The organism is Cupriavidus phytorum, assembly GCF_003254285.1.
GTDB lineage: Bacteria > Pseudomonadota > Gammaproteobacteria > Burkholderiales > Burkholderiaceae > Cupriavidus > Cupriavidus phytorum.
Map to the genome: position 1 here is coordinate 561,184 of NZ_QKZN01000003.1, position 53,728 is coordinate 614,911.

The 53,728-nt window shown below is 67.5% G+C and carries 60 protein-coding genes, 3 tRNA genes and 1 pseudogene (2 of these 64 running past the window's edge); 33 read left to right on the forward strand and 31 right to left on the reverse strand.

The genetic code is table 11. The features are described 5' to 3' along the window. Positions 1 to 573, forward strand: the 3' portion of a protein-coding gene (locus C7416_RS10985; protein WP_111518987.1) for a xanthine dehydrogenase family protein molybdopterin-binding subunit. Its footprint begins 1,734 nt before the window's first position; the window shows 573 of its 2,307 coding nt (coding positions 1,735-2,307); its start codon lies beyond the left edge, outside the window; the stop codon is at positions 571 to 573. Between the two features lie 167 nt (positions 574 to 740). Here the strand turns inward: C7416_RS10985 and C7416_RS10990 are convergent, their stop codons facing one another. Continuing rightward, positions 741 to 1,217, reverse strand: a complete 477-nt coding sequence (locus tag C7416_RS10990; protein ID WP_111518988.1) for a MarR family winged helix-turn-helix transcriptional regulator — start codon at positions 1,215 to 1,217, stop codon at positions 741 to 743. A 203-nt stretch (positions 1,218 to 1,420) separates the two neighbouring features. Between C7416_RS10990 and C7416_RS10995 the strand changes: the two genes are divergently transcribed. From C7416_RS10995 to C7416_RS11010, 4 genes are read left to right on the forward strand one after another with little or no spacing between them, the layout of a single operon-like run. Further along, entirely contained in the window at positions 1,421 to 2,308 is an 888-nt protein-coding gene (locus tag C7416_RS10995) for a DMT family transporter (protein WP_111519065.1), read from the forward strand. A gap of 55 nt (positions 2,309 to 2,363) precedes the next feature. After that, on the forward strand, positions 2,364 to 3,152 hold the full coding sequence (locus C7416_RS11000) for an SDR family oxidoreductase (protein WP_111518989.1): 789 nt from the start codon (positions 2,364 to 2,366) through the stop codon (positions 3,150 to 3,152). 47 nt (positions 3,153 to 3,199) lie between these two features. Further along, positions 3,200 to 3,598 (forward strand): methylglyoxal synthase, encoded by a 399-nt coding sequence (locus tag C7416_RS11005; protein WP_111518990.1) that lies wholly within the window; start codon positions 3,200 to 3,202, stop codon positions 3,596 to 3,598. Between the two features lie 50 nt (positions 3,599 to 3,648). Then, complete coding sequence (locus tag C7416_RS11010; protein ID WP_111518991.1) at positions 3,649 to 4,626, forward strand: quinone oxidoreductase family protein; 978 nt, start codon at positions 3,649 to 3,651, stop codon at positions 4,624 to 4,626. A gap of 68 nt (positions 4,627 to 4,694) precedes the next feature. Here C7416_RS11010 and C7416_RS11015 read toward each other — a convergent pair whose 3' ends face one another. From C7416_RS11015 to C7416_RS11040, 6 genes are all read right to left on the reverse strand, one after another. Next, a complete protein-coding gene (locus tag C7416_RS11015; protein WP_111518992.1) occupies positions 4,695 to 4,988 on the reverse strand; it encodes a YkvA family protein in 294 nt (97 codons plus the stop codon). Positions 4,989 to 5,088: 100 nt separating this feature from the next. Beyond that, the gene (locus tag C7416_RS11020) at positions 5,089 to 6,234 is read right to left on the reverse strand and encodes a BMP family ABC transporter substrate-binding protein (protein WP_111518993.1); all 1,146 of its coding nucleotides are present in this window, start codon (positions 6,232 to 6,234) and stop codon (positions 5,089 to 5,091) included. Positions 6,235 to 6,288: 54 nt separating this feature from the next. After that, positions 6,289 to 7,209, reverse strand: a complete 921-nt coding sequence (locus C7416_RS11025) for an ABC transporter permease (RefSeq protein ID WP_018006998.1) — start codon at positions 7,207 to 7,209, stop codon at positions 6,289 to 6,291. Between the two features lie 18 nt (positions 7,210 to 7,227). Beyond that, positions 7,228 to 8,337 (reverse strand): ABC transporter permease, encoded by a 1,110-nt coding sequence (locus C7416_RS11030; RefSeq protein WP_111518994.1) that lies wholly within the window; start codon positions 8,335 to 8,337, stop codon positions 7,228 to 7,230. Next, complete coding sequence (locus C7416_RS11035; RefSeq protein WP_111518995.1) at positions 8,330 to 9,892, reverse strand: ABC transporter ATP-binding protein; 1,563 nt, start codon at positions 9,890 to 9,892, stop codon at positions 8,330 to 8,332. Before C7416_RS11035 ends, C7416_RS11030 begins: the two co-directional genes overlap by 8 nt. Before the next feature lie 347 nt (positions 9,893 to 10,239). After that, positions 10,240 to 11,166 (reverse strand): pirin family protein, encoded by a 927-nt coding sequence (locus C7416_RS11040; protein ID WP_111518996.1) that lies wholly within the window; start codon positions 11,164 to 11,166, stop codon positions 10,240 to 10,242. A 669-nt stretch (positions 11,167 to 11,835) separates the two neighbouring features. On the opposite strand from C7416_RS11040, the gene C7416_RS11045 reads away from it, so the two are divergent. The 5 genes from C7416_RS11045 to C7416_RS11065 are packed head-to-tail and all read left to right on the forward strand — an operon-like array spanning position 11,836 to position 15,780. Further along, positions 11,836 to 12,552 (forward strand): ABC transporter permease, encoded by a 717-nt coding sequence (locus C7416_RS11045; RefSeq protein ID WP_111518997.1) that lies wholly within the window; start codon positions 11,836 to 11,838, stop codon positions 12,550 to 12,552. Between the two features lie 28 nt (positions 12,553 to 12,580). Further along, positions 12,581 to 13,516, forward strand: coding sequence for a glycine betaine ABC transporter substrate-binding protein (locus C7416_RS11050; protein ID WP_111519066.1), 936 nt, complete (start codon positions 12,581 to 12,583; stop codon positions 13,514 to 13,516). Positions 13,517 to 13,526: 10 nt separating this feature from the next. Continuing rightward, a complete protein-coding gene (locus C7416_RS11055; protein WP_111518998.1) occupies positions 13,527 to 14,177 on the forward strand; it encodes an ABC transporter permease in 651 nt (216 codons plus the stop codon). Continuing rightward, on the forward strand, positions 14,174 to 15,349 hold the full coding sequence (locus tag C7416_RS11060; RefSeq protein WP_111518999.1) for an osmoprotectant ABC transporter ATP-binding protein OsmV: 1,176 nt from the start codon (positions 14,174 to 14,176) through the stop codon (positions 15,347 to 15,349). Before C7416_RS11055 ends, C7416_RS11060 begins: the two co-directional genes overlap by 4 nt. Before the next feature lie 56 nt (positions 15,350 to 15,405). Continuing rightward, positions 15,406 to 15,780, forward strand: a complete 375-nt coding sequence (locus C7416_RS11065; protein WP_111519000.1) for a hypothetical protein — start codon at positions 15,406 to 15,408, stop codon at positions 15,778 to 15,780. 43 nt (positions 15,781 to 15,823) lie between these two features. Here the strand turns inward: C7416_RS11065 and C7416_RS11070 are convergent. Then, positions 15,824 to 15,913: transfer RNA gene (locus C7416_RS11070), tRNA-Ser, on the reverse strand. A gap of 293 nt (positions 15,914 to 16,206) precedes the next feature. On the opposite strand from C7416_RS11070, the gene C7416_RS11075 reads away from it, so the two are divergent. Then, entirely contained in the window at positions 16,207 to 16,716 is a 510-nt protein-coding gene (locus C7416_RS11075; RefSeq protein ID WP_111519067.1) for an outer membrane lipoprotein, read from the forward strand. Positions 16,717 to 16,797: 81 nt separating this feature from the next. Here C7416_RS11075 and hemW read toward each other — a convergent pair whose 3' ends face one another. The 5 genes from hemW to C7416_RS11100 form a co-directional block, all read right to left on the reverse strand. Next, the gene (gene hemW / locus C7416_RS11080; RefSeq protein ID WP_111519001.1) at positions 16,798 to 18,030 is read right to left on the reverse strand and encodes a radical SAM family heme chaperone HemW; all 1,233 of its coding nucleotides are present in this window, start codon (positions 18,028 to 18,030) and stop codon (positions 16,798 to 16,800) included. Then, positions 18,027 to 18,644 (reverse strand): RdgB/HAM1 family non-canonical purine NTP pyrophosphatase, encoded by a 618-nt coding sequence (rdgB, locus tag C7416_RS11085; protein ID WP_111519002.1) that lies wholly within the window; start codon positions 18,642 to 18,644, stop codon positions 18,027 to 18,029. Before rdgB ends, hemW begins: the two co-directional genes overlap by 4 nt. Before the next feature lie 15 nt (positions 18,645 to 18,659). Further along, the gene (rph, locus tag C7416_RS11090) at positions 18,660 to 19,379 is read right to left on the reverse strand and encodes a ribonuclease PH (RefSeq protein WP_111519003.1); all 720 of its coding nucleotides are present in this window, start codon (positions 19,377 to 19,379) and stop codon (positions 18,660 to 18,662) included. 102 nt (positions 19,380 to 19,481) lie between these two features. Continuing rightward, positions 19,482 to 20,396, reverse strand: a complete 915-nt coding sequence (locus C7416_RS11095) for a PP2C family protein-serine/threonine phosphatase (protein WP_111519004.1) — start codon at positions 20,394 to 20,396, stop codon at positions 19,482 to 19,484. Positions 20,397 to 20,469: 73 nt separating this feature from the next. After that, a complete protein-coding gene (locus C7416_RS11100) occupies positions 20,470 to 21,522 on the reverse strand; it encodes a serine/threonine protein kinase (RefSeq protein WP_111519005.1) in 1,053 nt (350 codons plus the stop codon). 229 nt (positions 21,523 to 21,751) lie between these two features. Here C7416_RS11100 and C7416_RS11105 point away from each other — a divergent pair, with 229 nt between their 5' ends. From C7416_RS11105 to C7416_RS11120, 4 genes are all read left to right on the forward strand, one after another. Continuing rightward, the gene (locus tag C7416_RS11105) at positions 21,752 to 22,687 is read left to right on the forward strand and encodes a YicC/YloC family endoribonuclease (protein WP_111519006.1); all 936 of its coding nucleotides are present in this window, start codon (positions 21,752 to 21,754) and stop codon (positions 22,685 to 22,687) included. Positions 22,688 to 22,705: 18 nt separating this feature from the next. After that, positions 22,706 to 23,380, forward strand: coding sequence for a guanylate kinase (gene gmk / locus C7416_RS11110; RefSeq protein ID WP_111519007.1), 675 nt, complete (start codon positions 22,706 to 22,708; stop codon positions 23,378 to 23,380). A 105-nt stretch (positions 23,381 to 23,485) separates the two neighbouring features. After that, positions 23,486 to 23,689, forward strand: a complete 204-nt coding sequence (rpoZ, locus tag C7416_RS11115; RefSeq protein WP_006578656.1) for a DNA-directed RNA polymerase subunit omega — start codon at positions 23,486 to 23,488, stop codon at positions 23,687 to 23,689. Positions 23,690 to 23,894: 205 nt separating this feature from the next. Beyond that, positions 23,895 to 26,309, forward strand: a complete 2,415-nt coding sequence (locus C7416_RS11120; RefSeq protein ID WP_111519008.1) for a RelA/SpoT family protein — start codon at positions 23,895 to 23,897, stop codon at positions 26,307 to 26,309. A 14-nt stretch (positions 26,310 to 26,323) separates the two neighbouring features. Here C7416_RS11120 and greB read toward each other — a convergent pair whose 3' ends face one another. After that, on the reverse strand, positions 26,324 to 26,887 hold the full coding sequence (gene greB, locus C7416_RS11125) for a transcription elongation factor GreB (protein WP_111519068.1): 564 nt from the start codon (positions 26,885 to 26,887) through the stop codon (positions 26,324 to 26,326). 156 nt (positions 26,888 to 27,043) lie between these two features. Between greB and C7416_RS11130 the strand changes: the two genes are divergently transcribed. The 3 genes from C7416_RS11130 to C7416_RS11140 all read left to right on the forward strand — a co-directional run bounded on the left by C7416_RS11130 (position 27,044) and on the right by C7416_RS11140 (position 27,781). Next, positions 27,044 to 27,120, forward strand: a tRNA-Arg gene (locus C7416_RS11130). A gap of 183 nt (positions 27,121 to 27,303) precedes the next feature. Continuing rightward, positions 27,304 to 27,564 carry a hypothetical protein gene (locus C7416_RS11135; protein ID WP_018006978.1) on the forward strand — a complete coding sequence of 87 codons (261 nt, stop codon included), beginning with the start codon at positions 27,304 to 27,306 and terminating at the stop codon, positions 27,562 to 27,564. 141 nt (positions 27,565 to 27,705) lie between these two features. Beyond that, positions 27,706 to 27,781 (forward strand) — tRNA-Met (locus C7416_RS11140). Positions 27,782 to 27,919: 138 nt separating this feature from the next. Here the strand turns inward: C7416_RS11140 and C7416_RS11145 are convergent. After that, complete coding sequence (locus C7416_RS11145; protein ID WP_111519009.1) at positions 27,920 to 28,201, reverse strand: hypothetical protein; 282 nt, start codon at positions 28,199 to 28,201, stop codon at positions 27,920 to 27,922. 148 nt (positions 28,202 to 28,349) lie between these two features. Here C7416_RS11145 and C7416_RS11150 point away from each other — a divergent pair, with 148 nt between their 5' ends. Beyond that, on the forward strand, positions 28,350 to 29,033 hold the full coding sequence (locus C7416_RS11150; RefSeq protein ID WP_111519069.1) for a Fe2+-dependent dioxygenase: 684 nt from the start codon (positions 28,350 to 28,352) through the stop codon (positions 29,031 to 29,033). Between the two features lie 56 nt (positions 29,034 to 29,089). Here C7416_RS11150 and C7416_RS11155 read toward each other — a convergent pair whose 3' ends face one another. Both C7416_RS11155 and pdxR read right to left on the reverse strand, forming a co-directional pair. Continuing rightward, positions 29,090 to 29,398, reverse strand: coding sequence for a hypothetical protein (locus C7416_RS11155; protein ID WP_018006974.1), 309 nt, complete (start codon positions 29,396 to 29,398; stop codon positions 29,090 to 29,092). 155 nt (positions 29,399 to 29,553) lie between these two features. Further along, positions 29,554 to 30,997, reverse strand: a pseudogene (gene pdxR, locus C7416_RS11160) (MocR-like pyridoxine biosynthesis transcription factor PdxR). A 159-nt stretch (positions 30,998 to 31,156) separates the two neighbouring features. Between pdxR and C7416_RS11165 the strand changes: the two are divergent. The 4 genes from C7416_RS11165 (at position 31,157) to C7416_RS11180 (ending at position 33,499) form a co-directional block, all read left to right on the forward strand. Beyond that, positions 31,157 to 31,600: a carboxymuconolactone decarboxylase family protein gene (locus tag C7416_RS11165; protein WP_111519010.1), complete on the forward strand. Its 444-nt coding sequence runs from the start codon at positions 31,157 to 31,159 to the stop codon at positions 31,598 to 31,600. Positions 31,601 to 31,713: 113 nt separating this feature from the next. After that, positions 31,714 to 32,025, forward strand: coding sequence for a hypothetical protein (locus tag C7416_RS11170; protein ID WP_111519011.1), 312 nt, complete (start codon positions 31,714 to 31,716; stop codon positions 32,023 to 32,025). Between the two features lie 145 nt (positions 32,026 to 32,170). Continuing rightward, complete coding sequence (gene lpxO / locus C7416_RS11175; RefSeq protein ID WP_092308330.1) at positions 32,171 to 33,073, forward strand: lipid A hydroxylase LpxO; 903 nt, start codon at positions 32,171 to 32,173, stop codon at positions 33,071 to 33,073. Positions 33,074 to 33,241: 168 nt separating this feature from the next. Further along, the gene (locus C7416_RS11180; RefSeq protein ID WP_111519012.1) at positions 33,242 to 33,499 is read left to right on the forward strand and encodes a putative hemolysin; all 258 of its coding nucleotides are present in this window, start codon (positions 33,242 to 33,244) and stop codon (positions 33,497 to 33,499) included. Between the two features lie 23 nt (positions 33,500 to 33,522). On the opposite strand, the gene C7416_RS11185 is transcribed toward C7416_RS11180, so the two are convergent. Further along, positions 33,523 to 35,037 carry a sensor domain-containing diguanylate cyclase gene (locus C7416_RS11185; protein ID WP_181461201.1) on the reverse strand — a complete coding sequence of 505 codons (1,515 nt, stop codon included), beginning with the start codon at positions 35,035 to 35,037 and terminating at the stop codon, positions 33,523 to 33,525. Positions 35,038 to 35,214: 177 nt separating this feature from the next. Continuing rightward, entirely contained in the window at positions 35,215 to 36,651 is a 1,437-nt protein-coding gene (locus tag C7416_RS11190; RefSeq protein WP_111519014.1) for an aminotransferase-like domain-containing protein, read from the reverse strand. 175 nt (positions 36,652 to 36,826) lie between these two features. On the opposite strand from C7416_RS11190, the gene C7416_RS11195 reads away from it, so the two are divergent. Then, positions 36,827 to 37,198: a hypothetical protein gene (locus tag C7416_RS11195; RefSeq protein ID WP_111519015.1), complete on the forward strand. Its 372-nt coding sequence runs from the start codon at positions 36,827 to 36,829 to the stop codon at positions 37,196 to 37,198. Between the two features lie 67 nt (positions 37,199 to 37,265). Then, the gene (locus tag C7416_RS11200; RefSeq protein ID WP_111519016.1) at positions 37,266 to 38,891 is read left to right on the forward strand and encodes an NAD(P)/FAD-dependent oxidoreductase; all 1,626 of its coding nucleotides are present in this window, start codon (positions 37,266 to 37,268) and stop codon (positions 38,889 to 38,891) included. Here C7416_RS11200 and C7416_RS11205 read toward each other — a convergent pair. Then, positions 38,888 to 40,180 (reverse strand): TIGR03862 family flavoprotein, encoded by a 1,293-nt coding sequence (locus tag C7416_RS11205; protein WP_111519017.1) that lies wholly within the window; start codon positions 40,178 to 40,180, stop codon positions 38,888 to 38,890. The genes C7416_RS11200 and C7416_RS11205 overlap by 4 nt on opposite strands. Positions 40,181 to 40,270: 90 nt before the next feature. Here C7416_RS11205 and C7416_RS11210 point away from each other — a divergent pair, with 90 nt between their 5' ends. Then, a complete protein-coding gene (locus tag C7416_RS11210) occupies positions 40,271 to 40,870 on the forward strand; it encodes a DUF1415 domain-containing protein (protein ID WP_111519070.1) in 600 nt (199 codons plus the stop codon). On the opposite strand, the gene C7416_RS11215 is transcribed toward C7416_RS11210, so the two are convergent. Next, positions 40,871 to 41,713 (reverse strand): class I SAM-dependent methyltransferase, encoded by an 843-nt coding sequence (locus C7416_RS11215; protein ID WP_111519018.1) that lies wholly within the window; start codon positions 41,711 to 41,713, stop codon positions 40,871 to 40,873. A 184-nt stretch (positions 41,714 to 41,897) separates the two neighbouring features. On the opposite strand from C7416_RS11215, the gene C7416_RS11220 reads away from it, so the two are divergent. After that, entirely contained in the window at positions 41,898 to 43,511 is a 1,614-nt protein-coding gene (locus tag C7416_RS11220; RefSeq protein ID WP_111519019.1) for a DUF342 domain-containing protein, read from the forward strand. Positions 43,512 to 43,777: 266 nt separating this feature from the next. Here C7416_RS11220 and C7416_RS11225 read toward each other — a convergent pair whose 3' ends face one another. Beyond that, positions 43,778 to 44,890 (reverse strand): CapA family protein, encoded by a 1,113-nt coding sequence (locus C7416_RS11225; protein ID WP_240988149.1) that lies wholly within the window; start codon positions 44,888 to 44,890, stop codon positions 43,778 to 43,780. A gap of 224 nt (positions 44,891 to 45,114) precedes the next feature. On the opposite strand from C7416_RS11225, the gene C7416_RS11230 reads away from it, so the two are divergent. From C7416_RS11230 to C7416_RS11250, 6 genes are all read left to right on the forward strand, one after another. Beyond that, on the forward strand, positions 45,115 to 46,503 hold the full coding sequence (locus C7416_RS11230; RefSeq protein ID WP_111519020.1) for an FAD-binding oxidoreductase: 1,389 nt from the start codon (positions 45,115 to 45,117) through the stop codon (positions 46,501 to 46,503). 126 nt (positions 46,504 to 46,629) lie between these two features. Continuing rightward, on the forward strand, positions 46,630 to 47,547 hold the full coding sequence (ppk2, locus tag C7416_RS11235) for a polyphosphate kinase 2 (RefSeq protein WP_111519021.1): 918 nt from the start codon (positions 46,630 to 46,632) through the stop codon (positions 47,545 to 47,547). A gap of 68 nt (positions 47,548 to 47,615) precedes the next feature. Further along, the gene (locus C7416_RS11240; RefSeq protein WP_082818856.1) at positions 47,616 to 47,873 is read left to right on the forward strand and encodes a hypothetical protein; all 258 of its coding nucleotides are present in this window, start codon (positions 47,616 to 47,618) and stop codon (positions 47,871 to 47,873) included. Between the two features lie 428 nt (positions 47,874 to 48,301). Continuing rightward, positions 48,302 to 48,832 (forward strand): hypothetical protein, encoded by a 531-nt coding sequence (locus C7416_RS11245; RefSeq protein ID WP_146604260.1) that lies wholly within the window; start codon positions 48,302 to 48,304, stop codon positions 48,830 to 48,832. A gap of 63 nt (positions 48,833 to 48,895) precedes the next feature. Next, positions 48,896 to 49,168: a hypothetical protein gene (locus C7416_RS28885; protein WP_146604261.1), complete on the forward strand. Its 273-nt coding sequence runs from the start codon at positions 48,896 to 48,898 to the stop codon at positions 49,166 to 49,168. A gap of 25 nt (positions 49,169 to 49,193) precedes the next feature. Continuing rightward, positions 49,194 to 49,661, forward strand: coding sequence for a hypothetical protein (locus tag C7416_RS11250; RefSeq protein WP_111519023.1), 468 nt, complete (start codon positions 49,194 to 49,196; stop codon positions 49,659 to 49,661). 280 nt (positions 49,662 to 49,941) lie between these two features. On the opposite strand, the gene C7416_RS11255 is transcribed toward C7416_RS11250, so the two are convergent. The 9 genes from C7416_RS11255 to C7416_RS11280 form a co-directional block, all read right to left on the reverse strand. Beyond that, the gene (locus C7416_RS11255) at positions 49,942 to 50,586 is read right to left on the reverse strand and encodes a hypothetical protein (RefSeq protein WP_111519024.1); all 645 of its coding nucleotides are present in this window, start codon (positions 50,584 to 50,586) and stop codon (positions 49,942 to 49,944) included. A 350-nt stretch (positions 50,587 to 50,936) separates the two neighbouring features. Next, a complete protein-coding gene (locus tag C7416_RS29405; protein WP_111519025.1) occupies positions 50,937 to 51,194 on the reverse strand; it encodes an HNH endonuclease in 258 nt (85 codons plus the stop codon). Between the two features lie 2 nt (positions 51,195 to 51,196). Continuing rightward, positions 51,197 to 51,544, reverse strand: a complete 348-nt coding sequence (locus C7416_RS11265; RefSeq protein ID WP_111519026.1) for a hypothetical protein — start codon at positions 51,542 to 51,544, stop codon at positions 51,197 to 51,199. Positions 51,545 to 51,547: 3 nt separating this feature from the next. Further along, positions 51,548 to 51,823: a hypothetical protein gene (locus tag C7416_RS28890; RefSeq protein WP_146604262.1), complete on the reverse strand. Its 276-nt coding sequence runs from the start codon at positions 51,821 to 51,823 to the stop codon at positions 51,548 to 51,550. 13 nt (positions 51,824 to 51,836) lie between these two features. Next, positions 51,837 to 52,007 (reverse strand): hypothetical protein, encoded by a 171-nt coding sequence (locus C7416_RS11270; RefSeq protein WP_181461203.1) that lies wholly within the window; start codon positions 52,005 to 52,007, stop codon positions 51,837 to 51,839. A gap of 36 nt (positions 52,008 to 52,043) precedes the next feature. Further along, the gene (locus C7416_RS11275) at positions 52,044 to 53,054 is read right to left on the reverse strand and encodes a phage major capsid protein (RefSeq protein ID WP_111519028.1); all 1,011 of its coding nucleotides are present in this window, start codon (positions 53,052 to 53,054) and stop codon (positions 52,044 to 52,046) included. Positions 53,055 to 53,084: 30 nt separating this feature from the next. Continuing rightward, a complete protein-coding gene (locus tag C7416_RS28895; protein WP_146604263.1) occupies positions 53,085 to 53,387 on the reverse strand; it encodes a hypothetical protein in 303 nt (100 codons plus the stop codon). Beyond that, positions 53,384 to 53,608 (reverse strand): hypothetical protein, encoded by a 225-nt coding sequence (locus C7416_RS28900; RefSeq protein ID WP_146604264.1) that lies wholly within the window; start codon positions 53,606 to 53,608, stop codon positions 53,384 to 53,386. Before C7416_RS28900 ends, C7416_RS28895 begins: the two co-directional genes overlap by 4 nt. A gap of 56 nt (positions 53,609 to 53,664) precedes the next feature. Next, positions 53,665 to 53,728: the 3' end of a hypothetical protein gene (locus C7416_RS11280; protein ID WP_111519029.1), read on the reverse strand. 278 nt of this gene lie beyond the right edge of the window; the window shows 64 of its 342 coding nt (coding positions 279-342); its start codon lies beyond the right edge, outside the window; its stop codon occupies positions 53,665 to 53,667.

Sequence of the window (53,728 nt, forward strand, 5' to 3'; positions counted from 1 at the left end):
GGCTGGCAGCGTGGCGCGGCCGGAGCGCGCGGCGTGCCGGATGCAGACGGACGGCTGCGCGGCCGGGGCGTGGCCTACGCGCGCTATATCCACAGCCGTTTTCCCGGATTCGGCGCGGCCTGGGCCGCGTGGGTGGTGGACCTGTCCGTGGACGCGGGCACCGGCCGCATCGCCATCGACAAGGTGGTGGTGGGGCAGGACACCGGCATGGTCGTCAATCCCGACGGCGTGCGCCACCAGGTCCACGGCAACGTGGTGCAGACCCTCAGCCGCGTGCTGAAGGAGCAGGTCCGCTTCGATGCCGACGGCGTCGCCAGCCGCGAATGGGGCAGCTATCCGCTGCTGACCTTCCCGGAAATCCCGCCGATCGAGGTGGTGCTGATGCCGCGCCAGTCAGAGCCGCCGCTGGGCGCGGGCGAATCGGCGTCGCTGCCGGGCGCGCCGGCGCTTGCCAATGCATTGTTCGATGCGCTTGGGGTGCGCCTGCGCCGGCCGCCGTTCGTGCCGGAGACGGTGCTGGCGGCGATGGCATCGAGGACATCGAGGACATCGGCGGCGCCGACCAAGGGCTGACTGTGTGCTCCCTCTCCCGCTTGCGGGAGAGGGTTGGGGAGAGGGCGGGAGTATCCACGAAGTGGAGCCTGCCGCTATTGCCAGCGCCGGCCCTCTCCCCCGGCCCCTCTCCCGCAAGCGGGAGAGGGGAGAAAACCCGCGCGCGTCAGTGAGCCTGCAGCGCCGCGCTAGCCGCCATTCCCCTCGTCGATCTCGCTCATCTTGCGCAGCAGGTAAGTCACCGCCACGCGCTCGGCCGGATTCAGGCTGCCGAAGGTCTGCTCCGAGATTTCCTTTGCGAACGGCACGGTCTCATCGATCAGGGCCAGCCCGGAGGGCGTGACCGTTACCACGACCTTGCGCCGGTCGTTGGGATCATGCGAGACCGCGATCAGCTTGCGTGACTTGAGCCGGTCGATGATGCCGCGCACCGTGGCCTGGTCGATCGCGGTGGCGCGCACCACCTCGTTCATCGAGCACGGCTGCCGGTCGCGCACCGCGCACAGCACCACGAACTGCGCCGCGGTCAGCTGCGAATCGGGGATGGTCTGCTGGAAGATTGCCACGTGGCGCTGGTAGGCGCGCCGCAGCAGATGGCCCACCTGCTCGGTGAAGTCATAGTCGGCGGCGGGCTTGCCGGAAGGTGTGTCGGCGGGCTGGGGCACGAAAAGGGTGCGGTGGCTGGAGGTGACCCAGAGTATACCGAGGAAGGCCGCAAAACAGGTGGCGCGCGGGCGGGGCGGCGTCCGATGCCCTCGCGCCTTTTCGAATACAATCGTCGGGTCGTTTTGCGGGACCGCCGTGCCGGTCCGCTTTCCCCGTATTCTTCGTGCCCGCCTCCCACACGTCTCCCGCCGTGCCCGCCGCGCTGCCGTCGCCGCAGCGCTCGGGCCTTGTCATCGCCGCCGTGGGCGCGGTGCTGTTCTCAGCCAAGGCGATCGTCGCCAAGCTGATGTACCGCTACAACGTCGATGCCGTGATGGTGATCACGCTGCGCATGCTGTTCGCGGTGCCGCTGTTCATGGCGATCGGCTGGTGGCAGTCGCGCCGGCTGGCGCCGCTGTCGTGGGCGGACCGGGGCCGGGTGGTGTTTCTCGGCTTTATCGGCTACTACCTGTCCAGCTTCCTGGACTTCATCGGCCTGCAGTACATCACCGCCGGGCTGGAGCGGCTGATCCTGTTCCTGACGCCGTCGTTCGTGCTGCTGGCCACTGCGCTGCTGTTGCGCCGGCCGATCGGCAGGCACCAATGGCTGTCGCTGCTGCTGGCCTATGCCGGCATCGTGCTGGTGTTCGCGCATGACCTCGATGTCAGCGGCAGCCAGGTGTGGCTGGGCGGCGCGCTGGTGCTGGGCAGCGCCATCACCTATGGTATCTACCTGATCCTGAGCGGCGAGCTGGTGCGGCGCATCGGCTCGCTGCGGCTGGTGGCGTATGCCATGTGCGTGTCGACCGCGTGCTGCGTGATCCAGTACCTGGTGCTGGGCCGGCCGCTGGCGGAGCTGGCGCAGCCGGCGCCGGTGCTGTGGCTGTCGCTGGTCAACGCGGTGTTCTGCACCGTGCTGCCGGTGTCGCTGACCATGGTGGCGGTGTCGCGCATCGGCGCGCCGATGGCGTCGCAGGCCGGCATGATCGGGCCGGTGTCGACGCTGTTGCTGGCCTTCTGGCTGCTCGGCGAGCCCGTCAGCGGCGTGCAGCTGGCCGGCAGCGCGCTGGTGATGGGCGGCATGTACTTGCTGTCGGCAAGGAAAACCTGATTCGCGGGCCCGCCCGGGGCGGGTCCGTCACAGACAACAGACTAGGGAGAAACACATGGATCTGGGACTGCGCGGCAAGCATGCGCTGGTATGCGGCGCCAGCAAGGGCCTGGGCTTTGCCTGCGCCGATGCGCTGGCGGCCGAAGGCGTCGACGTGGTGATCGTGGCGCGCGGCGCCGAGGCGCTGGAAAAGGCCGCGGCCGACCTGCGCGCGCGCCATGGCCGCCGCGTGATCGCGGTGGCGACCGACATCACCACGCCCGAGGGCCGCAAGGCGGCACTCGACGCCGCCGCCAAGCTCGGCGATCTCGACATCCTGGTCAACAACGCCGGCGGCCCGCCGCCGGGCAATTTCCGCGACTGGGAGCGCAGCGACTGGCTGGCCGCGCTGGACGCCAACATGCTGACCCCGATCGAGCTGATCAAGGCCACCGTCGACGGCATGATCGCGCGCAAGTGGGGTCGCATCATCAATATCACCAGCGGCGCGGTCAAGGCGCCGATCGATGTGCTGGGCCTGTCCAACGGCGCGCGCTCCGGCCTGACCGGCTTCGTTGCCGGCGTCGCGCGCGAAGTGGCGCAGCACGGGGTCACCATCAACAACCTGCTGCCGGGCCCGTTCAATACCGACCGCCTGTTCAAGACCATGGAAGGCGGCGCGAAGAAGGCCGGCCTGAGCGTCGAGGAAGTAGCGCAGCGCCGCGCCGCGGCCAACCCGTCGCGCCGCTTCGGCGAGCCGGCCGAGTTCGGCGCCACCTGTGCCTTCCTGTGCAGCTGCCATGCCGGCTACATCACCGGCCAGAACATCCTGCTCGACGGCGGCGCCTTCCCTGGCACGTTCTGAGCTCCAGTGTCCCGACCTTACCCGTACCCCGCAAAAGGAAGCCCTGAATGACCCGGCCCCGTATCGCGCTGATCGCCCATGACCACAAGAAGGACGACATCGTCGCCTTCGCCGCGCGCCATCGCGCCTTCCTGTCGCAGTGCGAACTGCTTGCCACCGGCACCACCGGCGGGCGCCTGATCGACGAAGTCGGGCTCGACGTCACGCGCATGCTGTCGGGACCGTGGGGCGGCGACCTGCAGATCGGCGCGCAGCTGGCCGAAGGGCGCGTCAGCGCGGTGGTGTTCCTGCGCGATCCGATGACGCCGCAGCCGCACGAACCCGATATCAACGCGCTGGTGCGTGCCTGCGACGTGCACAACGTGCCGTGCGCGACCAACGTGGCCAGCGCCGAGCTGCTGCTGGCCGGGCTAGCGCGCGAGAACGGCGCGGCGCAGGCCGGCTGAATTTCCCCGCATTCCCGATCGATGCCTCACCAAAACAAGGAGCGACGCAGATGAGCAAAGCCATCCGGATCGAGCAGACCGGCGGTCCCGAAGTCATGCAGTGGGTCGATGTACAGGTGGGCGACCCCGGCCCCGGCGAAGTGCGCGTGCGCCACGAGGCGGTGGGCCTGAACTACATCGATGTCTATTTCCGCACCGGGCTGTACAAGCAGCCGCTGCCGGGCGGGCTGGGCATGGAAGGCGCCGGCGTGGTCGAGGCGGTGGGCGAGGGCGTGCACCACGTCGCCGTGGGCGACCGCGTGGCCTATGCCGGCCGTCCCACCGGTGCCTATGCACAAGTGCGGGTAATGCCGGCCGACATCGTGGTGCGGCTGCCCGATGCGATCCCGTTCGACACCGCCGCGGCGATGATGCTGCAGGGGCTGACGGCGCAATACCTGATCCGCGACAGCTACAAGGTGCAGCCGGGCGACACCGTGCTGCTGCACGCGGCCGCGGGCGGCGTCGGCCTGATCGCGTGCCAGTGGCTGAAGGCGCTCGGCGTGACCGTGATCGGCACCGTCGGCAGCGACGAAAAGGCCGAACTGGCGCGCGCCAACGGCTGCGCCCACACCATCGTCTATACGCGCGAGTCGTTCGTCGAGCGGGTCAGGGAGATCACCAACGGCAAGGGCGTGCCGGCGGTCTATGACTCGATCGGCGCCGATACCTTCCGCGGCTCGCTCGACTGCCTGGCGCCGCGCGGCACCATGGTCAGCTTCGGCAACGCCTCGGGTCCGGTGCCGCCGTTCGACCTGTCGGTGCTGGGCAACAAGGGCTCGCTGCGGCTGACGCGGCCGACGCTGATGACCTACGTGGTGCACCGCGAATTGCTCGAGCCGATGGTGGCCGACCTGTTCGATGCCGTCACCACCGGCAAGGTCAAGGTCGATATCCGCCAGCGCTACGCGCTTTCCGAAGTGGCGCAGGCGCACCGCGACCTGGAAGCGCGCAAGACCACCGGCTCGACCATCCTGCTGCCGCACTGAAAGCGTTTTGCGCGTCCATGAAAAATCCCCGGGACACTCGGTGTCCCGGGGATTTTTTGTTGGTTGCTTCAGTGCGGCCGGACCGTGGTGGCGGTCGCGCGTGCCTGCGCCTGGCGCAGGATATGCGGCGGCAGGCGCTTGAGGATCAGGTGGACCGCGAGCGGGATCAGCACCACGTCGTCGATGATGCCCAGGCCCGCGACGACGTCAGGCACGAGGTCCATCGGCGAGATCGCGTACAGCAACAGCCCGATCGCCGCCGGTTTCAGCCATGCCGGGGCATCCGGGTGGCGCAGCGCATACCAGAACAGGCGGCCGTCGCGGCGAACCAGCGTCCACAGGGCCGAAAAACGCTTCAACATGAGAGGCCTCCTTCACATGGCGGGCGCCTGAGACCGGCGCATACGCAGAGAGGTTGGGCCGGTCTCGCGGGCTTCAAGTTCCGGAGGTGCGGCGAGATGCTCAACCCGGAATCTTGCCTTCCACGCCCTCGACATAGAACTTCACGCCGTGCAGGAATTTGTCGTCGGCGACCTGGTCCTTGGCCAGCTGTTCCTTGCCGGTGTTGTCCTTGATCGGTCCCTTCCAGATCGGCGCGGTGCCGTCGATGATGCCCTTCTTGCGCTCGTCGACCAGCGCCTTGACCTCGGCCGGCACGTCGGCGTTGTAGCTCTTCAGGTCGATCATGCCTTCCTTCAGGCCCCACCACGTGGTGCTGTTCTTCCACTGGTTGTTGAGCACGTCTTCGACCACCTTGTTGTAGTAGACGCCCCACGAGATCACCGACGCGGCCAAATGCGCCTTGTCGCCGAACTTGGTCATGTCGCTGTCCCAGCCGAAGGCATGCACACCCTTTTCCTGCGCGGTCTGCACCACGGCGGCGGAGTCGGTGTTCTGCATCAGCATGTCGACGCCCTGGCCGATCAGCGTGGTCGCGGCCTCGCGCTCCTTGCCCGGATCGAACCACTTGTTGACCCACACCACCTTGACCGTGGCGTTCGGGTTGACGCTGCGCGCGCCCAGCGTGAACGAGTCGATGTTGCGGATCACCTCGGGGATGGGCACCGACGCCACCACGCCCATCTTGCCGGTCTTGCTCATCTTGCCGGCGACCACGCCCGCCAGATAGGCACCTTCATAGGTCCGCACGTCGTACTGGGCCAGGTTGTCGGCGGTCTTGAAGCCGGTGGCGTGCTCGAACTTCACGTCCGGGAATTCCTTCGCCACCTTGAGCATCGACTCCATGTAGCCGAAGGTGGTGCCGAAGATCAGCTTATTGCCCTGGCTGGCCAGGTCGCGGAACACGCGCTCGGCATCAGCGGCGGATTCGGGCACGTTCTCGACGAAGGTGGTCTTGACCTTGCTGCCGAACTTCTCTTCGACCGCCTTGCGGCCGTTGTCATGCGCAAAGGTCCAGCCGGCGTCGCCGACCGGGCCGATATAGACGAACGCGACCTTGAGCGGCTCGCCCGCCTGCCCGGCAGCAGGCGCGGATGCGGCACCGGCGGGTTCGGCGGACTTGTCGGCCTCTTTCTTGCCGCAGCCGGCCAGGGCCAGCACGGCGGTGGCGGCCAGCGCCGCCAGGGTCTTCCTGCGCGTGACGATCATGATTTTTCCTTTTGTGAATGGTTGATGGCTCGGGGATTTCCGTCAGAAAAACGATCAGGCGTTGCCGGGGCGGAACGGCTTGCCCAGCGACGCCGGCATGTTCAGGCGTATCCACGCCGGATTGCGCGAGATCAGCGCCAGCACCACGATGGTGGCGGCGTAGGGCAGCATCGACAGGAACTGCGACGGCACCGACACGCCCACGCCTTGCAGATAGAACTGCAGGATGGTCACGGCGCCGAACAGCCACGCGCCCACCAGCACGCGGCCCGGACGCCAGGTGGCAAAGGTGGTCAGCGCCAGCGCGATCCAGCCGCGGCCCGCCACCAGGTTCTCGACCCACATCGGGGTGTAGACCAGCGACAGGTAGGCGCCCGCCAGCCCGCAACAGGCGCCGCCGAACAGCAGCGCGCCGAAGCGGATGGTGCGCACCGGGTAGCCCAGCGCATGCGCGGATTCCGGCGATTCGCCGATCGCGCGCAGCGTCAGCCCGGCGCGCGTGCGGAACAGGAACCACATGATGGCGAAGCACAGCAGCAGACTGAAATACACCATCCAGTGATGCTGGAAGAACGCCGGACCCACGAAGGGCAGGTCGGCCAGGCCCGGCACGGCCTTGGCCTGCGCCGGCATGGCGAAACCGACGAAGCGCTGGCCCATGAAGGCCGACAGGCCGGTGCCGAAGATCGACAGCGCCAGTCCGGTGGCGACCTGGTTGGTGGCCAGCACCAGCGCCAGCCACGAGAACAGCGTGGCCATCAGCATGCCGGCCAGCGCGCCGGCGGCGAAGCCGAGCAGCGGCGACTGGGTCTGGTAGCCGACCATGAAGCCGGCCACCGCGGCGACCAGCATCATGCCTTCGGCGCCCAGGTTGAGCACGCCCGAGCGTTCGTTGATCAGCAGGCCCAGCGCCGCCAGCAGCAGCGGCGTGCCGGCGTTGATGGCGGTGGCGATGAGGGGGGCGAGTTGTTCCATGTTCTTGGTGTGCTCCGCTCAGGCCGTGGTGGCGCGCCAGCGCAGGCGGTTGTCGATCAGCGTGTCGCACGCCAGCAAGAAGAACAGCAGCATGCCCTGGAACACCCAGCCGATGGCCGAGGGCAGGCCGAGGCGCGACTGCGCCATCTCGCCGCCGATATAGAACAGCGACATCATGATGCCGCCGAACACGGTGCCGACCGGATGCAGCCGCCCGATAAAGGCGACGATGATGGCAGTGAAGCCATAGCCCGGCGAGATCGACGGCAGCAGCTGCCCGATCGGCCCGACCACTTCGAACGCGCCCGCCAGCCCCGCGGTGGCGCCCGAGATCAGCAGCGCGCTCCACAGCGCGCTGCGCGCCGAGAAGCCCGCATAGCGCGCCGCCGCCGGCGCGGTGCCTCCCACCTGCAGCCGGTAGCCGGCGAAGCTGCGGAACACGAACACCGTCATCACCGCCACCAGCACCAGCATCACCACAAAGCCGGCATGCAGCCGCGAGCCCGACATCAGGTTGGGCAGCAGGTATTCGGACGAGAACACCTTCGATTGCGGGAAGTTCATGCCGTTGGGATCCTTCAGCGGTCCGTTGACCACCCACAGCAGCAGCTGCTGCGCGATATAGGTCAGCATCAGCGAGACCAGGATCTCGTTGGCGTTGAAGCGGTCCTTGAGCAGCGCGGTGAGCGAGGCCCACGCCATGCCGCCGGCGATGCCGGCGAGCGACGCCAGCACCAGCACCACGGTGCCGTTCATGGTTTGTCCCGGCACATCGAAAACCAGCACCGCCGCGCCGGCGCAGATGCCGCCGGCGATCAGCTGGCCGTCGGCGCCGATATTCCACACGTTGGCGCGGTAGCACACCGACAGGCCCAGCGCGCACAGCACCAGCGGCACGGTCTTGAGCAGCACCTCGCCGATCGCGCGCTGGTCGCGCAGCGGATCGGCCAGGAACACCTTGAGCGCGGCCACGGGATCCTTGCCGAGCGCCAGGAACAGCAGCGCCCCGAACAGCAGCGTCAGCGCCAGCGCCAGCACCGGCGAGGCGTAGGCCATTGCGCGCGAGGGCATGCCGCGCGGCGCCAGCGTCAGGGGGGAACGGGGCAGCAGGGTGCGCACATCAGCCATGGCTTGCCACCTCCCCCCCGGCATGGGCCTGGGCCGGCCCGCCTGGCCACAAGCCGCTCATCCACAGCCCGACCTGCTCGCGCGTGGCGGTCTCGGTCGCCACCGACGGCGACAGCCGCCCCTTGGCGATCACGTGCAGCCGGTCGCAGATCGCGAACAGCTCGTCGAGCTCTTCCGACACCACCAGGATGGCGCAGCCGGTGGCCTTCAGCGCCAGGATCTCGTTGTGGATCTGCGCCGCGGCGCCCACGTCCACACCCCAGGTGGGTTGCGCCACGATCAGCACCCTCGGGCCGCTTTCGATCTCGCGGCCGACGATGAATTTCTGCAGGTTGCCGCCCGACAGGCTGCGCGCCAGCGCCTGCGGCCCGCTGGCCTTGACGCGGAAGCGGTTGATCACCGCCGACGCCAGCCCGCCGGCCGCGCCCGGCGAGATCATGCCTTGCCGGACATAGGGCGGGGTCTGGTGCGACAACAGGATATTGGTGGCCAGGCTCATGCCCGGCACCGCGCCGCGGCCCAGGCGCTCTTCCGGCACGAAGGCCAGCCCGGCACGGCGGCGCCGGCGCGCATCGAGGCGGCCCGCTGGCTTGCCATCGAGCTGCACCGAGGTGGCGTCGGCGCGCGTGTCCTCGCCGGACAGCGCGGCCAGCAACTCCTGCTGGCCGTTGCCCGAGACCCCGGCGATGCCGACGATCTCGCCCGCGTGGACATCGAGCGCAACCTGGCTCAGCTCGGTCGCGAACGCATGCGCGCGCGGCAGCGACAGGCCCTGCACGCTCAGGCGCACCGGGCCGCGCTGCGCGGCCACGCGCGCCTCGCGCGGTGGCTCGCCGCCGATCATCAGGCGCGACAGCGACGCCGCGGTTTCCTGGCGCGGATCGCACACGCCGGTGACCTTGCCCATGCGCATCACGGTGGCGTGATGGCACAGCGCGCGGATCTCGTCGAGCTTGTGGCTGATGTAGAGGATGCTGGTGCCTTCGGCGGCCAGCTGGCGCAGCGTGACGAACAGCGTTTCCACGGCCTGGGGCGTCAGCACCGAGGTGGGCTCGTCCAGGATCAGCAGCTGCGGATTGGCCAGCAGCGCGCGCACGATCTCGACGCGCTGGCGCTCGCCCACCGACAGCGTGTGCACATGGCGGTTCGGCTCCAGCGGCAGGCCGTAGCGTTCGGCGGTGGCGCGGATGCGCTCGGCCAGCTGCTTCATATTGCCCTGCTGTGCGGCCGGCAGGCCCAGCGCAATGTTTTCCGCCACGGTGAGCGTGTCGAACAGCGAGAAATGCTGGAACACCATGGCGATGCCCAGATTGCGGGCGTCGTGCGGGCTGCCGATGCTGACCGGCGCCCCGTTGAAGTGCATCTCGCCGGCATCCGGACGGACCGCGCCGAAAATGATCTTCATCAGGGTGGACTTGCCGGCGCCGTTTTCACCCAGCACGGCATGGATCTCGCCGGGGGCAACGCTGAGGCTGACGTCGTCGTTGGCGACGACGCCCGGGTAGCGCTTGCTGATATGGGCCAGCGCCAGCCGGGGAGGGAGTTGTGGTGTCACTGAGGCGGCTCGGGTTGTTGTGGTGGCAGCAACGGGGATGTGTCAAAGCGCGGCAGTGCGTGGCGCAGCATCGCCGCGACGCATTGCAGCATTCATCATGGGTTCGTGATGCCGGATATTGGTGACGAATTATATAAGTGCGCGGGGTCCGGAAGGCCCGAATCGGGCCGGTGTCCAGTCTGTGCAACGGTTGGCGGGTGGTTGCAAGTCGCATGCCGGCGGCAGCATGAAAAAAAGCCGCCGCCTCTGGTGGAGGCGGCGGCTTTGGGTCTTGAGACGACGCAGTACCTGCGAGGGTTTTCTCCCCTCTTCCATTTATGGGAGAGGGGAGCACTCCGGCGAGTCTTTTACGCCTGGCTGCCAGCCACGCTCGTCGCAAACCTCCCATCGCGGAAATCCGCCAGGGTCTGGTAGATCTGCTCCTGCGTGTTCATCACGAACGGGCCGTACTGCGCGATCGGCTCGTTCAGCGGCCGGCCGGCGATCAGCAGGAAGCGCGCGTCGGCCTCGGCCCTGACGATGACGCCGTCAGCCTGGCCGGCGTTGTCCAGCACGCCCATGCGCTGCGCCTCGACCACGGCGCGGTCATCGCCGGCGCCGACCGAGACTTCGCCCCGGTACACGTAGATAAAGGCGTTGTGCCCGGCCGGCAGCGCCTGCGCGAAGTCCTGGCCGGCCGGCAGCTCGACGTCCAGGTAGACCGGCTCGGTCACCTGGCGCGTGATCGCGCCGGCCACGCCATGGCTGGCGCCGGCCAGCACGCGCACCGTGGCGCCATGCTCCAGCGCCACCGTCGGGATCTCGGCGGCGGGCAGGTCGCGATACCACGGTGCCGTCATCTTGTCGGCGGCCGGCAGGTTCAGCCACAGCTGGAAGCCTTCCATGCGGCCGTCTTCCTGCTCGGGCATTTCCGAGTGGACGACGCCGGCGCCGGCCACCATCCACTGCGCGCCGCCGTTCTGCAGCAGGCCCTCGTTGCCGGCGCTGTCCCGATGACGCATGCGCCCGGCCAGCATGTAGGTGATGGTCTCGAAGCCGCGGTGCGGGTGATCGGGGAAGCCGCCGATGTAGTCGTCCTTGCTGTCGGTGCCGAAGGCATCGAGCATCAGGAACGGGTCCAGCCGGCGCTGCAGGTTCTGCGTCAGCACGCGCGTCAGCTTGACGCCGGCGCCGTCCGAGGTGGCGATGCCGCGCACCACGCGGTCGACGGTGCGCGAGCGCTGCACGCTTTCCGCGGCGGCGGCGGGAATGGTGGCGAGGGTACGGGTATCCATGTCTTGCTCCTGTGGGGCGGCCGGCGCGGCGATGGCCGCCGGTCCGTCGTTTCAGCTACCTCGTCAATTTAGTGGTTTGGCGGGGAAAGAGTAGAGGGCGCACGGGCAACAGATTGTTCTGCTGGTGCGCCAAGTCCTGCGGCCCGGCGATCCGATTTCGGAACGATCGCGGCGCGGCGTGTGCCGCGTCCGGGGCCTCGCACAGCGGCGGCATGAAGGCCGAAGATCGGTGCCAGATCGCCTCCGGAAAGGCCAAAGATGACAAGATCGGTGAAGATCGCTATAATAGCGCTCTCTTTGTCATCCGTTGATGCGAGAAGCGGGGTGGGGAAAGTCCCGCCAGCCCTTGCCAGTCAACGGCCGATGGACCGGCGGCGCGTCGGAAAACTTCAATACTTGCGCTGCCACTGGCCAACCGTTCGCGCTGTGCTTGCACCGCCGGTTGCGCCGCTTCAGGGACCGCCGCCAACACGGCATCCCGTCAATCGAGATTCCCCGCCCACGGCGGACGAATCCACAGACCGTCCGCCGGCAATCGTGCCGGTCATGGCGGCAAGGCAATCTGAACCGGGACTGGTGGCGCCCTATCTCCGCACGCACCAGCCCATATTGTTTTCCGTCGCCGGAAAGTGGCTTGCTGCGCGCTTTTGGCCCGGAGAAGGGGAGAGTATGTCAAAGCAACCGGCACGGGCGCTGGCCTGGGCAGGACTGACGCTTGCCGCGCTGGCCGCACTGGTGGCGTGGATCGGCGTCGATGTGATTCGCCAGTACCAGGAGCGCCTGCTCTACGACATCGCCGACCACCTGCGGCTGGTGGTGCTGTCGATGGCGCTGGCGCTGGCCACCGGCATCCCGGCCGGCATCGCGCTGAGCCGACCGTGCATGCGGCGCTGGGCCGACCGGCTGATGCAGGTATTCAACGTCGGCAATACCGTGCCGTCGCTGGCGGTGCTGGCCCTGGCGCTGGCCGTGCTCGGCATCGGCGAGCGGCCCGCCATCCTGGCGCTGTGGCTGGCCTCGCTGCTGCCGATCGTGCGCAACACCTACGAGGGCCTGCGCAATGTCTCGCCCACGCTGCTGGAGGCGGCGCGCGGCATCGGCATGACCCCGGCCCAGCGCCTGCTGCGGGTGGAGCTGCCCAACGCGCTGCCGGTGATGCTGGCCGGCATCCGCATCGCGTTGGTGATCAACGTCGGCACCGTGCCGCTGTCGTTTCTGATCGGCGCCAACAGCCTGGGCGAGCTGATCTTCCCGGGCATCTACCTGAACAACCAGCCGCTACTGCTGCTGGGCGCAGCCGCCACCGCGCTGCTGGCGCTGGCGCTCGATGCACTGTTTGCCGCCGGCGGCCAGCTGTACCTGCGCCGCCGCGGCCTGGCGCGCTGAACCGGGAGACACCGACATGGAAAAGCAGATGCAATACATCCGCCGCCGCGCGCGCCGGGTCGTGCTGCTGGTGGCGGCGGTGACCGCCTTCGCCGCCGGCCTGGCGCTGGCCACCGCGCCCGAGGCCCGGGCCGCGGGCGCCGCCATCCGCGTGGGCGGCAAGAACTTCACCGAACAGCTGCTGCTGTCATCGATGACCACCAGGTACCTGCGTGCCAAGGGCTTCGACGCCGAGCTGACCGCCGGCCTGGGCAGCACGCTGATGCGCCAGGCCATGGAGAACGACCAGCTCGACGTGGTGTGGGACTACACCGGCACCGCGCTGATCGTGTTCAACAAGGTCGAGGAGAAGCTCGATGCGCAGGAAAGCTATGCGCGCGTCAAGCAGATGGACGGCGCGCGCGGGCTGGTGTGGCTGGATGCCTCGGGCATCAACAACACCTATGCGCTGGCCATGCCGAAGGAGCGCGCGGCCGCCAGCGGCGCGACCACGCTGTCGGCCTTTGCCGAGCAGATGCGCAAGGCCGGCGCCGAGGCCAGCCATCCGTTCGCCGTCGACATGGAATTCGCCGCGCGCCCGGACGGGCTGGAGCCGCTCAAGGCGCTGTACCAGCTGCCGTTCTCGCGCCGCGACGTGATCCAGCTCGACCCGGGCCTGGTCTACACCGCACTGAAGAACAACCAGGTGGAGCTGGGGCTGGTCTATGCGACCGACGGCCGCGTCAAGGGCTTCGACCTGGTGCTGCTCGAGGACGACCAGCACTTCTTCCCGCCGTACAACGCGGCGCCGGTGGTGCGCAAGGCCGTGCTCGACCAGCATCCGGAACTGGCGGGCCTGCTCAACGCGCTCGCGGCCAGGCTCGACAACCAGAGCATGACCGACATGAACTACAAGGTGGACATCGGTCAGCAGCCGGTGGACAAGGTGGCGGAGGACTTCCTGCGCGGCCACGGACTGATCTGAGGAGGGCCGCATGGACTTGTTCGCATACCTGCAACACAGCTGGCCCACGCTGCTGAAGCTGACCGGCGAGCACCTCGCGCTGGTGGGCTCGGCGGTGGGGCTGGCGATCCTGATCGGGGTGCCGCTGGGCATCCTGATCACGCGCTTCCGTGCGCTGGCCGCACCGCTGCTGGCGCTGGCGACGATCGTGCTGACGCTGCCGTCGATCGCGCTGTTCGGGCTGATGATCCCGATCTTTGCGCGCTTCGGCCATGCGCTCGGCTACGTGCCCGCGGTGACGGCGGTGTTCCTGTACTCGCTGCTGCCGATCATGCGCAACACCTATACCGCGCTGGCCAATGTCGACCCCGGCATCCAGGAAGCGGGGCGCGGCATCGGCATGACCACCTGGCAACGGATGCGGCTGGTGGACCTGCCGCTGGCGGTGCCGGTGATCCTCGGCGGCGTGCGCACCGCCGTGGTCATGAATATCGGGGTTGCCACCATTGCCGCCATCATCGGCGCGGGTGGCCTTGGGGTGCTGATCCTGCAGGCGATCAGCCAGAGCAACATGAGCAAGCTGGCGGTGGGCGCGGTCCTGGTCAGCCTGCTCGCCATCGTGGCGGACGCCTTCCTGCAGTGGTTGCAGCGGGCGCTGACGCCGAAGGGGATCCGTCTATGATCGAACTCGACCAACTCACCAAGTCCTTCCCGCAGAAGGACGGCACCGAGATGCGCGCCGTCGATGCCGTATCGCTGACGGTGCCGCGCGGCGAGATCTGCGTCTTCCTGGGCCCGTCGGGCTGCGGCAAGACCACCACGCTGAAGATGATCAACCGGCTGATCGAGCCGACCTCGGGCACGGTGCGCATCGACGGCGAGGATACGCGCGGGCTCGACGGCGTGGCGCTGCGCCGCAAGATCGGCTACGTGATCCAGCAGATCGGCCTGTTCCCCAACATGACCATCGAAGAGAACATCATGGTGGTGCCGCGCCTGCTGGGCTGGGACAAGAAGCAGTGCCGCGAACGCGCGCGCGAGCTGATGGCGATGGTGCAGCTCGATCCCAACCGGCTGCTGTCGCGCTATCCGCGCGAGCTGTCCGGCGGCCAGCAGCAGCGCATCGGCGTGATCCGCGCGCTGGCGGCCGACGCGCCGCTGCTGCTGATGGACGAGCCCTTCGGCGCGGTCGACCCGATCAACCGCGAGAGCATCCAGAACGAATTCCTGCAGATGCAGCGCCAGCTCGGCAAGACCGTGATCATGGTCTCGCACGATATCGACGAGGCCATCAAGCTGGCCGACAAGGTCGCGGTGTTCCGCCGCGGCAAGCTGGTGCAGTTCGACCACCCCGACGCGCTGCTGGCGCACCCGGCCGATGAGTTCGTGCAGGCCTTCGTCGGCCACGACAACACGCTCAAGCGCCTGCTGCTGGTGCGCGCCGGCGATGCCGCCACCATGCCGCCGAGCTGCCACCCGGGCATGCCGCTGGCGGAGGCGCTGGGCGTGATGGACGACGCCGACGTGCGCCACCTGCCGGTGGTGGACGACGCGCAGGTGGCGCTGGGCTACGTCACGCGCCGCGACGCACGGTCGGGCCAGGGCCAGTGCAGCGACGCGATGCGCCCGTTCGCCGCCACCGCGGCGTTCGACGAGCACCTGCGCATCGTGCTGTCGCGCATGTACCAGCACAACACCAGCTGGCTGCCGGTGATGGGCGCCGATGGCGCCTACCTGGGCGAGGTCACGCAGGAATCGATCGCCGGCTACCTGAGCTCGGGCCGCTCGCGCGGCCAGGCCGGCATGCCGGCGATCCCGGCGGCACCCGCCGCGCCGTTGCGCGCGGCCGCCTGATCGGGCAACCGGACTCGTGCACGCCACGAGCGCGGCCGGCGCGCTATGCTAGAAGCATGCTCCGCTGCTGCCGCTCGCCCCTGTGCCTGGTCATCGAAACCCGCTGGCTGATCCCGCGCGGGTTCGACGGCTTCACGCCCGGGCCGCTGATCCTGCTGCGTCCCGGTGTCACCCAGGCGCTGATCGAGCATGAGAAGGTCCACGTGCGCCAGTTCTGGCGCAGCTGGGGCCTGATGGGCGTGCTCTACCTGGCCAGCCGGCGCTGGCGGCTCCGCTATGAAGTCGAGGCCTACCGCGAGCAACTGCGCCACAGCCCTCCGGGCGCGGCCCGCGGGCTGGCACGCGTGCTGGCCACCAAGTACCGGCTGCGAATATCAGAGGCCGAGGCTTACCGGTTGCTGAAGCAAGACCTGCACGACGAGGCCGAATGAAAAACGGCCCGCACCAGTCGATGGTGCGGGCCGTTTTCTTGTCTGGCGGAAGCGGTGAGATTCGAACTCACGGATGGGTCACCCCATCGGCAGTTTTCAAGACTGCTGCCTTAAACCACTCGGCCACGCTTCCGGAAAAGTGCGGGCATTGTAGCGCGAAAGGACGAGGCCTCCGGCGCAGTGCCGCATGCAGACGCTACGGTCTGGCCGCGCATTATACAAGGCCCGGGCGCCCTGATGGCACTTGCGCCGCGGCAGCGGCGCGGCCGTTGTTCCTGCCACATCTTCTGCTGTGCTGTCGGGCGCTGTCTGACAAGGCGGAACCTTCATATCGCGCCAGCGCTCATATGGTCGTACCGGGCACTGCGGTGTGTGCCGCATCCCCGGCTTTCGCCTGGCAACAGAGGAGAACTCAAAATGCGCAAAATGCGAACCCCAAGCAAGACATGGCTGATCGTTCCGGTGGCCGCGGCGGCTGCGCTGGCCGGTTGTGCGGCGCCATACGGCAGCGGCTACGACCAGGGCTACAACACCGGCTACAACGCGCCGCCCCCGGGTTACCAGAACCCCCATACCTCGCAGGCACCGGCCGGCGCGGTCTACTACGGGCGCGTCGAGTCGATCGAGCCGATCACCACCACGCAAGGCAGCTCGGGCCTGCTCGGCACCGTGATCGGCGGCGCCGCGGGCGGCCTGCTGGGCCACCAGATCGGCGGCGGGCGCGGCCAGACCGCGGCGACCATCGGCGGTGCCGTGGTCGGCGCCGTGGCCGGCAACCAGATCGAGAAGCGCGCGGGCAGCAATACGCAGACGGTCTATCGCGTGAACGTGCGGCTGGATGACGGCCGCCTCGCCACGGTGACGCAGTCCAACCTGGGCAGCCTGCAAGTTGGCATGCGCGCGCGCGTCGCCAACGACATGGCCACGCCGTACTGACCGGCCAGCCTGACGTTTGCCAGAAGTCAAAGGCCACGCGCTAGCGTGGCCTTTTTTTATCGCTGCCGGTGTGCGGGCCGGTCAGTCCTTCAGGAACATCTCCTGCAGGTCGTTGAGGAAGCGCCGGCCCAGCTCGGTGGGGCGGATCGTGGTCAGGTCGGCTTCCAGCAAGCCTTTTTTCTCGGCCTCGGCCAGCTGCTTGCTGATGGTGTGCAGCGGCAACCCGGTGTAGTCGTGGAAGCTCGAGGCCGGCACGCCGTCGGTCAGGCGCAGTGCATTGAGCATGAACTCGAACGGCAGTTCGTCGGCGCCGACGTCGCGCGCTTCCTGCACCGCGTTGCCGGCCATGGCCTGCGCCATGTAGGTTGCCGGATGCTTGTGCCGCATCTGGCGCAGCACGCGCTGCGGGAACGACAGCTTGCCGTGCGCGCCGGCGCCGATGCCAAGATAGTCGCCGAAGCGCCAGTAGTTGAGGTTGTGGCGCGCCTCGCGATGCGGCTTCGCATACGCCGAGGTCTCGTAGTGCCGATAGCCCGCCGCGGCGGTGCGCGCTTCGATCCAGTCCTGCATCTCGTACGCCGTGTCGTCGTCGGGCAGTGCCGGCGGAAACTTCGCGAACAGCGTGTTCGGCTCCAGCGTCAGGTGGTACAGCGACAGGTGCGTGGTGCCGCAGGCCAGCGCGGCCTCGACGTCCGCCTGGCATTCCTGCAGGGTCTGGCCCGGCAGCGCGTACATCAGGTCCAGGTTGATGTTGTCGAAGCTGGCCTGGGCGATGTCGATGGCACGGCGCGCTTCGGCGCCGCCGTGGATGCGGCCCAGTGCCTGCAGGTGCCGGTCATTGAAGCTCTGGATGCCAATCGACAGCCGGTTGATGCCGCTGGCGCGGTAGCTGGCGAACTTGTCGGCTTCGAAGGTGCCTGGATTGGCCTCCATCGTGATCTCGGCATCGGCGTCGAGCGGCAGCAGGGCGCGGATATCCGACAGCAGCCGGTCCATGCCCGCCGCCGACAGCAGGCTGGGCGTGCCGCCGCCGATAAAGACGGTATGCACCGGGCGGCCCCATACCAGCGGCAGCGACTGCTCCAGGTCCGCGCGCAGCGCGTCGAGGTAGAGGTCTTCCGGAATTTCGTGGTTGTCGGCGCCGGGCGCGGCGTGCGAGTTGAAATCGCAATACGGGCACTTGCGCACGCACCACGGGATATGCACGTACAGCGACAGCGGCGGCGAGCCGGGCAGGCTGATCTGCCCGGGCTTGAGCCACAGCTGCTTGCTGTCCACGGGCACGGACGCGGAGGCCGGTACGATCGGAATCATCGGGTGGCAGGCTCCGCGGCCTCGGCCTGCAGCCGGGCCACCAGGGCGCGCAGCGCCTGGGCACGGTGGCTGACGCGGTTCTTCTCTTCCGGCGGCAGCTCGGCCGCGGTCTTGCCCAGCGCCGGCAGCAGGAAGTGGGGGTCGTAGCCGAAGCCGCCCGCGCCGCGCGGCGCGTCGACGACCTCGCCATGCCACACCCCTTCGGCGATGATCGGGCAGGGGTCCTCGGCGTGGCGCACGAACACCAGCACGCAGTAATAGTACGCGTGCCGGTTCAGCTTGCCGGCCAGCTGCGAGACCAGGTAGGCGTTGTTGGCCGAGTCCGACTTGGCCTGTCCGGCCATCTGCGCATAGCGCGCGGAATAGACGCCGGGCGCGCCCCCCAGCGCCTGCACGCAGATGCCGGAGTCGTCGGCCAGCGCGGGCAGGTCGGCAAGCCGGCTGGCGTGGCGGGCCTTGGCCAGCGCGTTCTCGACGAAGGTGGCAAAGGGCTCTTCGGCCTCGGGGATGCCAAGCTCGCCCTGCGTTACCACGTCAAAGCCGAGCGGCGCCAGCAGCGCGCCGAATTCGCGCAGCTTGCCGGGATTGTTGGAGGCCAGGACCAGGCGTTGCATCGCGGGCTCCGGGGCTCAGGCCAGGCCCAGCGCTTCGCGCTGGAGCTGCACCAGGCGGGCGATGCCGGCTTCGGCCAGGCGCGTCATGGCATCGAGGTCGGCGCGGCTGAAGGGCGCGCCTTCGGCGGTGCCCTGCACTTCGACAAAGCCGCCGCTGCCGGTCATGACCACGTTCATGTCGGTGTCGCAATTGCTGTCCTCGGCGTAGTCGAGGTCCAGCACCGGCACACCGTCGACCATGCCGACCGAGACCGCGGCGACATGGTCGCGGATCGGGCTGGCGGCGATCAGGCCGTCGCGCAGCATGGTCGCGACCGCGTCGTGGGCGGCGACAAAGGCGCCGGTGATGGCCGCGGTGCGGGTGCCGCCGTCGGCTTGCAGCACGTCGCAGTCGAGGTGCAGGGTGTATTCGCCCAGCGCCGCCAGGTCGAATACCGAGCGCATGGCGCGGCCGATCAGGCGCTGGATTTCCTGGGTGCGGCCGGTCTGCTTGCCGCGCGCGGCCTCGCGGTCGGAACGCGTATGCGTGGCGCGCGGCAGCATGCCGTACTCGGCCGTGACCCAGCCTTCGCCGCTCCCCTTCTTGTGCGGCGGTACCTTGGCCAGCACGCTGGCGGTGCACAGCACCTTGGTATCGCCAAAGGCGCACAGGACCGAGCCTTCGGCGTGGCGGGTGTAGTGGCGGGTAAGGCTGATGGAACGCAGCGCATCGGCTGCGCGGCCGCTGGGTCGCATGAGATGGTTTGTCCGCAAGGGGTAGAGAGGAGAGACCGCGATTCTACCGCTGCCGGCCGGTGTGCGCTGGCGCGCCGCCCCGGCCGGCCCCTGCGGGTGCCATCACCGCATCAGGTTGCTGGTCTTGTCGATGGCGGCGCGGATCTCGGCGATCGAGCGCTCGATCTCTTCCTCGGACAGCAGGTCGCTGTCGGTGCCGTTGCGCTCGAGGATCGAGGTGGTGAAGGCGTTGAGCGGCAGGGTGTCGGTCATCACCGCATCCTGGCCGGCGGTGGTGTTGTCCAGCTCCCACATCATGGCGATACCGGTGGTGTTGTCGGCACCTTCGCCGGCCTGCTGCAGCGCCTGGTCGATCAGCGCCGGCACCGCCTGCACCACCGACAAGCGCGACAGCTTGTCCACCAGCACCGGCTCGTCGAGCGGGCCCCACAGGCCGTCGGAGCAGAGCAGGGCGACGTCGCCCGGCTCCAGCCGCACCGGCCCGCCCAGGTCGATCAGCGGCAGGTTGGGCGAGCCCAGGCAGTTGTAGAGCTTGTTGCGCTCGGGGTGGTTGGCCACCTCCATCGGCAGCACGCGCTCCTGCTGCAGCAGGTTCTCGATCTTGGAGTGGTCGCGCGTGCGCGTCAGCAGCCGGCCCTTGCGCAGCAGGTAATAGCGCGAATCGCCGGCATGGGCCCAGTGGATCTGGCCGTGCTGCACCAGGCAGCAGACCACCGTGGTGCGGGGCACGTCGGCCATCTGGTTGGCCTCGGCATAGCGGTGGATCTCGCGGTGCGCCAGCATGATGGTGTCCTGCAGGAACTCGGCCGGGTTGCGCACCGCGGGCCGCGCCTGCAGCTGGAACTGGCGCGCCAGGGTCTGCAGCGCCTGCTGCGCGGCGACTTCGCCGTGGGCGTGGCCGCCCAGGCCGTCGGCCAGCACCATCAGCAGTGCGTCGCGCGTGAAGCAATAGCCCATGCGGTCCTGGTTGACGCGGCGGCCGCCCTTCCTGCTTTCCTGGTAGACAGAGAATCGCATGTTGGCTGGTTGGCTTTCGTGGGGTTCGATGGCCCGGCAGCGTGCGCGGGGGCGCCGCGGCCGGGTTTGTGATTCAGTCGACGCTCGCGCCGGGTGCCGGCTCGTCGCGCCGGCGCAGCAGCGTCAGGAAGCGCGAGGTCGCGGGCGCTTTTTCCGGCGGCATGGGGGCGGGTGCCGGGGCCTGGGTCGAGGGCGCCAGCGCCTGCTCGCCCAGCGCGTTGGTCTGCTCGCGCAGTTCCTTCTGCAGCCGGAACACGCTCTGCGGGCGGCCCGAAGGCTCCAGCCGCAGGCACCACTCGACCAGGTCGACCAGGCCGTTGGTATAGCTGCTGCGCAGCCGCATCAGCGCCTCGCCCATGCGGTCGTCCTTCTCGCGCTGGTTGGCTTCCTGCGGTGGCAGTCCGGCCATGCAGGCGTAGAGCGTCGCGCCCAGGCTGTAGATGTCGGTCCACGGGCCCAGGTCAGTGTGCTTGCCGTACAGTTCCGGCGCGGCGAAGCCGGGCGTGTACATCGGCTGGAAGCGCGCCGCCTCCATGGTCAGGGTCTGCCGCGCGGCGCCGAAATCCAGCAGGATGGGGGACTCGTCCTCGCGCAGGTAGATGTTGCCGGGCTTGATGTCCAGGTGCAGCAGCTTGTGGATATGCACTTCGCGCAGGCCGCTCATCAGGTCGTGGAACACCTTGCGGATGAAATGCTCGCGCAGCACCTTGGCGCGGCCCTGCTGCCGGGCCGCCAGCACATGCTCCTGCAGCGTCTTGCCCAGCTCGTAGTTCATCACCATGTAGACGGTGGCGTTCTCGCGGAAGAAGTTCACCACGCGCACCACGCTGGGATGGGAAATGCGGGCCAGCGAGCGGCCCTCTTCGAAGAAGTACTTCAGGCCCAGCCGGAACGCCGCGGCGTTTTCCTCGGGCACCACGGGGATCAGTTCGCCCGGGTTGCGCCGCGCCAGCGACGACGGCAGGTACTCCTTGATGGCGACCGGCGCGCCGGTTTCGTCGGTGGCCAGGTAGACGAAACTGAACCCCCCGCTGGCCAACTTCTTTACAATACGATAGTTGGACAGCAGCGTGCCGACGGGCAGCGGTGCACTCTTCGGTTGTGGCGTGCCCTTTGGCTCTGTCATGGGAATAGGACCGGAGTTGCCCCCGCGGATTTGCCTCCGGACGGATTTGCCTCCGGATTGTCCGGGCTAATCGGTCACTTGTAAAGAACACAAATACGGGCGTTATTGCCCGCCTTTCAACGTTTTGAGGGCGCCCCCAGCAGGCTGCGCCGCGCGCCGGCCGGGCGGGCGTCCGCCGGCAGGCCGCGGCCGCTTCGCGCCGGTGCGGCGCCAATCACGAGAACAACCAATGATCCACAGCATGACAGGCTACGGCCTGGCGACGCGCCAGGCGCCATTGACCAACGCGCAGGGCGAGCCCAGCGGGCGCACCGCGTCCGTCTCGGTGGAATTCCGCACTGTCAATTCGCGTTTCCTCGACCTGTTGTTCCGGGCCCCCGAGGAGTGCCGCGCGTTCGAGCCGGCGTTGCGCGAGATGCTGATGGCCGAGCTGTCGCGCGGCAAGCTGGAATGCCGCATCAACCTGCAGCGCACCGATGCCGGCGGCGCCACGCTGGCGCTCAACGACGGGCTGCTGGCGCAGATCCGCGCGCTCGAAACCACCGTGGCCGCCACCTTCAGCAGCGCCGGCACCCTGCGCATGGGCGAGATCCTGCGCTGGCCCGGCGTGCTGGTCGAGCCGGAGCTGTCGCAGGAGGCGCTGCGCGAGGCCGTGCTCGGCGCCGCGCGCGAGGCGCTCGACCAGCTGCTCGAAGCGCGCCGCCGCGAGGGCGACGCGCTCAAGGCCACGCTGACCGAGCGCATCGACGCCATGCTCGCGATCGTCGAGCGCCTGACTCCGACCATCCCGCAGCTGATCGCGCATCATCAGGAAAAGCTGACCGAGCGCCTGCAGGAAGCCTTCAACCTGGCCGCGCCCAACGGCATGCCGGCGATGAGCCGCGACGAGATCGCCGAGCGCATCCGCCAGGAAGCCACCGTCTATGGCATCCGCATCGATATCGCCGAAGAGCTGTCGCGGCTGCAGGCGCACCTGAACGAAACCCGCCATATCCTGAAGAAGGGTGGCCAGGTGGGCAAGCGCCTGGACTTCATGATGCAGGAGCTCAACCGCGAGGCCAACACGCTGGGCTCCAAGGCCGCCGCCAAAGAGCTGGCCGATGCCTCGATGGAGCTCAAGCTGCTGATCGAGCAGATGCGCGAGCAGGTCCAGAATCTAGAGTAAGACAGTCACTGAAACATCATGAGCCCAACTTCTCCAACGGCCTCCGCTCCGACCTCGCACACCGCCATCGACACCGTCTACCCCGGCAACCTCTTCATGGTGGTGGCACCCTCGGGCGCGGGCAAGTCGACGCTGGTCAACGCGCTGCTGGCGCAGGACCCGGCCATCCGCCTGTCGATCTCGCACACCACGCGCGCGCCGCGCCCGGGCGAGGAGGACGGCCGCGAGTACCACTTCGTCACCGTCGATGCCTTCCGCAGCGCGCGCGACCGCGGCGACTTCCTGGAATGGGCCGAGGTGCACGGCAACTACTACGCGACCTCGCGCGTGTGGATCGAGCAGCAGATGGCGCAAGGCAACGACGTGCTGCTCGAGATCGACTGGCAGGGCGCGCAGCAGGTGCACCAGCGTTTTTCCAACGCGGTGGAGATCTTCATCCTGCCGCCGTCGCTGACCGCGCTGGAAGAGCGCCTGAAGAAGCGCGGCCAGGACGAGCCCAACGTGATCGTGCGCCGCCTGCTGGCCGCGGGCAGCGAAATGGCCCACGCCTCGGAGTCGGACTACGTCATCATCAACGAGGTGTTCGACGATGCGCTGGAGCAGTTGCGCAACATCATCAGCGCCACGCGGCTGCGCTTTTCCTCGCAGAAGGCGCGGCACGCGGAGCTGTTCATCGAGCTTGGCATCCACTGAAACGATGCCCGCCGATGACAGCCGCGCGGGGCGCCGCCGGCGTTTCCCGCCGCGTGCTGTAAAATAGCAACCCAACGTAAGGTTTTGTCCCAAGGTGGATTTGATATGGCGCGTATTACCGTCGAAGATTGTCTGAAACACATTCCGAATCGTTTCGAGCTCGCGCTGGCGGCCACGTACCGTGCGCGCCAGCTGGTGCAGGGCCACACGCCCAAGGTCGAAGCGAAGGACAAGCCGACCGTGGTGGCACTGCGCGAGATCGCGTCGGGCCAGGTCGGCATCGAGATGCTGAAAAAGGTCCCGACCTGATCGACCAGGCGGCCCATGGCTCATCCCTGCATCGTGCCAGCACTGTTCCAGGCTCTCCAGCCGGATTCCCCGGGCCGCCGCCATGCCATCGCCGCATCCGCCCTCCAAGCCTCCATCCCAGCCGTCGCCGACCGCGGTCGTGCCGGCGCCTGGCGATGCGGCCCCGCCCGCGGCGCGTAAGCGCACCATTCCGGGCCAGTCTTCCGTGAACGCGCGCACCGGCGCTCCCAATCTTCCCGATCCGCTCGGCGACGATGTCGTCGGCGAGCGCGCCGTCGCGCCCGCGCTGGCACCGGGCAAGGCGCGCGGCGCGGCAGTGCAGGATGAACTGGTCGCGGCGCAGCAAGTGGCGCCGCCGGCAGCCGACAGCCTGTTTATCGATGCAGTGCTGGCGCAGTCATACCGGCACTTCTTCGGCCCGACCTCGCAGCCGGCGGTGCCGCCGCGCCAGCAGGTCATCTCCATCACCCGGCTGATGGAGAAGCTCGCGTACCTGAAGGCGCCGGACCTGGCGCGCGTACGCGAGGCCTTCCAGTTTTCCGACGAGGCCCACCTGGGCCAGTATCGCCAGAGCGGCGAGCCCTATATCACCCATCCGGTGGCGGTGGCCGAGCTGTGCGCGGACTGGAAGCTGGACGTGCAGTCCATCATGGCGGCGCTGCTGCACGACGTGATGGAAGACCAGGGCATCACCAAGAGCGAGCTGGCCGAGAAATTCGGTCCGAAGGTCGCCGAACTGGTCGATGGCCTGACCAAGCTGGACAAGCTCGAATTCCAGAGCCGCGAGCAGGCGCAGGCGGAAAGCTTCCGCAAGATGCTGCTGGCGATGGCGCGCGACGTGCGCGTGATCCTGGTGAAGCTGGCCGACCGTACGCACAACATGCGCACGCTCGACTTCGTGCCGCCGGAGAAGCGCCGCCGCATCGCGCTCGAGACCATGGAGATCTATGCGCCGATCGCGCACCGTCTCGGTCTCAACACGATCTACCGCGAGCTGCAGGAGCTGTCGTTCAAGGTCGGCTCGCCGTTCCGCTACGCCACGCTCGAGAAAGCCGTCAAGGCTGCGCGCGGCAACCGGCGCGAGGTGGTCAAGCGCATCCTCGAGGCCGCGCAGAAGGCGCTGGCCGATGCCGGCATCGTTGCCGAACTGTCCGGGCGCGAGAAGACGCTGTACAGCATCTACCGCAAGATGCACGACAAGCAGCTGTCGTTCTCGCAGGTGCTGGACGTGTACGGGTTCCGCGTGGTGGTGGAAACGCAGATGCACTGCTACATGGCGATGGGCGCGCTGCACGGTTTGTACAAGCCGATGCCGGGCAAGTTCAAGGACTACATCGCGATCCCCAAGATCAACGGCTACCAGTCGCTGCACACCACGCTGGTGGGGCCGTTCGGCACGCCGGTGGAGTTCCAGATCCGCACGCGCGACATGCACCAGATCGCCGAGGCCGGCGTGGCCGCGCACTGGATGTACAAGCACCAGGCCGACCACGCCAACGATATCCAGCAGCAGGCGCACCAGTGGCTGCAGTCGCTGCTCGATATCCAGAGCCAGACCGGCGATTCGCAGGAATTCCTCGAGCACGTCAAGATCGACCTGTTCCCCGACGCGGTCTACGTGTTCACGCCCAAGGGCCATATCCGCGCGCTGCCGCGCGGCGCCACCGCGCTGGACTTTGCCTACGCGGTGCACAGCGACCTGGGCAACCAGTGCGTCGCGGTCAAGATCAACAACGAGATGCTGCCGCTGCGCACCGAGCTGAAGAGCGGCGACATCGTCGAGGTGGTGACGGCCCCGTATTCCAAGCCCAACCCCGCGTGGCTGTCGTTCGTGCGCACCGGCAAGGCGCGCGCGGCGATCCGCCACTACCTGAAGACCACCAAGCTGGACGAGGCGATCCAGCTGGGCGAGCGCCTGCTGGAGCAGTCGGCGCGCCAGCTCGGCATCGAGCTGAAGGCGGTGCCGCAGTCGGTGTGGGACCGCATGATCCAGTGGACCGGCAACAAGCAGCGCGAAGACATCTTCGCCGACCTGGCGCTGGGCCGGCGCGTGCCGGCGGTGGTGGCCAAGCGCATGGAGATCCTGCTGCAGGAGTTGTCCGGCGATGTCGACAGCGCGCTGCTGGCGGCGGTGCAGACCTTTGCCGGCGAGGAAGCGCCCGCGGTGCCGATTACCGGCGACGAGGGCATGTCGATGATCTTCTCGGCATGCTGCCGCCCGATCCCCGGCGATTCCATTGTCGGCTACCTGGGCAAGGGCGAGGGGCTGCAGATCCACGTGCAGGACTGCAAGATCGCCAAGCGCCTGCACAGCAAGGATCCGGAGCACTGGATCGACGTGATGTGGGCCAAGAAGACCACGCGCGCCTTCGATGTGTCGATCAAGGTGATGGTGCGCAACGTCAAGGGCATCGTCGCACGCGTCGCGGCGGACCTGACCGCGGCCGACGCCAACGTCGCCCACGTAGCGATGGAGCAGCAGGACGCCGGCCAGCAGGAAGCCACCTACATGCAGTTCATCATCCAGGTGCAGAACCGCCTGCACCTGGCCAACGTGATGCGCGGGCTGCGCCGCAATCCCGACGTCATTCGCATCTTCCGCGACCGCAACGACAATTAGGCGGGCCCGCGCGCCTATTGTTTCTTCGCGGGGTAGCGAACTTCCAGGATATCGATCTGCTCGACGCCGGCCGGCGTGCGCAACGCCACGGTGTCGCCTTCGCGCGCCTTGAGCAGCGCCTTGGCGATGGGCGAGATCCAGCTGACGTGGTTGTGGTCGAGGTCGACCTCGTCCATGCCGACGATGGTGATGGTGGTCTCTTCGCCCGACGCATGCGCGTAGGTGACGGTGGCGCCAAAGAAGATCTGGTCGTTGTCGCCCTGCAGGGACGGGTCGACCACTTCGGCCTTGTCCAGGCGGCGCGTCAGGAAACGGATGCGGCGGTCGATCTCGCGCAGGCGCTTCTTGCCATAGAGATAGTCGCCGTTCTCGGAGCGGTCGCCATTCGACGCCGCCCACGACACGATCTGCACCACGTCGGGCCGCTCGACATCGATCAGCTGCATCAGTTCATTGCGCAGGCGCGCATAGCCGTCCGCGGTGATGTAGTTCTTGGTGCCGGGTGGCAGCGGCGCTGCGCCTTCGGGGAGATCGTCGTCCTCGTCGCCGGAGGACTCTTTGACAAATGCCTTGTTCATGGTCCGCATCACTTCTTCAGTCTGCCATTATAGGAAAAGCCCGCCGGCAGGCCGCGCCAGGGCGGGCCTGCGTCGACCCGCCGCGATAAAGATCACAAAAAAGTTGGAAGGGGGCTTCACAAAAACGAAAACTGGGTTATAATCTTTTTCTCGCGTGCGGCTGTAGCTCAGTTGGATAGAGTACTTGGCTACGAACCAAGGGGTCGTGGGTTCGAATCCTGCCAGCCGCGCCACCTATGCAGAAAGAAGAGGGCTTCCGGAAACGGAAGCCCTTTTTCTTTGCCACTCAGTTTGTGCCGCTAAGCTTGTGTGCGCCGTCTTGCCGCGCACTCGCGTTATGCCTTGCGGTCGCGCGTGGCGCCTCCTAGTCTCGAAGAACCATCACTGAAATCATCACTGAAGCGGGAGTCGCTCGCATGGACAACGCTGACTGGCGCGTCGAGGCATATCGCGGCATGGACGTCTACGTCCTGGTGTCGCCGCAGGGGCAGGGCAGCATCGGTCGTTGGGGTTACGAGGTGCGCGTGTCGCAGGAAGGAGCCGATCCGGCCGATGCCGGCGATACCGAACTGCTCGCCAGCGGACCGCAGCAGTTCGCCACGCGCCATGCGGCCGAGGTGGCTGCGTTCGGCGCCGGCTATGCGCTGGTCGATCGCCTGCTGGGACCTGCTGAATAAGCTGTGCTCGCCGTCGCCTGTGCGGCGATTTATATCACGTTGTGATGTATCAACTTGCCCGCGGCGCGAACGATTTGCTGTGCCGACGCAAATAGTGCTTGCCATGCGCCGTCGGATCACCCATAATCCATCTCCTTCAGACGCGGGGTGGAGCAGTTGGCAGCTCGTCGGGCTCATAACCCGAAGGTCGCAGGTTCAAGTCCTGCCCCCGCAACCAACACCCTGGCATAGTCAGCCGCGGCAACCGCCGCAATCTTCCTGCGTTGTTTCTCAGGCCGACCGGCCAAATCCCCTTAGTGTTTTGACAGCGGTGCCAATGTGGCCAGTGCACGCATGGACTCGCAACGCATCAATGTCATGCGGGCACGCGTTCCGCGGCAAGCCTGAAGGTGTCGCGCACCAGCGGCTGGTCTTCGCGTTCGGCCGCGTCGGCACGATCGCGCAAGCGCGCGGCGAGCACCGTCAGCGTTCCCTGTGCCTGCGGCCCGCCGGCGGCCTGGCACTTGGTCACGGCTTCGCGCATCACCGCATCGAGTTCGCCGCTGACGTCGGCGCCGTCAAAGGCGCTGACCGAAAGGGCCGAGATGCGTTCCACGTAGAGATTGACCAGCGCTTCGTCGTGTAGCGGTTCGGACATGTCTGCTCCTTGTCGATGACGGCATACCCAACCATTGTAGTGAAGGCGCCGCCTGCCCGGGATCAAACAATAATGATTCTTGTTCGGGGCCTGCGCGGGCTTCCCATACAATGGGCGCCTGCCGATTTATCCCGACGTACAAGCCATCATGATGCTGCAGATCCCCGACGTATTGACCAAGACCCAGGTCGCGCAAGTGCGCGAGATCATCGACGCGGCACCCTGGGCCGACGGCAACGAAACCTCGGGCCACCAGTCGGCGCTGGCCAAGCGCAACCTGCAGCTGCCCGAGGGTTCGCCGGCGGCGCGGCAAGTGGGCGACCTGATCCAGGACGCGCTGGGCAACCATGCATTGTTCTTTTCGGCGGCGCTGCCGCTGAAGGTCTATCCGCCGCTGTTCAACCGCTATGAGGGCGGGCGTACCTTTGCCAACCATGTCGACAACGCGATCCGCTACCTGCGCGGCACCAGCTTCCGCATCCGCAGCGACCTGTCGGCGACGCTGTTCCTGACCGAGCCGGACGACTACGACGGCGGCGAACTGGTGATCGAGGACACCTACGGCCAGCAGCGCGTGAAACTGCCGGCCGGGCACATGGTGCTGTACCCGGCCACCAGCATCCATCACGTGACACCGGTCACGCGCGGCGCGCGGGTGTCATCGTTCTTCTGGATCCAGAGCATGGTCCGCGACGACGGCCAGCGCGCGGTGCTGTTCGAGCTGGATGGGCGCATCCGCCAGGTGGCGCAGCAGCTCGGCCAGGCGGACGAATCGGTGATCGGCCTGACCGGCGTCTATCACAATCTGCTGCGGCGCTGGGCCGACGCCTGAGCGCTGCCGGCGCCCGTGCGGGGGCGCGGCGCTGGATCAGGGGATGCGGAGGGCGACTAGTCGTCGCGCCGTCGCTGGTTCTGCAGCAGCTCGATGGGAGAAGGCTGGATGCGCCGCCTGGCCGGACGCAGCGCCCGGTTCGGCCACAGCACATAGTTGGTGTGCGGGTCCAGCGGCTTGCCGAAGTACGAGACCCAGACCTGTACGCCCTGCTCGGTTTCGGCAACGATGGCCGCGACGGCGCGCGCCGCGGCGGACGGGGACTTGAGCAGCTCGGCCAGGGCTTCGACGCCCTGCACGACATGGTGCTTCACCCCTGCAAACCATGCGTACTGACGCATGGCGGACAACAAACGCTTGGTCATGAACGCGACTCGGGTTGTTTGGAAGTGCGAATGAGACTTTCGTACATCCGTTTTGTTCACAGCAAATTCGCCCGGCAAGTATGACTGAGGTGCCATGTCGAAGATGTGTCACCTGGTTGCCGCGCGTGGCTGGCGTCTCCCTGGTGCCGGCCGCATCACGCGGTGCGCGGCGGGGCGGGAGCCAAGGCAGAGAGTACCATCGCCAGCCGGTCCAGGGCAGGGTCGATATCCAGCAGATCGATCGCGCCGAAGCCCAACAGCAGCCCCGCGCAACTGGGTGGCGGACTGGCATAGCAGGGATCAAGCGTGGCGAGTTCCAGGTCCGCCAGCCGCGCCATCGACACCAGCGCCTCGGTGGCCACCGGCACCCGCAGCCGTGCCGCCAGATGGAAGCCGGCCACCGCAGGCAACGGCTCCAGCCACGGCGACAGGTCGCCCTGCAGCCGCGCCAGCAGGCGCGCGCGGCGCTGGGCATGGCGCGCATGCGAACGCCGGATATGGCGCAGCAGGTGGCCTTCGGACAGGAAGCGCGCCAGCGCCTGCTGCAGCAGCGTCGGCGTGTACCAGTCCATCAGGTGCTTGACCTTGCGCGCCGCCGGCATCAGCCACGGCGGCACCACCAAGTAACCGCCGCGCAGGTTGGCCGCCAGGGTCTTGGAGAACGTGCCGAGGTAGACCACGCGGCCGTGCCGGTCGAGCGTCTGCAGCGCGTCCAGCGCCTGGCCGCCGTAGCGGAACTCGCTGTCGTAGTCGTCCTCCAGGATCACCGCATGGCGGCGCGCGGCCCAGTCGAGCAGGGCCTGGCGCCGCGCCAGGCTCATCGGCACGCCCAGCGGCGACTGGTGCGAGGGCGTGACATAGACCAGGGTGGCGTCGTTGGGCAGCGCCGCCACCACCAGGCCTTCGTCGTCGACCGGCACCGGCACGACCCGCGCGCCAAGACCCTGGAACAAGTGCCATGGGGTAGCCGGGATCCTCCATCGCCACCACGGCGCCCGGCCCGAGCAGCAGCCGCGCCAGCAGGTCGATGCCCTGCTGCGCGCCGCTGGTGACGAGGATGTCGGTCGGCGCGCTCTGCACGCCGCGAGTAAAGGCGATATGGCGCGCGATCGCCTGGCGCAGCGGCATCTCGCCGGCGGCATCGGCCGGGCCGGGCGCGCGCGTGCGCTCGGCCGCCAGCGCCGCGCGCACGCAGCGCGCCCAGGCCTCGTGCGGAAACCGGGTGGTATCGGCCTGGCCCGGCTGGAAGGCATAGCGGGCGCCGCCCGCCGGGGCCAGGAACGGCGTCGGCACGGCCAGCCAGCGCTGCACTGCTGGCGGCAGCACCGGCGCCACGGCGATGCGCACCGCCGGCCCCGCCAGGCCCTGCGCGACATAGGTGCCGTCGCCGACACGCGCGTGCAGCCAGCCTTCCGCCACCAGCCGCTCGTAGGCGGTGGTCACGGTCTTGCGCGCCACACCCAACTGCGTGCCGAGCAGGCGCGACGGCGGCATGCGCGCGCCGGCTTCGAGCCGGCCGCCCTGGATCGCGTCGCGGATGTGGTGGACGATCTGCGCGGTCAGGTTGCCGGCGTGGTCCAGGGCCAGATGCAGTTCCATGGCGGATGGGTTGATCTCGATTGGCCTACTGATTTTGCCAAAAATTGGCAGTGTACGGAGCCAATGCGGGGGTCTATCTTTCATTCCGTCGGGCGCGAAACCAGCGCCCGCTGCATCGAACCTGAATCCAACCTGCTGAACCGCTTAAGGAGATCGATCATGGAAGAACGGATGAACTGGCAAGACGTGGCCCCCGACGCCTACAAGGCAATGATCGGCGTCGAGGTCTACCTGGCGCGCTGCTCGCTGGAAACCACGCTGAAGGAACTGGTCAAGATCCGCGCCTCGCAGATCAACGGCTGCGCCTTCTGCCTGGACATGCACATCACCGACGCGCGCAAGCACGGCGAAAGCGAGCGCCGCCTGAGCCTGCTGCCGGCCTGGCGGGAAGTCAGCTGGTTCACCCCGCGCGAGCGCGCCGCGCTGGCGTGGACCGAGGCGCTGACGCTGCTGCCGCAAAGCCAGGCGCCGGATGCGGACTACCAGGCGCTGCGCGAGCAGTTCTCGGAAAAGGAAATGGCCGACCTGACGCTGCTGATCTCGGCCATCAACGCCTGGAACCGCTTTGGCGTCGGCTTCCGCCGCCAGCCGCCGGCGCTCTGACGCCAGCACTCCTGGCTGCCTGACCAGCGCGCGCCGGCTTGTCGATTGACAAGCCGGCGCGCGCTGCTTTAGCTTTGTTTCGAGTGTGACGTCACCTCGCCAGGAGTCTGCCCATGACCGAAGACACCCTGCTGCAACTGATGACGGAAGTCGAGAAGGAGGACCCGATCGACTACGCCGACCTGCCGTTCGATGACGCCGCGCTGCGCCGGCTGGCCTGCCGCCTGATCGCCGAACGCTCCAGCGAGCTGGAAGCCTCCGGCCTGCCGGTGGAGGCACTGCTGGCCACGATGTGGGCCTCGACCGCCAAGCTGGTGCTGGAGAACCTGGTGCTCAACGCGCGCCTGCTGACGCTGCAGGGCCAGCCCGACGACGCGCGCGCCCTGATCGAGCGCATCGCCCGCCAGTCGCGCGGCGACGCCTGATTCGTCGCCGGCCGGCATGTGCGCCGGCCCCGCCATGTGCCGCAGCCGGCGCAAGCTGCGGTGCCCCCGCCGTTTCGCTAAAATACGGGTTTTCGCCCAGCCGGGCCGCGCCATGCGGCGGAGACGGCTGACCAGGAGGATTTCGGTGATCAAGTGGATAATCGTCGCGGGCTACCTCGGTGCCATCCTGTATGTGCACTTCCGCGGCAAGGTGCGCCTGCGCCTGTGGCGCCAACTGCTGGACCATTCGGCCCTGGTGGCCCCGATCAACTGCTTCATGTACGCGTTCTCGGGCGTGCCGCGCACCCCGTACATCCCGGTCGACAATTTCCCCGACCTGGAAAAGCTGCGCGCCGCCTGGCCGGAGATCCGCGATGAAGGCCTGGCATTGGCGGCGATGCGCAAGATCAAGGCCGCCGACAAGAACGACGACGCCGGCTTCAATTCCTTCTTCAAGTACGGCTGGAAGCGCTTCTACCTGAAGTGGTACGAGGCCCAGCATCCGTCGGCCGAACAGTTGTGCCCCAAGACCGTGGCGCTGCTGCGCGAGCTGCCCACGGTCAAGGCGGCGATGTTCGCCGAGCTGCCACCCGGTGGCAAGCTCAATCCGCACCGCGACCCGTTTGCCGGCTCGCTGCGCTATCACCTGGGGCTGGCCACGCCGAACGACGACCGCTGCTTTATCGAGGTCGACGGCGAGCGCCACAGCTGGCGCGACGGCGAGGGCGTGGTGTTCGACGAGACCTACCTGCACTGGGCCGAGAACCGCAGCGACGCCAACCGGCTGATCCTGTTCTGCGATATCGAGCGCCCGATGCGCTATGGCTGGGCCGCGAAATTCAACCACTGGATGGGCCGCAAGGTCATGACCGCGGCCAGCTCGCCCAACGACGAGCACGACCAGACCGGCATGATCAACCGCCTGTTCCGCTTCGTCTGGCTGGGCGGCCAGTATCGCCGCCGCTTCAAGGCCTGGAACCGCCAGCTCTACTACGTGGCCAAGTTCGGCCTGATCGTGCTGGGCGTGGGTTTGATCGTCTACCTGTAAGCAGCAAAAACCGATGGTTTGCTCCCCTCTCCCGCTTGCGGGAGAGGGGCCGGGGGAGAGGGCAGGCACTGGCATACCGGCTGCCCCTCTTCGTTGATACTCCGGCCCTCTCCCCAACCCTCTCCCGCAAGCGGGAGAGGGAGCACACAATGCCTCGCGGAGGTCCCGATGCGCACCCGTATTGCAGTGTTGCTGGCCCTCGCTACCGCTGCGGCCGCCGCCTGCACCACCACGCCCGCCGAGCGCCCCGCCAGCACCGGCGCCGCCATCGGCATGGCCAACCCCGCCTCGGTCAACTGCGCGCAGCGCGGCGGCAAGCTGCAGATCGTGTCGACGCCGGCGGGCCAGACCGGCATCTGCACTTTCCCGTCGGGCAAGCAGTGCGAGGAATGGGCGCTGATGCGCGGCGAGTGCACGCCGGGCTGAGGCAGTCCTGAAGCGCCCGGTCCTTAGTCGCGGCGGCGTTCGTTGGCGAGCGCGGCGTAGTGGTCGCGCTTGGCCTGGTACATGCGGCTGTCGGCCAGCTTGACGATATCGCCGAGGCGTTCGCCTGACTGGCAGGTGGCGTGGCCGATGGAGAAGCTGAGCCGCGTGCCGGGGTAGAACTGGTTGTTCAGCTCGACCACCTTGTCGATCTGCTCGACCACGGTGGCGGCGCCGCGCTCGTCGCGCCCGGGCAGCAGCACCATGAATTCGTCGCCGCCGGTGCGCGCCACGCAGGCCTGATCGCCCACCGCTTTCTTCAGCACCTCGCCGGTGCGCCGCAGCAGGCTGTCGCCGTCGGCGTGGCCGAACTGGTCGTTGACCACCTTGAGCCCGTTCAGGTCGACCGCCACCACGCTGACCGGCCACGGGCCCTTGCGGCCCAGCCGCGCCAGTTCGTCCTCATAGTAGGCGCGGTTGTAGAGCTTGGTCAGCACGTCATGCTTGCCAAGGAACTCGACATAGGCCTCGGCTTTCTTGCGCGCCGTGATATCGGTCAGCGACACCAGCACCTGGTCCCAGTCCGCCTCCCGCCCGGGAAATACCGACCACTGCATGAACACGTCGACGGCGCGGCCATCGAGCGCGTAGTTGATGACCTCGCGCTGCTGCCACAGCCGGCCATGCCACAGGTCGATCAGCTGCTCGGCAAAATGCACGCGCATGTCGTCGCGGAACACGTCGCCGAGCCGCGACAGCAGCGTCGCCTTGCTGTCGGCGCCGAACATCAGCAGAGTCTGCTGGTTGACGTCGAGCACGCGGATTTCCTGCATGCAGCGCGAGACAAAGTCGGGATGGACGTTGAGGAAGGTGCGGAAGTCGGTAATGCCGGCGGCGCGCACCTCGTCGATCAGCACCTTGACCGCGCTGAAGTCCTCGACCCACAGCGACACCGGCGAATGCTCGAACAGGCCCAGCGCATACTGCTCGCTGCGGCGCAGTTCGCGCTCGGTGCGCAGGCGCAGGGTAATGTCCTTGATCGACAGCAGCACGCGCTCCCAGGTCTGTTCGTGGCCGGGCATCACCGTGGCCTCCAGCTGGATGTCGAGCCGCGTGCCGTCCAGCGCGTAGTTGACGGTCTGGCTGGCAAAGCCGTTGGCGCCGTCCCATAGCTGGCCCAGTTCTTCGACATGCTGCTCGAACATGTCGTCGCGAAACACGGTGTCGAGGTTGGCCACCAGGTCGTCGAGGTCGGCCGCGCGGAACAGCTCCAGCGTGCGCCGGTTCACCGCGATCACGCGGATCAGCGCGGAACACTGCGCCACCCGCCGCGGATCGTCGCGCAGGTGCGCGCGCAGGTCGGTGATGCCCTGCTGCCGCCATTGCGCGAAGCACTCGCGCACAGCGCTGAAGTCTTCCAGCCACAGCGACACCGGCGCCAGCTGGAACAGGGCCTGGTAATCGTCGGGAAGGGTTTGGGCAGGGTCGCCGCTACCCTGGCCGGCGGCGGATGGCGCCACGGATGTACTGGTCAAGGTCATTCTCCTTGTTCTTGTCGTGGAGGTGCGCGGCGCCCGGGGACAACCGATGCGATCAGGGCTTCCGGGGACCAGCCGGGCGGGCGCGTGCACACCAGCGCACTAGGATAGGCGAGGCGCCGGCAAAAAGGGAGGGTTGTTGCAAATCGGCGTGGGAAGCGGCGCTACTCTCCGCATCGCTCAGCCCGCCAGCCGCTGCACGATCGCGGCGAGCGTGCCGAGCGCGCGCTCGATCTGTGCCGAGCGTGGCGCGCCGCAGTTGATGCGCAGGCAGTGGTCGAAGCGCCCGGCGTTGGAGAACATCACGCCCGGCATCACGCGGATGCCGGCCTGCAGGGCCTGGTCGAACACCGCCTCGGACGACACCTGCGCGGGCAGCTCCACCCACAGGTGCATGCCGCCGCGCGGCGCGCCCAGCCGCGTGCCGGCGGGAAAACCGGCGGCGATGGCCTGCGTGAACCATTCGCGCTGCGCGCGCAGCCGCGCGCGCAGCCGGCGCAGGTGGCGGTCATGCGCGCCCGATGCCAGGAACTCGGCCGCGGCCATCTGCGACAGCATCTCGTTGGGCCGCGACAGCCCGAACTTCAGCATCTCGACACGCGCCTGCCATTTGCCCGCGGCGATCCAGCCCAGCCGCATGCCGGGCGCCAGCACCTTGTGCAGCGACGCGCAGTGGATCACGTTGCCGCTGCCGTCCCAGGCCTTGGCCGCGGCCGGCGGCGCGTCGCTGTCGGCGGTGGCGGAAAAGCAGTCGTCCTCGATCAGCGCGATGCCGCGCGCCTCGCACCATTGCACCAGCCGCGCCTTGTGTGCGTCGGGCATGATGCAGCCGAGCGGATTCTGCAGGTTCGGCACCACCGCGACCGCGCGGATGTTGTCGTAGTGCTGCGCCGCCAGCTCCAGCGCCTCGAGCGAGATGCCGGTCTGCGGGCTGCACGGGATCTCCAGCGCGCGCATCCCCAGGCTTTCTAGGATCTGCAGCAGGCCGTAGTAGGTGGGAGACTCCACCGCGATCACATCGCCCGGGCCCGCCACCGCGCGCAGCGCCAGGTTTAGCGCCTCGGTGCAGCCGTTGGTGATGACGATCTGCTCCGGAGCCAGCTGCACGCGGTTGTGCAGCGCCTGCCGTGCGATCGCGGCGCGCAGCGGCTGGTAGCCGTCGGGCTCGACGCCCTCGCCGAACAGCTGCGGATGCCGGCGCAGCGCGCGCGCCGCCGCACTGCGCAGGGCCTCGGTCGGGTACAGCGCGGGCGCGCAGTAGGCGCCGCCCAGGTTGGTGTGCACGTGCTCGTGCTGGCCGCGCGCGAGCAGGCCGGAAATGCGCTGGTGGATGCCGACGTACTGGGCCGGGTCGGGCAGCGCGGCGGCGGGCTCGGACAACGCCGCCAGCGCTGCGCGCCGCGGCGCGGCCACGAAGTAGCCCGAGCGCGGCCGCGCTTCGAGCAAGCCGTCGCTTTCCAGTTGCCGGCAGGCCTGCAGCGCCGTCGACAGGCTCACGCCATGCAGCGCCATCAGCGCCCGCACCGACGGCATGCGGTCGCCGGCGGCGAGCGTGCCGGAGTCGATGGCGCGGCGGTAATGGCCGGCAAGCTGGCGATAGAGCGGGGTGGTTTCCATGGCGGCATGGTGGCGTGGCGGGCCGCATCGGTACAGATACAGAGGCGGGGGCGCTGTATCGTAACAGGCCGGAATCCCGGTTGCTGTTCCGGTCGCGGCGCTACGGCCGTGTGCCTGTCGCGCGCGCGAGGCGGCCGATAGGCTGGAGTCCTGTGCCAGCTACCGGAGTCCTGCCATGCCAAGCGATCTCGACTACACCCCGACCCTGTTGCCGCTGCCCGCCGGCCAGGCCCTGCGGGTGCACGTGGCGGCCGGCACCGTGCTGCACGCCGCCACCGGCGAGATGGTGCTGGCCGGGCCGATGCAATGGCTCGCCGGCCGCTGCCACATGCCGCAACAGCGCCTGCGCGCGGGCGACACCTGGATCGTGCCAGCGCGCGGCTGGCTGACGGTGTCGGCGATCCGGGGCGGCACCTTGTCGGTCACGGTGCCGCCGGGTTGGCTGGCACGGTTGCGGGCGCGGCTGGCGCTGCCCTGGCACCATGCGCGACCGGCCGCCCGGCCGGCTCCGCTGCGGATTCCCGACCCGGCGCGCCAAAGGCGATAAAATTGCGCTCCGGCCGGCCTGGCACATTGGTGTGCCCAACCCCCCGGCCGCAGTTCCCGGGTTCCCCATGCTACGTCTAAGTGAAGTCAAACTCCCGCTCGACCATACCGAAAGCGACCTCGACGCCGCCGTGCGCGCCGGTGCCGCGCAGATCGGTGTCAAGGGAGACGGCCTGATCGGCTATACCGTATTCCGCCGTGCCCACGATGCGCGCAAGCGCTCGGATATCAAGCTGACCTACATCATCGATATCGAGGTGCGCGACGAGGCCGCGGCCATTCGCCGCATGGCCGGCAAGCCGAACTGGAGCGTGACGCCCGACATGGAGTACCACTTCGTCGCGCGCGCGCCGCAGGGCGGCCCGCACCCGCGCCCGGTGGTGATCGGCATGGGCCCGTGCGGCCTGTTGGCCGGGCTGATCCTGGCGCAGTCCGGCTTCCGCCCCATCATCCTGGAGCGTGGCAAGGAAGTGCGCGAGCGCACCAAGGATACCTTCGGCCTGTGGCGCAAGAGCGTGCTCAATCCCGAGTCGAACGTGCAGTTCGGCGAAGGCGGCGCAGGGACTTTCTCTGACGGCAAGCTGTACAGCCAGATCAAGGACCCCAAGCACTATGGCCGCAAGGTGCTGAACGAGTTCGTGCGCGCCGGCGCGCCGGAAGACATCCTGTTCAAGGCACGCCCGCATATCGGCACCTTCCGTCTGGTGAGCATGGTCGAGAAGATGCGCGCCGAGATCATCGAGCTGGGCGGAGAGATCCGCTTCGAGACCCGCGTCGACGACATCGATATCGACGGCGGCCGCGTGCGCGGGCTGAAGCTGTCCAACGGCGAGTATCTCGAGGCCGACCACGTCATCATGGCGGTGGGCCACAGCGCGCGCGATACCTTCCAGATGCTGCACGAGCGCGGCGTGTTCATGGAGGCCAAGCCGTTCTCGCTGGGCTTCCGCATCGAACATCCGCAGGGGCTGATCAACCGCAGCCGCTTCGGCAAGTTCGCCGGCAACAAGCTGCTGGGCGCGGCCGACTACAAGGTGGTGCACCACTGCAGCAATGGCCGTTCGGTGTACAGCTTCTGCATGTGCCCGGGCGGCACCGTGGTGGCGGCGGCATCGGAGCCGGGCCGCGTGGTGACCAACGGCATGAGCCAGTACAAGCGCGCCGAGCGCAACGCCAATGCCGGCATCGTGGTCGGCATCACGCCGGAAGACTACCCGGGCGGCCCGCTCGCCGGCATCGAGTTCCAGCGCAAGTGGGAAGAACGCGCGTTCGAGCTGGGCGGCCGCAACTACAACGCGCCGGGCCAGCTGGTCGGCGACTTTATCGCCGGCCGCGCGTCGACCTCGCTGGGCTCGGTGGAGCCTTCCTACAAGCCGGGCGTGACCCCGACCGACCTGAGCACGTCGCTGCCCGACTACGTGATCGAGGCGATCCGCGAAGGCATTCCCGAGATCGACAAGAAGCTGCCCGGCTTCGCGCTGCACGACGCGGTGCTGACCGGGGTCGAGACACGTACCTCGTCGCCGCTGCGCATCCGCCGCAACAACGACGACTACCAGAGCATCAACGTCAAGGGCCTGTACCCGGCGGGCGAGGGCGCTGGCTATGCCGGCGGCATCTATTCCGCGGCGATCGATGGCATCGAAGTGGCCGAGGCGGTGGCGCTGAGCATCGTTGGCGGCAGGGCTGCCTAAGCCTGTTGCTGCAGATAAGCCGCGGCCCCCAGCGCCGCGGTGCGGCCGCTGGCGAAGCAGGCCGTCAGCAGGTAACCGCCGGTCGGCGCTTCCCAGTCCAGCATCTCGCCCGCGCAGAACACGCCGGGCAGGGCGCGCAGCATCAGGCTGGCATCCATCGCTTCGAAGCGTACGCCGCCGGCGCTGCTGATGACCTCGTCGATCGGGCGCGGGCGCAGCACGCGCAACGGCAGCGCCTTCAGTGACACGGCCAGCGTGCCGGGATCGAGCATGGCCTCGCGCGACAGGCATTCGCGCAGCAGGCCGGCCTTGACGCCGGTGATGCCGAGGCGGCTCTGCAGGTGGCTGGACAGCGAACGCGAGCCGCGCGGATGCTCGACCTGCGCGCTGACCTGTTCGGCGCTGTGCGACGGCAGCAGGTCGAGGTGGATGGTGGCCTCGCCATCGGCCTCGATGCGGTCGCGGATCGGTGCTGACAGTGCGTAGACCAGGCTGCCTTCGATGCCGTCGCGGCTGATCACGAATTCGCCCTGGCGGTAGTGCGCGTGTCCGTCACGGTCATTCAGTGCGATTGCCACCGGCTTGACCGGCGCGCCGGCAAAGCGCGCGGCAAAGTCCTCGCTCCATGCCACGTCGAACCCGCAGTTTGCCGGACGCAGCGGCGCGATCTCGACGCCGCGCTCGGCCAGGCGCGGTACCCATGCGCCATCCGAGCCCAGTCTTGCCCAGCTGGCGCCGCCCAGCGCCAGCACCACGGCGCGTGCGCGCACGACGGTGTCGCCGTGCGGTGTGGCAAAGCGCAGCGCATGCCGGGCGCCGTCATCGCCGTCTCCATCGTCCCAGCCCAGCCAGCGATGCCGCATATGGAACTGCACGCCGGACTCGCGCAGCCGGTGCAGCCACGCGCGCAGCATTGGCGCGGCCTTCATGTCGGTCGGGAAGACGCGGCCGGAGCTGCCGACGAAGGTCTCGATGCCCAGCCCATGGACCCAGTCGCGCAGCGCCTGCGCGCCGAAATCCGCCAGCATTGGCGCGAGTTGCCCGGTGCGCGCGCCGTAGCGGCCCAGGAAGGCCGGCTCCGGCTCGGCATGGGTCAGGTTCATGCCGCCCTTGCCGGCCATCAGGAACTTGCGGCCGACCGACGGCATGGCGTCATAGACAGCGACGCTGTTGCCCTGCGCCGCGAGCACTTCGGCCGCCATCAGCCCGGCCGGGCCGCCGCCGATGACGGCGACGTCGGGAGTGGCATGGGTGGCATGGTCACGGGCGGGCGTGGCGGTAGAGGGCATCGGCTGGGCTCGGCAGGGCAGGGGTGTTTCCGCCGCGGATTATAGAGCCTGCGGCAGCGCTAGAATGACGGTTTGCCGCACCTTGCCATCATGTCTTCCGCCACGCACTCCGCCAGCCAGCCCGACGATGCCGTCATTGCCGCCACCCGCCATTGGCTGGAACGCGCGGTGATCGGGCTCAACCTGTGCCCGTTCGCCAAGAGCGTGTATGTGAAGGAGCAGGTGCGCTATGTGGTCAGCCCCGTCACCGAGGCACCCGATGTGATGGATGACTTGGAGCGCGAACTGCGCCTGCTGGCCGATGCCGACCCCGCGCAGATCGACACCACCCTGCTGATCCTGCCGCACGCGGTGGCGGATTTCCTCGACTTCAACGACCTGCTGTACTTCGCCGAGCGCCTGCTCGCCAGCCTGGGGCTGGAAGGCACGCTGCAGATCGCCAGCTTCCATCCGCACTACCAGTTTGCCGGGACCGAGCCTGACGATATCGAGAACTACACCAACCGCGCGCCGTACCCCATCCTGCATTTGCTGCGCGAAGATTCGATTGCGCGCGCGGCGGCGGCTTTCCCCGATGCGGCGGACATCTACGAGCGCAACCAGGCGGTCATGCGCCGCCTTGGCCACGAGGGCTGGCGGCGCTGGATGGCGGGCGAGGATGAGCCAGGGGCCGAGCTCCCGAAGGCGTAGTTACCCCACCGCCACCGGCGCGGTGAAGAAGCGCTCGCGCAGCTCTTCCAGTCCCAGCCGCCCCAGCACCTCTTCCAGCCGCTCGGCCGGGCGGCGGCGCGGCAGGTCCTTGTACTGCGCGATGATCAGTTCGTTCTTCATCGAGTGTTCCCAGCCCACCAGCTCGGTCACGCTGACCTGGTAGCCGTGCGCCTCCAGCTGCAGGCAGCGCAGCACGTTGGTCACCTGGCTGCCGAACTCGCGCGTATGCAGCGGATGGCGCCAGATCTCGGTCAGCGGATTGCCCGCCAGCAGCTTGCCCTTGTGCTTGCGCAGCACGCTCGCCACCTCGGCCTGGCAGCAGGGCACCAGCACGATGTGCTGCGCGCGCTTGGCCAGCGCGAAGCGGATGGCGTCGTCGGTGGCGGTATTGCACGCATGCAGCGCGGTGACCACGTCGACGGTGGGCGGCAGCTGCGGCGAGGTGATCGAGTCCGCCACCGACAGGTTCAGGAACGACATCCCGGGAAAGCCCAGCCGCGCCGCGAGCGCCTGCGAGGTCTTCACCAGTTCTTCACGGGTCTCGATGCCGTAGATGTGCGAGTCGTCCTGCAGTGCCTTGAAGAACAGGTCGTACAGGATGAAGCCCAGGTATGACTTGCCGGCACCGTGGTCGACCAGCGTGACGCGGCCGCGCGCGGCCTTGACCTCCTGCAGCAGCGGTTCGATGAACTGGAACAGGTGGTAGACCTGCTTGAGCTTGCGCCGGCTGTCCTGGTTCATCTTGCCGTCGCGCGTCAGGATATGGAGTTCCTTGAGCAGCTCGATGGACTGGCCGGGGCGGATTTCGTGGGTATTTGACATGAGGACTGCACAGGCGGCGGGGCGCGGCGCGCCCCGGAATGGCGACAGTTTACCGAAAAGTCGCCCGGTACCCGCCGCGGCACCGTCGTGGGCTAAAGTTCCAGGCGCGCCTGCCGTTGGTGATGTATCGATAACAAGCAGAGCGCCGGCAGCCGCCGTCGCCGCCAGACGATTCAGGGGACGCATGACGCATGAATCGGGACTGCGCCTGGAGCTTGCCGAGCCGGGCGAACAGGTGCATGCACGCTACACGCCGCAGCCGGGCCGGCTGCCGCCGGACCCAGCCACGCTGCAGCAGTGCCTGGAGGGACTGGGCTGGTCCGGCGCGCGGCTGGATGCGCGCGCGGTGGCGCAGTTCCTGGCGCAATGCCAGCGCGCCGAGCACGAGATCGATGCCACCATCGGCGCGCTGATCGATGGCGCGTTCGAGCTCGACATCACTGCCGACGGCCTGGCCGTGCGGCTGACGCTGATGCCGCCGGAGGGCGGCCGGCCGGTGAGCGCGGACGAGATCCGCCGCGCCGTGGCGGAGCGCGGCGTGGTGGCGCCGATCCAGGCGCTCGCATTGGACGCCGCACTGGCCGAAGGCGGCTGCGAATTGCGCACCATCGCCGCCGGGATTGCGCCGCGGCAGGGTGAGCCAGCGCGCTTCATCAACCTGCTGGAGCCGCGCAAGCCGGCGCACAGCGACGACGATGCCGGCAAGGTCGACCTGCGCGAGCTGGGCAACCTGCTGCTGGTCAGCCCCGGCACGCCGCTGATGCGCCGCATTGCGGCGGTGCCGGGCCATGCCGGCGTCGACGTGTTCGGCAAGCCGATTGCCGCCGACGCGGTCGACGACCCGCCGTTTGCCGAGGGCCTGACCGGCGCGGCAGCGGATGCGGACGACCCCGGGCTGCTGCGCGCGGTGATTGCCGGATCGCCGGTGGTCGGCGTCTACGGCATCGCCGTCAGTCCGGTGGTGCAGGTCGAATCGGTGGACCTGCACTCCGGCAACGTGGCCTTCGACGGCACGCTGCGCGTGTCGGGCGACATCCGCACCGGCATGTCGGTCAATGTCACCGGCGACGTGGTGGTCGAAGGCACCATCGAAGCCGCCAGCGTCGAGGCCGGCGGCAACGTCATCGTCAAGGGCGGCATTATCGGCAAGTCCGAAAGTGCCCATGCCGAAGGCGGCATCAGCCGCGCCAGCGTGCGCTGCAAGGGCGCGGTGAAGGCACGCTTCATCGAGAATGCAGTGGTCGAGGCCGGCACCGAAGTCACCGTCGACAGCGGCATCCGCCAGAGCGATGTCGCCGCGGGCCAGCGTATCGTGGTGGGCGGCACCGGCGTGCAGGGCAGCATCAGCGGCGGCCGCAGCCGCGCCTTGCTGGCGGTGCGCGCCGCGGTGCTGGGCGCGCCGGCCGGCACCGCCACCAGCATCCAGGTGGGCCTCAATCCCTATGCCGACGCGCAGCGCGCCGCGCTCGAGGCCGAGCGCCGGCGCATGCTGGAGGAGCAGAACAAGGTCAGGCAGCTGGTGGACTTCTTTGCCAAGCACCCCGAGCGTGCCGTCGGCGACCTGCGTGAAAAGGCGCGCGCGACACTGTTCAAGCTGTCGCGCGACCTGTTCGAGCTGGAGGCGCGCCTGACCGAGCTGGGACAACAGATGCAGCCCGCCGCCGATGCCGTCATCGACGCCCCGCGTCGCATCCATGGCGGGGTCACGCTGCAGGTGGGCAGCCGCGTGCTCAAAGTGATGGAAGACAAGCCCGGCGGCCAGATCCGGCTGCTCGACGACCGCATCACCGTCGGCTGAAACGCGCGCCTTCTCGATCCCGCTTTGATCCGCGGGGATTTGTACTATCCTGCAGGTATGTCCTGGGGTGCCGCAGGATGGGCGATCGAGCTAGTGTTGGGCAATGAATGCAGAAGCGGATCAGCACTCTGTGGAAGCGTTACACCGAACCGACACACGTGGCACTTGAATGAACGGGAAGGCCAGCCATCGCGCTGGCCTTTCTGTTTTTGCGCCGGCCATTTCATACGGCAAGTACCGGAATCGTGGCAGGGCTGGCTTGCGGCTCATGCCGCCCACAGCCGCAACTCGTGCAGTCCGCTGCGCGCCACGCGTGTGCCAAGCGCGCTTCCCTGTGCTTCGAACATGGCTTGCAGCCAGGCCATGTCGACTTCGCGCGCATACGCCAGCCGGAAGTGGCTGCGCCGCAAGGGCACCAGCCGCAGGTCCGCGCTGCCGCCGCCATCGAAGCTGACGAATGCCATCAGCGCCAGGTCCGGGCGGTAGCTATCGTATCCGCCAATGCCCTCGTAATCGTTGATGAAATCGCCGCAGCCGTACAGGATCGGCTTGCCGGCATGCAGCTCGATGCCGAGCGGATGGTGCGACGAATGCCCGTGCACGATATCGACGCCGGCGTGTTCGACCAGCGCGCGGGCGAAGGCGCGCTGCGCGGGATCGATGTGGTAGCCCCAGTTCGGGCCCCAGTGGATCGACAGCACCATCACATCGTCGGGGCGCCGCAGCTGATGGGCCAGCGCGGCAATGCGTTGCTGCGAGGCCGCGGACCAGTCGTCCAGCAGGTTTACGCCCGAGTGCCCGGCGGTAGCGCGCCACGCCGCCGGCGTGCCGGCGTTGGTCATGGCGAAGGCAAGCACCACCACGCGGCCACCGCCGGGCCGGGGCAGCACCGCTGCGCCTGCCGCGCTGGCCTCGTCGGGACCGGCGCCGGCGTGCGCGATGTGCGCGCCGTCCAGCGCGTCGAGCGTATCGGCCAGGCCTGCGCGGCCCCAGTCCAGCACATGATTGTTGGCCAGGACCGCGCAGTCGATGCCGGCGGCCTGCAGGCAATCGACGTTGCGCGGATGCATGCGGTAGTGCACGGACTTGCCGGGCCAGGCATCGTCGCTGGTGGTGATGGCGGTTTCCAGGTTGACGATGCGCGGCTGCGCGGCGCGGCTTGCCAGTTCCGCCAGCGCATCGCCCCACGGATAGTCCGGCCCCGCGGGGCGCGCGATCGGGCCGGCCTTGCGTTCCGCCAGTCGCACGTAGTCGAGCGCGGAATGCACATACGATTCATGCAGCAGCGGCTGGCTGGGATACGCCAGGATCTGGTCGATGCCGCGACCGGTCATCACGTCGCCGCACAGGAACAGGGGAGGTTGGCTGGCAGGGTCCATCGTGCAGGTGCACGGCGCGAGGGCACCGTGCTGCCGTGCCTCCATGATAGGCCGCGCGGCCATGGCAGGACTTGCCCCACCCGCGCAATGCGCCGCGCACAGCGCGCATTTACATTCCCCCGGTGCCTGCCTTAAATGATGGAATCATCGGTCCTCGTGGCCATTTTTTTGCTCGTGACGCCGCGTGTTGTCCGATGTTTCCAACCAGCATCGGGAGGCAGATCATGGCCCAGCCATCGCAGGAACATATTGAGGCACTCAAAGCGCAGCTGCGCGGACGCTTGCTGCAGCCGGGCGACGAGGGCTATGACGACGCGCGCCGGATCTGGAACGCGATGATCGATCGCCACCCGCAGTGGATCGTGCAGGCCGCGGGCGCGGCCGACGTTGCGGCGGCGGTGAACTTCGCGCGCGAGCACGGCGTGCTGCTGTCGGTACGCGGCGGTGGCCACAACATCGGCGGGCTGGCGATCTGCGAGGGCGGCATGGTGCTGGATCTGTCGACGATGCGCTCGGTGCGCATCGATCCCCACGCGCAACGCGCGTGGGTAGAACCGGGCGCCACGCTGCGCGACTTCGACCACGAAGCCCAGGCGCAAGGCCTGGCCACGCCGCTCGGCATCAACTCCACCACCGGCGTGGCCGGGCTGACGCTGGGCGGCGGTTTCGGCTGGCTCAGCCGCAAGTTCGGCACCACGGTCGACAACCTGGTGTCGGCGCAGGTCGTCACCGCCGACGGCAAGCTGGTGCGCGCCAGCGGCGACGAGAACGCCGACCTGTTCTGGGCGCTGCGCGGCGGCGGCGGCAACTTCGGCGTGGTGACGATGTTCGAGTTCCGCCTGCATCCGGTCGGGCCGCAGGTCTATGGCGGACTGATCGTCTATCCGCTGGAGCAGGCCGGCAGCGTGCTGCCGGCCTATCGCGAGCTGTACGAATCGATGCCCGATGAGCTGACCGTTTGGGTGGTGCTGCGCCAGGCGCCGCCGCTGCCGTTCCTGCCGCCCGAGGCGCACGGCAAGCCGGTGGCGGCGCTGGCGATCTGCTATATCGGTCCGCCGGAGCAGGGGCCGCAACTGGTCGAGCCGCTGCGCCAGCTTGGCACCCCGTATGGCGAGCACCTGGGGCCGATGCCGCTTACCGCGTGGCAGCAGGCCTTCGATCCGCTGCTGACGCCGGGCGCGCGCAACTACTGGAAGTCGCACAACTTCGCGGGCCTCGACGACGGGCTGATCGCGATGCTGATCGAGCAGATCGGCAAGCTGCCGTCGCCGCAATGCGAGGTCTTTATCGGCGCGATGGGCGGGCAGACCAACCGCGTCGCGCCCGACGCAACCGCCTATGCCAACCGCGACGCCAAGTTCATCATGAATCTGCACGGGCGCTGGGACAGCCCCGCGGACGACGACCGCTGCATCGGCTGGGCGCGCGAGGTGTTCCGCGCGGCCGCGCCGTACGCACTGGGCAGCGTCTATGTCAACTTCCTCACGCAGGAGGAGGTCGACCGCGTCGGCGCCGCCTATGGGCCGAACTACGAGCGGCTGGTGGAAGTGAAGCGGCGCTACGATCCCGACAACCTGTTCCGCCATAACCACAACATCAATCCCGCGGGCTGAAAGGCGTATCACGTGGCGGGCCGCAGGGGCAGGGGGGCAGGGCATCCTGCCCCGCCTTCACGCGGCTGCAATACGGCCATGCCAGCATCGCCGCGACCGCGTTGTATCCACAGGGAGAGCAAGCAGATGAGACCGGGTGAAGCAGAGCTGGTGCGGCGCATCCACAACGAGGTGGCCGACTATTACGACGAAGAGATCGAACTGGAACTGGACGACCGCGAGGCCAGCGAGGCCTTCGGCGATCCCGTGCACCTGGACGACCAGGCCGAGCAGGACAGCCGCCGGAAATACTTCCGCGAGCTGTTCCGGCTGCAGGGCGAACTGGTGCGGCTGCAAAGCTGGGTCGCCGCCACCGGGCACAAGGTCGTGATCCTGTTCGAGGGACGCGACGCCGCCGGCAAGGGCGGCGTGATCAAGCGCATCACCCAGCGGCTGAACCCGCGCGTCTGCCGCGTTGCCGCACTGCCCGCGCCCAACGACCGCGAACGCACCCAGTGGTACTTCCAGCGCTACGTCGCGCACCTGCCCGCCGCCGGCGAGATCGTGCTGTTCGATCGCAGCTGGTACAACCGCGCCGGCGTCGAGCGCGTGATGGGGTTCTGTACCGACGACCAGTACGAAGAATTCTTCCGCTCGGTGCCCGAGTTCGAAAAGATGCTGGTGCGCTCCGGCATCCAGGTGATCAAGTACTGGTTCTCGATCACGCATGACGAGCAGCGCCTGCGCTTCCTCAGCCGGATCCACGACCCGCTCAAGCAGTGGAAGCTCAGCCCGATGGACCTGGAATCGCAGCGCCGCTGGGAAGACTACACGCGCGCCAAGGAGATCATGCTCGAGCGCACCCACATCGCCGAGGCGCCGTGGTGGGTGGTGCAGGCCGACGACAAGAAGCGCGCGCGGCTGAACTGCATCCATCACTTGCTGAGCCTGGTGCCATATGCCGAAGTGGAGACCCCCACGGTGGTGCTGCCCGGCCGCGAGCGCCACGAGGACTACGTGCGCCAGCCGGTGCCGAAGGAAATGATCGTGCCGGAGGTGTACTGAGCGATGCCCGGCGCCTAGGGTATCCACGGGGTGCGCCATCGGCCCCATGTCGGGACCCGGTACCTATAATGAAAACGGCCACCCCGACATCCGCGGCGGCCGTGATCGTGGAACTGCTAGCTTTCTGGGCGGCCATGCTTGCCGCCTATCTCCTGATGAAGCGTGCCGGCTGCTTCAGCCAGCCGGTGCTCTATCCCGATCTGGATCACCCCTTCCGCTACTGGTGGGCGCAACGGCTGGGGCGCCAGCCAGTGGCATTGCCGCTGCCCCCCTGCACACCGCCGTCATCGCAGGACCGCAGGCAACAAAAAACCCGGAGAGCGTGACGCTGTCCGGGTTTGTGCGGGCTGGGCCCTGGGATTCTGGTGGTGCCGAAGAGAGGAATCGAACCCCCGACCTTCTCATTACGAAGCACGGCACCGGTACGCCACGGCGCCGATTCTACTACGGTTCTACTCCGGGTCTACTCCGGCCACCAGCGAATATGGCGCCTACGGTACTGCACCATGCGAAGGGGCCTCTATTACCTACACTGAAACTGTAGCGAGGGCGATGCACATTGGGGCGGGCGAAACCGCCCACTTTTTTTGCCTGCCGGGTCGGCCTGTGCCATCCGCGCCGCAACGGCGCACTGCGAACCCAAGGGCGCACCGTGGCCGCCTATGCCTCGCGGGGCGGCCCGGTCCTTTTGACGGCGCGACATGCCGGACTGATATATTCCCCAGCGGTCAAACTTCGCCAACATAAGAACTACATGGAACACGTACAAGAAAAAGTCTTGATCGGAAAGATGTTGTTGCAGTCGTCCGCGAAGGGGGCGGAAAAGCTCGATGCGTTTTCAGGGTGGATGCTAGGCGCGTACGCGGCAGTGCTGGCCTTCTTGCTGGGCAAGATCGGCGATTTGGCTGACTACTTGAGCGCACCGACGCTTCCCATGCTGGTGCGTCTTTTCCTTGCGGCAATGGTGGCCGCTATCATTGCCAAGTTCGCATCCCTGATACTGAATGCGCTAAGTGGTGGGGGCGAGGCAGGAGAGAAAGCCTTCGCATCCATGAACGGCGTTGACTTCGATATTGAAGCCTTCTTCACCGAACTGGACAAATCCGCATGGGGGTGGAACAGATTGGGCACTCGTTGGGCCGTGAAGCGCCTGCGCCAAGGCGATTTCGCTTGCAGTGGTCGCGTTGCCGTCAAGCTCTTACACGTTCAGTCAGTAGCGACAATGGCGCAATCTATGGTCACGCTTTGGGCGGTGTGGACGCTGTATCGGGGTCTTGTGATTTAGCGGCGCGCCGGGCGCGGGCAAAGTGGGCGCTCTACTGTCCCACGAAAATAACCAAAGATAAGCATGAGCAAGTACGAAGGGTTGTCACGCGTTGCCAAGACGCTGCGGGTACTGGGTGTTATCTGGATGCTGGTTTGCACTGCGGGCGCAGTCATGTTCGCATTGGGCCGCGAGACACGCCCATTGACGCGAGATAAGCAGATCGCGCTTTACGAAAAGCAGGTGGGGCATAGCATCACGGAAGAAATTAGCCAAGGTTCAGGAAAAGCGGGACGAACAGTGGGCCTAGGCATCGGCTGGGCGCTCGGTTGGATCGTTGCCGGCTTTGCGTCTTGAACACCAATATTCCGGGGGAAAGGATATGTGCGAGCCAAATTCGCTGTGTTTCGAGCTATTGAAGGGAGCGCCCGCCGCCGCTGTCGCCCTGGTTATCGGGGCCATTGCCGGGTACGTTGCTTGGCGACAGTACGCAGTCGCAAAGGCGAAATTGAACTTCGATTTGTTCGCCAAGCGTCTTGCGATCTATGACGCAACAATCTTCTTCATCGAAAGGGGCGGCGAAAACCTACACAATCCTGCGCCATACTGCATCAATTTCAACAACGATACGGCGGCAGCAAAATTTCTGTTTGGGCCAGAAGTCGCTACGTACATAGAGAATGTCCGCAAAACCTACTTTGACATGGCGCGGATGCACCAGAATTTGAAGCCCGGCGACCCGGAAGGGGCGGTCAAAGAAATCACCAAGAAGGACGAATGGCTTCGCGCGCAATTGACTGACGCAAAGGCCGTGTTCGGAAAGTATCTCGATTTCTCTAAGTGGCCGTAGCCTGACGCCCGCGTGCGCGACGCACGTGTTCAATGGGCGGGGCGTTCGTCCCTAACAAAAGGGCGACGGCTCACAACCCGTCGCCCTTTCCCCTTACTGCATGGTTTCGCTGTCGCGGTGAATCATCCAGAATTCCGCGTCGGACAACGGCCGGAGCTGATGCCCGCGCGCGTCGGCTGCTGCGGCGGTGCTGGTGGTGACGGTTGCGGCGATGGAAGCGGATGCTGGCGCCGATATTCCACATGCGGGCGGCGGCGGCGTCCTGCACAGCTCGCGGCAATCATGCGGCCACCTTGCACGGTCGGCCTACAGGGCGCGGCGCCAGTGCGAAGGCCATTCTTTCGGCGCGGGCTTGCGCGCGCCGCTCGCGTTCGCGGCGGTTGCGTTCGTCGCGCTTGGCGTCCGCCTGCCAGTCCACGAACGGGGTGCCGGCAGGATGCACGGACAGGCTGTGCGGTGACTCGCATCCAAACAAGGCCACTTGCGTTTCGGTGTCTCCGAATAGGGCCAAGTCTTCGTCCGGCGTGCCCCGGTCGCAATCTTTGATACCCGGCCGCGCATTGAAGGGCTTCCCTTCCGGCCACCACGATGGCTTGATGGCCGATCCGTCCGAGTTGTAAGCGAATCCACCCTTTAACGTGTGGTCCGCCTGTTTCCCATCGCGGCGGGCGGACGGCACCAAGCGCAAGCGGCTTTGCTGCGTGGACACCTGTTTGCGTGTCGCGTTTAGTGCGCGCTCGCGCTGGTGCAGGCGCCGGACGTTGCCTTGGGTGGGGTTCTTGTCGGCCACCGCGCGCAGCGCCTGCACTTCGCGTTCCACGCGGCGCAGGTCCACCAGCGTGTCCACGTACAAGCGTAAGGCCGGCACGTCAGCCGCGCGGTACGTGCCCGGCCGCACCGTGCCCATGATGTTGCCCCATTCCATACGCGCGTCCGGGCTTAGGTCACGCGGCATCGTCAAGGCATCGTCTGCCATATCCACCCCATGGAAACGGCCAGCGGTGGCCGATAGGTTAGTCCCTATCGGTGGATGGTAGGCGATAGATGGGTGTAGAAAACTCCCCCATAATTGGCGTTACGCGGGGGTCACATTGGCGTGGCGCAGCGAGGCCCGCTCGCGCGTTTTTGTGGCGGTTTCGACACCGCCCCCCCCGGCCCGGCCGCGCCCGGTGCTCGCGCGCCAGACGCGTTTAAACGCGCTGTAGGCAATTTTTCTGCTGCGGTGGATGTCGGGGGGGGCTTGCACGCCGACTTCGCAACGCCACGGCGCGGCATTCAAGCGGGAGCCGCATGGGTCGCAACATCGGCCGGGCGCTTGGTCGTGCTGTAGCAGTGCCAGCACAGCAACCGCAGGTTGGACATGACCAACCCTAGTTCCGGGTGGGTGGCGCGCGGCTTGATGTGAGCGAGCCGGCAGCCGGTGTGCCTCACGTCCGCGCCACACCGGCAACAGGTGAACCCATCGCGCCTCATGACGGCGCGCCGCACTCGGCGCCACGCGTCGGACCCGTAGAAATCGGCATCGGGTGTCATGGTCAGGCGGCCTCCTGTTGTTCGTCATCGGATTGCATGGCGGCCAGCAACAGCAGCACGGCGCGCGCCGTCACACCGTTGTCCAGGTTGTCGCATGTCACGATGCGAAGGGATGGCGGAGGGTCGGCGGCGATGTCTTGGGCCAGCGCAGCAACGGCGGCCAGCAGTTCGCCGGCATCAGCACCGCGCACGCATTGCACCCGGCCGGGCCGCGCCGCTGTCGTGATCCTGCGTTCTGACGACAGGGCGAAGCCTTCGCCGCCGTACCAGTGGCCAACGCAGACATACAAGCCCGGGGCGCGTTCGGTGTATTCGCGCCATTGGAATGCGCTATGGTGGCGGCGCATCATGGTTCAGGACTCCACCGGTACAGCGGCAAGCGTGCCCCGGATTTTCGCTAGCAGGGCATCCCGGTCTGGTGGTGTAGGTACGCTGGCCACGCCCATGGCCCGCACGCGCGGCTTGACGGCTTTGATGCCTGCGGCCGCTTCCAGTGCGTCAATGCGGTCTTCGGTGTCCATGAAGCGTTCCACTAATACGTCAATCAGCGGCCCCAAGGCACGCCATTGTTTTGCCGTCAGGCCGGAAAGAATCTTGTCAGTTTTAAAAGTGTCAGTTTCGAAGGACATTTTTCGTACCCCTTTATTCGGCGAGTTCGGCGGCATTGCGTTGCGCTGCGGCCTGTATCGTGTTCACCAGTTCGGACACGTGGCGGCCCAACTCGCGCAACGCGGCGCCTTGCTTGGCGATAAGTTCGGCCATGACGCGCTGTTGTGCTTCGCATTCGCGCAAGCGTTCAGCGTAGGCGGCCATCAGTCCGCCCACGGCTTCACGTTCATGCCCATGGCATCACCACGTTGCGCCGGTAACGACGGCCACGCGGCCGGTATCGCGCAACGCCCACGTGATGGGCAACGTCGCGCGCATGGCAACAAGGTAGTGTTGCCAAAGACTTTGCACCGGGTGAGCAATGGCCCCGGCGTTGTCCGCGATGGCGGCCGGTTCGTTGTCCATATGCAAAACGGCTTGCTCGGTGCGTTCGAATCGAACGCCCGCGCCGGTGGAAACCACGAAGTCCTGCGCATCGATCAGCATCACCGCGCCCGTTTCAACGTGTGCTGATACAACGGTGGGCGCCTTGGCAATTGTTCCGTCTGCGGCCACAAGATTGGCGGCGGTCGCGCCTATGTACTGCGATTGGTTCATGACGAACACCGGGCGCACAAGGTTGGGCACAGCTTCCACCAACGATTTGATGTCGGCCACGGCATCGCCAGTGCCAACAATCGGTGTCACGCCAGCCAGCAACCCCGGGGGTTGGAAGTCAGTCCCCGGGGCATTGCCCAGCAGCACCGCATCAGCGCCAGCGGACACCGATTCACGCACCAGCGTTTCCAGCACCGGGCCAGCATTCGGATTGGCGGCCAGTTCCATGGTGGCGGGCACGATAACGGAAAGTTTCCCGTTGGTCAGCACCGGCCCGGTGCCCACGTTGCCGGAAATTACTGGGACCGGCGCCCCCTCGGCAACGAACCCGGCATTCGGTGCGCCGGATACGCGCGCCGGCACCTGAATGCGCTGCGACGCATCCATGCGCATGGCGTAGGCGGTCAGCGGCCCCAACACGCTGGCCGGCAGTTCCTGCACGAAGGCGGTCACTGTCGGTTGTACCAGTGCGCCGGCCCATTCCGGGTTCTGCGTATCCGCCGGCCCTTGCACGGCCTTCATGAAGTCCAACGCGCCCCGGTTGTCCTTGAGTAGTTGGGTTGCGTCGCGCCCGGTCGCAAAGCTACGAAGATACGCGGCGGCAATGGTGGCAATAGGGCAACGATTTTGGCCTTTGATTGCGGTCACTTGCATTTTTAGTTACTCCACAAATTGGTTGTGGTCTTATTGCTTGGCCTCGCGGCATGCTTGGTCAAAGCCGGCGCGCACTGCCACGCCGATACGAAACTGCATTTCTATCGCCACGTCCGCGAAGTCTTCCGGCATCAGCACTTCCACAGGACACGGCATGCAGCCTTCGGAGAACAGCGCCATGCCGGCCATAGGTGCAATGGCCATTAACTGTTGTTCGGTCAGTGCTTCCGTGTCCCATCGATAGCGCCCGGCTTCAACATGCAGCCAGAAAGCGTCACGTCCACAGGGATAGACCACGATGCGTGGTGGCGCTTCGTCATGAACACCTGTCATCGCTGTGACTCCGTGACATAGCGGGCCAGCGCGCCGCGCAGTTTGTCGGCCCGGTCATCGGTGGCGCAGGTGTACCCGCGTTCACGCAGCACGTTGCAGGCCATGTCAAACGCGGCCGCAAGGTCCGCCGCCTGCACCGGGTTGGCTGACTTGAAGACGGCCAGCCAATCCAAGTCCTGTTGGGATAAACCGCCAAAGGCGGGCGGTGTGGTTTGTGCCATGCCCATGTCCTCCGCTGTTGTGATCCACCGTAGGCGGTGGAATCGTGTTTGGCGAATCAGCCCCCTAGCGGGCGATCTAGCGTTCCAGAATCTTTTTTTTGGTCGGGGTGGTCCTCCACC

Coding starts and splice junctions, on each gene's coding strand:
- C7416_RS11000 (WP_111518989.1), top strand. CDS start 2,364: ATGGATCTGGGACTGCGCGGCAAGCATGCGCTGGTATGCGGCGCCAGC.
- C7416_RS11005 (WP_111518990.1), top strand. CDS start 3,200: ATGACCCGGCCCCGTATCGCGCTGATCGCCCATGACCACAAGAAGGAC.
- C7416_RS11010 (WP_111518991.1), top strand. CDS start 3,649: ATGAGCAAAGCCATCCGGATCGAGCAGACCGGCGGTCCCGAAGTCATG.
- C7416_RS11015 (WP_111518992.1), bottom strand. CDS start 4,988: ATGTTGAAGCGTTTTTCGGCCCTGTGGACGCTGGTTCGCCGCGACGGC.
- C7416_RS11020 (WP_111518993.1), bottom strand. CDS start 6,234: ATGATCGTCACGCGCAGGAAGACCCTGGCGGCGCTGGCCGCCACCGCC.
- C7416_RS11025 (WP_018006998.1), bottom strand. CDS start 7,209: ATGGAACAACTCGCCCCCCTCATCGCCACCGCCATCAACGCCGGCACG.
- C7416_RS11030 (WP_111518994.1), bottom strand. CDS start 8,337: ATGGCTGATGTGCGCACCCTGCTGCCCCGTTCCCCCCTGACGCTGGCG.
- C7416_RS11040 (WP_111518996.1), bottom strand. CDS start 11,166: ATGGATACCCGTACCCTCGCCACCATTCCCGCCGCCGCCGCGGAAAGC.
- C7416_RS11045 (WP_111518997.1), top strand. CDS start 11,836: ATGTCAAAGCAACCGGCACGGGCGCTGGCCTGGGCAGGACTGACGCTT.
- C7416_RS11050 (WP_111519066.1), top strand. CDS start 12,581: ATGCAATACATCCGCCGCCGCGCGCGCCGGGTCGTGCTGCTGGTGGCG.
- C7416_RS11055 (WP_111518998.1), top strand. CDS start 13,527: ATGGACTTGTTCGCATACCTGCAACACAGCTGGCCCACGCTGCTGAAG.
- C7416_RS11060 (WP_111518999.1), top strand. CDS start 14,174: ATGATCGAACTCGACCAACTCACCAAGTCCTTCCCGCAGAAGGACGGC.
- C7416_RS11065 (WP_111519000.1), top strand. CDS start 15,406: ATGCTCCGCTGCTGCCGCTCGCCCCTGTGCCTGGTCATCGAAACCCGC.
- C7416_RS11075 (WP_111519067.1), top strand. CDS start 16,207: ATGCGAACCCCAAGCAAGACATGGCTGATCGTTCCGGTGGCCGCGGCG.
- hemW (WP_111519001.1), bottom strand. CDS start 18,030: ATGATTCCGATCGTACCGGCCTCCGCGTCCGTGCCCGTGGACAGCAAG.
- rdgB (WP_111519002.1), bottom strand. CDS start 18,644: ATGCAACGCCTGGTCCTGGCCTCCAACAATCCCGGCAAGCTGCGCGAA.
- rph (WP_111519003.1), bottom strand. CDS start 19,379: ATGCGACCCAGCGGCCGCGCAGCCGATGCGCTGCGTTCCATCAGCCTT.
- C7416_RS11095 (WP_111519004.1), bottom strand. CDS start 20,396: ATGCGATTCTCTGTCTACCAGGAAAGCAGGAAGGGCGGCCGCCGCGTC.
- C7416_RS11100 (WP_111519005.1), bottom strand. CDS start 21,522: ATGACAGAGCCAAAGGGCACGCCACAACCGAAGAGTGCACCGCTGCCC.
- C7416_RS11105 (WP_111519006.1), top strand. CDS start 21,752: ATGATCCACAGCATGACAGGCTACGGCCTGGCGACGCGCCAGGCGCCA.
- gmk (WP_111519007.1), top strand. CDS start 22,706: ATGAGCCCAACTTCTCCAACGGCCTCCGCTCCGACCTCGCACACCGCC.
- rpoZ (WP_006578656.1), top strand. CDS start 23,486: ATGGCGCGTATTACCGTCGAAGATTGTCTGAAACACATTCCGAATCGT.
- greB (WP_111519068.1), bottom strand. CDS start 26,887: ATGAACAAGGCATTTGTCAAAGAGTCCTCCGGCGACGAGGACGACGAT.
- C7416_RS11135 (WP_018006978.1), top strand. CDS start 27,304: ATGGACAACGCTGACTGGCGCGTCGAGGCATATCGCGGCATGGACGTC.
- C7416_RS11145 (WP_111519009.1), bottom strand. CDS start 28,201: ATGTCCGAACCGCTACACGACGAAGCGCTGGTCAATCTCTACGTGGAA.
- C7416_RS11150 (WP_111519069.1), top strand. CDS start 28,350: ATGATGCTGCAGATCCCCGACGTATTGACCAAGACCCAGGTCGCGCAA.
- C7416_RS11155 (WP_018006974.1), bottom strand. CDS start 29,398: ATGACCAAGCGTTTGTTGTCCGCCATGCGTCAGTACGCATGGTTTGCA.
- C7416_RS11165 (WP_111519010.1), top strand. CDS start 31,157: ATGGAAGAACGGATGAACTGGCAAGACGTGGCCCCCGACGCCTACAAG.
- C7416_RS11170 (WP_111519011.1), top strand. CDS start 31,714: ATGACCGAAGACACCCTGCTGCAACTGATGACGGAAGTCGAGAAGGAG.
- C7416_RS11180 (WP_111519012.1), top strand. CDS start 33,242: ATGCGCACCCGTATTGCAGTGTTGCTGGCCCTCGCTACCGCTGCGGCC.
- C7416_RS11185 (WP_181461201.1), bottom strand. CDS start 35,037: ATGACCTTGACCAGTACATCCGTGGCGCCATCCGCCGCCGGCCAGGGT.
- C7416_RS11190 (WP_111519014.1), bottom strand. CDS start 36,651: ATGGAAACCACCCCGCTCTATCGCCAGCTTGCCGGCCATTACCGCCGC.
- C7416_RS11195 (WP_111519015.1), top strand. CDS start 36,827: ATGCCAAGCGATCTCGACTACACCCCGACCCTGTTGCCGCTGCCCGCC.
- C7416_RS11200 (WP_111519016.1), top strand. CDS start 37,266: ATGCTACGTCTAAGTGAAGTCAAACTCCCGCTCGACCATACCGAAAGC.
- C7416_RS11205 (WP_111519017.1), bottom strand. CDS start 40,180: ATGCCCTCTACCGCCACGCCCGCCCGTGACCATGCCACCCATGCCACT.
- C7416_RS11210 (WP_111519070.1), top strand. CDS start 40,271: ATGTCTTCCGCCACGCACTCCGCCAGCCAGCCCGACGATGCCGTCATT.
- C7416_RS11215 (WP_111519018.1), bottom strand. CDS start 41,713: ATGTCAAATACCCACGAAATCCGCCCCGGCCAGTCCATCGAGCTGCTC.
- C7416_RS11220 (WP_111519019.1), top strand. CDS start 41,898: ATGACGCATGAATCGGGACTGCGCCTGGAGCTTGCCGAGCCGGGCGAA.
- C7416_RS11225 (WP_240988149.1), bottom strand. CDS start 44,890: ATGGACCCTGCCAGCCAACCTCCCCTGTTCCTGTGCGGCGACGTGATG.
- C7416_RS11230 (WP_111519020.1), top strand. CDS start 45,115: ATGGCCCAGCCATCGCAGGAACATATTGAGGCACTCAAAGCGCAGCTG.
- ppk2 (WP_111519021.1), top strand. CDS start 46,630: ATGAGACCGGGTGAAGCAGAGCTGGTGCGGCGCATCCACAACGAGGTG.
- C7416_RS11240 (WP_082818856.1), top strand. CDS start 47,616: ATGAAAACGGCCACCCCGACATCCGCGGCGGCCGTGATCGTGGAACTG.
- C7416_RS11245 (WP_146604260.1), top strand. CDS start 48,302: ATGGAACACGTACAAGAAAAAGTCTTGATCGGAAAGATGTTGTTGCAG.
- C7416_RS28885 (WP_146604261.1), top strand. CDS start 48,896: ATGAGCAAGTACGAAGGGTTGTCACGCGTTGCCAAGACGCTGCGGGTA.
- C7416_RS11250 (WP_111519023.1), top strand. CDS start 49,194: ATGTGCGAGCCAAATTCGCTGTGTTTCGAGCTATTGAAGGGAGCGCCC.
- C7416_RS11255 (WP_111519024.1), bottom strand. CDS start 50,586: ATGGAATGGGGCAACATCATGGGCACGGTGCGGCCGGGCACGTACCGC.
- C7416_RS29405 (WP_111519025.1), bottom strand. CDS start 51,194: ATGACACCCGATGCCGATTTCTACGGGTCCGACGCGTGGCGCCGAGTG.
- C7416_RS11265 (WP_111519026.1), bottom strand. CDS start 51,544: ATGATGCGCCGCCACCATAGCGCATTCCAATGGCGCGAATACACCGAA.
- C7416_RS28890 (WP_146604262.1), bottom strand. CDS start 51,823: ATGTCCTTCGAAACTGACACTTTTAAAACTGACAAGATTCTTTCCGGC.
- C7416_RS11270 (WP_181461203.1), bottom strand. CDS start 52,007: ATGGCCGCCTACGCTGAACGCTTGCGCGAATGCGAAGCACAACAGCGC.
- C7416_RS11275 (WP_111519028.1), bottom strand. CDS start 53,054: ATGCAAGTGACCGCAATCAAAGGCCAAAATCGTTGCCCTATTGCCACC.
- C7416_RS28895 (WP_146604263.1), bottom strand. CDS start 53,387: ATGACAGGTGTTCATGACGAAGCGCCACCACGCATCGTGGTCTATCCC.
- C7416_RS28900 (WP_146604264.1), bottom strand. CDS start 53,608: ATGGCACAAACCACACCGCCCGCCTTTGGCGGTTTATCCCAACAGGAC.